The 57,671-nt window shown below is 59.9% G+C and carries 51 protein-coding genes and 4 pseudogenes (2 of these 55 cut by a window edge); 33 read left to right on the top strand and 22 right to left on the bottom strand.

Going from position 1 to position 57,671, the window contains the following annotated elements; all coding sequences use genetic code 11:
• The 7 genes from AC0L2P_RS24610 to AC0L2P_RS24580 form a co-directional block, all read left to right on the top strand.
• Nucleotides 1-408, top strand: the end of a protein-coding gene (locus tag AC0L2P_RS24610) for an alpha/beta fold hydrolase (RefSeq protein ID WP_473504824.1). It extends 447 nt beyond the left edge of the window; only the last 408 of its 855 coding nucleotides appear in the window; the start codon falls outside the window, past its left edge; the stop codon is at nt 406-408.
• 391 nt (nt 409-799) lie between these two features.
• On the top strand, nt 800-1,012 hold the full coding sequence (locus AC0L2P_RS24605; protein WP_473504822.1) for an XRE family transcriptional regulator: 213 nt from the start codon (nt 800-802) through the stop codon (nt 1,010-1,012).
• 27 nt (nt 1,013-1,039) lie between these two features.
• Entirely contained in the window at nt 1,040-1,225 is a 186-nt protein-coding gene (locus tag AC0L2P_RS24600; RefSeq protein WP_473504820.1) for a hypothetical protein, read from the top strand.
• A 59-nt stretch (nt 1,226-1,284) separates the two neighbouring features.
• The gene (locus AC0L2P_RS24595; RefSeq protein WP_473504819.1) at nt 1,285-2,205 is read left to right on the top strand and encodes an N-6 DNA methylase; all 921 of its coding nucleotides are present in this window, start codon (nt 1,285-1,287) and stop codon (nt 2,203-2,205) included.
• Between the two features lie 68 nt (nt 2,206-2,273).
• Nucleotides 2,274-2,720 (top strand): DNA methyltransferase family protein, encoded by a 447-nt coding sequence (locus tag AC0L2P_RS24590; protein ID WP_473504817.1) that lies wholly within the window; start codon nt 2,274-2,276, stop codon nt 2,718-2,720.
• Nucleotides 2,721-2,734: 14 nt separating this feature from the next.
• Nucleotides 2,735-4,045: a hypothetical protein gene (locus AC0L2P_RS24585; RefSeq protein ID WP_473504815.1), complete on the top strand. Its 1,311-nt coding sequence runs from the start codon at nt 2,735-2,737 to the stop codon at nt 4,043-4,045.
• A gap of 8 nt (nt 4,046-4,053) precedes the next feature.
• Entirely contained in the window at nt 4,054-4,764 is a 711-nt protein-coding gene (locus AC0L2P_RS24580; protein WP_473504813.1) for a hypothetical protein, read from the top strand.
• A 166-nt stretch (nt 4,765-4,930) separates the two neighbouring features.
• Here AC0L2P_RS24580 and AC0L2P_RS24575 read toward each other — a convergent pair whose 3' ends face one another.
• Entirely contained in the window at nt 4,931-8,401 is a 3,471-nt protein-coding gene (locus AC0L2P_RS24575) for an AAA family ATPase (protein WP_473504811.1), read from the bottom strand.
• Nucleotides 8,398-9,657: a metallophosphoesterase family protein gene (locus tag AC0L2P_RS24570; RefSeq protein WP_473504809.1), complete on the bottom strand. Its 1,260-nt coding sequence runs from the start codon at nt 9,655-9,657 to the stop codon at nt 8,398-8,400. The genes AC0L2P_RS24575 and AC0L2P_RS24570 overlap by 4 nt, the downstream gene beginning before the upstream one ends.
• 234 nt (nt 9,658-9,891) lie before the next feature.
• On the opposite strand from AC0L2P_RS24570, the gene AC0L2P_RS24565 reads away from it, so the two are divergent.
• Nucleotides 9,892-13,284, top strand: a complete 3,393-nt coding sequence (locus AC0L2P_RS24565; RefSeq protein ID WP_473504808.1) for a TM0106 family RecB-like putative nuclease — start codon at nt 9,892-9,894, stop codon at nt 13,282-13,284.
• Between the two features lie 381 nt (nt 13,285-13,665).
• Here AC0L2P_RS24565 and AC0L2P_RS24560 read toward each other — a convergent pair whose 3' ends face one another.
• Nucleotides 13,666-14,400 carry a thermonuclease family protein gene (locus tag AC0L2P_RS24560; RefSeq protein ID WP_473504806.1) on the bottom strand — a complete coding sequence of 245 codons (735 nt, stop codon included), beginning with the start codon at nt 14,398-14,400 and terminating at the stop codon, nt 13,666-13,668.
• A gap of 498 nt (nt 14,401-14,898) precedes the next feature.
• Here AC0L2P_RS24560 and AC0L2P_RS24555 point away from each other — a divergent pair, with 498 nt between their 5' ends.
• The 6 genes from AC0L2P_RS24555 (at nt 14,899) to AC0L2P_RS24530 (ending at nt 22,646) form a co-directional block, all read left to right on the top strand.
• The gene (locus tag AC0L2P_RS24555) at nt 14,899-16,344 is read left to right on the top strand and encodes a hypothetical protein (protein WP_473504804.1); all 1,446 of its coding nucleotides are present in this window, start codon (nt 14,899-14,901) and stop codon (nt 16,342-16,344) included.
• Nucleotides 16,331-17,164 carry a hypothetical protein gene (locus AC0L2P_RS24550; protein WP_473504802.1) on the top strand — a complete coding sequence of 278 codons (834 nt, stop codon included), beginning with the start codon at nt 16,331-16,333 and terminating at the stop codon, nt 17,162-17,164. The genes AC0L2P_RS24555 and AC0L2P_RS24550 overlap by 14 nt, the downstream gene beginning before the upstream one ends.
• A 3-nt stretch (nt 17,165-17,167) precedes the next feature.
• Entirely contained in the window at nt 17,168-18,433 is a 1,266-nt protein-coding gene (locus AC0L2P_RS24545) for a hypothetical protein (RefSeq protein WP_473504800.1), read from the top strand.
• Nucleotides 18,421-19,446, top strand: a complete 1,026-nt coding sequence (locus AC0L2P_RS24540) for an OmpA family protein (RefSeq protein ID WP_473504799.1) — start codon at nt 18,421-18,423, stop codon at nt 19,444-19,446. Before AC0L2P_RS24545 ends, AC0L2P_RS24540 begins: the two co-directional genes overlap by 13 nt.
• A gap of 174 nt (nt 19,447-19,620) precedes the next feature.
• A complete protein-coding gene (locus tag AC0L2P_RS24535) occupies nt 19,621-20,808 on the top strand; it encodes a DUF6361 family protein (protein WP_473504797.1) in 1,188 nt (395 codons plus the stop codon).
• Nucleotides 20,805-22,646: a phospholipase D family protein gene (locus AC0L2P_RS24530; protein WP_473504795.1), complete on the top strand. Its 1,842-nt coding sequence runs from the start codon at nt 20,805-20,807 to the stop codon at nt 22,644-22,646. The genes AC0L2P_RS24535 and AC0L2P_RS24530 overlap by 4 nt, the downstream gene beginning before the upstream one ends.
• Nucleotides 22,647-23,053: 407 nt before the next feature.
• On the opposite strand, the gene AC0L2P_RS24525 is transcribed toward AC0L2P_RS24530, so the two are convergent.
• Nucleotides 23,054-23,236 (bottom strand): hypothetical protein, encoded by a 183-nt coding sequence (locus AC0L2P_RS24525; protein WP_473504794.1) that lies wholly within the window; start codon nt 23,234-23,236, stop codon nt 23,054-23,056.
• Between the two features lie 3 nt (nt 23,237-23,239).
• Between AC0L2P_RS24525 and AC0L2P_RS24520 the strand changes: the two genes are divergently transcribed.
• Nucleotides 23,240-25,654: a C-terminal helicase domain-containing protein gene (locus AC0L2P_RS24520; RefSeq protein WP_473504792.1), complete on the top strand. Its 2,415-nt coding sequence runs from the start codon at nt 23,240-23,242 to the stop codon at nt 25,652-25,654.
• A 145-nt stretch (nt 25,655-25,799) separates the two neighbouring features.
• Here the strand turns inward: AC0L2P_RS24520 and AC0L2P_RS24515 are convergent, their stop codons facing one another.
• Nucleotides 25,800-26,063: a hypothetical protein gene (locus AC0L2P_RS24515; RefSeq protein WP_473504790.1), complete on the bottom strand. Its 264-nt coding sequence runs from the start codon at nt 26,061-26,063 to the stop codon at nt 25,800-25,802.
• A gap of 42 nt (nt 26,064-26,105) precedes the next feature.
• Entirely contained in the window at nt 26,106-26,333 is a 228-nt protein-coding gene (locus AC0L2P_RS24510) for a hypothetical protein (RefSeq protein WP_473504788.1), read from the bottom strand.
• A gap of 176 nt (nt 26,334-26,509) precedes the next feature.
• Here AC0L2P_RS24510 and AC0L2P_RS24505 point away from each other — a divergent pair, with 176 nt between their 5' ends.
• Nucleotides 26,510-28,333, top strand: a complete 1,824-nt coding sequence (locus tag AC0L2P_RS24505) for a site-specific DNA-methyltransferase (protein WP_473504786.1) — start codon at nt 26,510-26,512, stop codon at nt 28,331-28,333.
• Nucleotides 28,334-29,088: 755 nt separating this feature from the next.
• Here the strand turns inward: AC0L2P_RS24505 and AC0L2P_RS24500 are convergent.
• On the bottom strand, nt 29,089-29,454 hold the full coding sequence (locus AC0L2P_RS24500; RefSeq protein WP_473504784.1) for a response regulator: 366 nt from the start codon (nt 29,452-29,454) through the stop codon (nt 29,089-29,091).
• A gap of 127 nt (nt 29,455-29,581) precedes the next feature.
• On the opposite strand from AC0L2P_RS24500, the gene AC0L2P_RS24495 reads away from it, so the two are divergent.
• Nucleotides 29,582-29,752: a hypothetical protein gene (locus AC0L2P_RS24495; RefSeq protein ID WP_473504782.1), complete on the top strand. Its 171-nt coding sequence runs from the start codon at nt 29,582-29,584 to the stop codon at nt 29,750-29,752.
• A gap of 7 nt (nt 29,753-29,759) precedes the next feature.
• On the opposite strand, the gene AC0L2P_RS24490 is transcribed toward AC0L2P_RS24495, so the two are convergent.
• A complete protein-coding gene (locus AC0L2P_RS24490; protein ID WP_473504780.1) occupies nt 29,760-30,056 on the bottom strand; it encodes a hypothetical protein in 297 nt (98 codons plus the stop codon).
• Nucleotides 30,057-30,420: 364 nt separating this feature from the next.
• Between AC0L2P_RS24490 and AC0L2P_RS24485 the strand changes: the two genes are divergently transcribed.
• Complete coding sequence (locus AC0L2P_RS24485; protein WP_473504778.1) at nt 30,421-30,849, top strand: YidB family protein; 429 nt, start codon at nt 30,421-30,423, stop codon at nt 30,847-30,849.
• A gap of 24 nt (nt 30,850-30,873) precedes the next feature.
• Here AC0L2P_RS24485 and AC0L2P_RS24480 read toward each other — a convergent pair whose 3' ends face one another.
• A complete protein-coding gene (locus AC0L2P_RS24480; RefSeq protein WP_473504777.1) occupies nt 30,874-31,026 on the bottom strand; it encodes a KTSC domain-containing protein in 153 nt (50 codons plus the stop codon).
• A 208-nt stretch (nt 31,027-31,234) separates the two neighbouring features.
• The gene (locus tag AC0L2P_RS24475) at nt 31,235-31,471 is read right to left on the bottom strand and encodes a hypothetical protein (protein ID WP_473504775.1); all 237 of its coding nucleotides are present in this window, start codon (nt 31,469-31,471) and stop codon (nt 31,235-31,237) included.
• Between the two features lie 174 nt (nt 31,472-31,645).
• Between AC0L2P_RS24475 and AC0L2P_RS24470 the strand changes: the two genes are divergently transcribed.
• Together AC0L2P_RS24470 and AC0L2P_RS24465 are read left to right on the top strand one after the other, a co-directional pair.
• Nucleotides 31,646-31,954, top strand: a complete 309-nt coding sequence (locus tag AC0L2P_RS24470) for a hypothetical protein (RefSeq protein WP_473504773.1) — start codon at nt 31,646-31,648, stop codon at nt 31,952-31,954.
• Between the two features lie 683 nt (nt 31,955-32,637).
• Nucleotides 32,638-33,032 (top strand): annotated as a pseudogene (locus tag AC0L2P_RS24465) (transposase); the annotation flags it as partial.
• A 595-nt stretch (nt 33,033-33,627) separates the two neighbouring features.
• On the opposite strand, the pseudogene AC0L2P_RS24460 reads toward AC0L2P_RS24465, so the two are convergent.
• Nucleotides 33,628-33,765: pseudogene (locus AC0L2P_RS24460) on the bottom strand (IS110 family transposase); the annotation flags it as partial.
• Nucleotides 33,766-34,318: 553 nt separating this feature from the next.
• Here AC0L2P_RS24460 and AC0L2P_RS24455 point away from each other — a divergent pair.
• From AC0L2P_RS24455 to AC0L2P_RS24420, 8 genes and pseudogenes are all read left to right on the top strand, one after another.
• Nucleotides 34,319-34,617 (top strand): annotated as a pseudogene (locus AC0L2P_RS24455) (IS3-like element IS426 family transposase); the annotation flags it as partial.
• A 108-nt stretch (nt 34,618-34,725) separates the two neighbouring features.
• Nucleotides 34,726-35,652, top strand: coding sequence for an NAD(P)/FAD-dependent oxidoreductase (locus tag AC0L2P_RS24450; protein ID WP_473504771.1), 927 nt, complete (start codon nt 34,726-34,728; stop codon nt 35,650-35,652).
• A gap of 120 nt (nt 35,653-35,772) precedes the next feature.
• Nucleotides 35,773-36,078, top strand: coding sequence for a hypothetical protein (locus AC0L2P_RS24445; RefSeq protein WP_473504769.1), 306 nt, complete (start codon nt 35,773-35,775; stop codon nt 36,076-36,078).
• A 463-nt stretch (nt 36,079-36,541) separates the two neighbouring features.
• On the top strand, nt 36,542-36,844 hold the full coding sequence (locus AC0L2P_RS24440) for a GFA family protein (protein WP_473504767.1): 303 nt from the start codon (nt 36,542-36,544) through the stop codon (nt 36,842-36,844).
• Between the two features lie 117 nt (nt 36,845-36,961).
• Nucleotides 36,962-38,065, top strand: coding sequence for an IS5 family transposase (locus AC0L2P_RS24435; protein ID WP_473504765.1), 1,104 nt, complete (start codon nt 36,962-36,964; stop codon nt 38,063-38,065).
• Nucleotides 38,062-38,388, top strand: a complete 327-nt coding sequence (locus tag AC0L2P_RS24430) for a hypothetical protein (RefSeq protein WP_109672784.1) — start codon at nt 38,062-38,064, stop codon at nt 38,386-38,388. Before AC0L2P_RS24435 ends, AC0L2P_RS24430 begins: the two co-directional genes overlap by 4 nt.
• A 594-nt stretch (nt 38,389-38,982) precedes the next feature.
• Entirely contained in the window at nt 38,983-39,804 is an 822-nt protein-coding gene (locus AC0L2P_RS24425; protein WP_473504762.1) for an alpha/beta fold hydrolase, read from the top strand.
• Nucleotides 39,805-40,318: 514 nt separating this feature from the next.
• Nucleotides 40,319-41,245, top strand: coding sequence for an ArsR/SmtB family transcription factor (locus AC0L2P_RS24420; RefSeq protein WP_473504760.1), 927 nt, complete (start codon nt 40,319-40,321; stop codon nt 41,243-41,245).
• 210 nt (nt 41,246-41,455) lie between these two features.
• Here the strand turns inward: AC0L2P_RS24420 and AC0L2P_RS24415 are convergent, their stop codons facing one another.
• Nucleotides 41,456-42,379, bottom strand: a complete 924-nt coding sequence (locus AC0L2P_RS24415) for a glycoside hydrolase family protein (RefSeq protein WP_473504759.1) — start codon at nt 42,377-42,379, stop codon at nt 41,456-41,458.
• Nucleotides 42,380-42,768: 389 nt separating this feature from the next.
• Here AC0L2P_RS24415 and AC0L2P_RS24410 point away from each other — a divergent pair, with 389 nt between their 5' ends.
• Together AC0L2P_RS24410 and glf are read left to right on the top strand one after the other, a co-directional pair.
• Nucleotides 42,769-43,941, top strand: a complete 1,173-nt coding sequence (locus AC0L2P_RS24410; protein ID WP_473504757.1) for a glycosyltransferase — start codon at nt 42,769-42,771, stop codon at nt 43,939-43,941.
• 2 nt (nt 43,942-43,943) lie between these two features.
• Nucleotides 43,944-45,086, top strand: coding sequence for a UDP-galactopyranose mutase (gene glf / locus AC0L2P_RS24405; protein ID WP_473504835.1), 1,143 nt, complete (start codon nt 43,944-43,946; stop codon nt 45,084-45,086).
• Nucleotides 45,087-45,170: 84 nt separating this feature from the next.
• Here glf and AC0L2P_RS24400 read toward each other — a convergent pair whose 3' ends face one another.
• From AC0L2P_RS24400 to AC0L2P_RS24355, 10 genes are all read right to left on the bottom strand, one after another.
• Nucleotides 45,171-46,337 carry a beta-glucosidase gene (locus AC0L2P_RS24400; RefSeq protein WP_473504755.1) on the bottom strand — a complete coding sequence of 389 codons (1,167 nt, stop codon included), beginning with the start codon at nt 46,335-46,337 and terminating at the stop codon, nt 45,171-45,173.
• A 196-nt stretch (nt 46,338-46,533) separates the two neighbouring features.
• The gene (locus AC0L2P_RS24395) at nt 46,534-47,058 is read right to left on the bottom strand and encodes a YciE/YciF ferroxidase family protein (RefSeq protein ID WP_473504753.1); all 525 of its coding nucleotides are present in this window, start codon (nt 47,056-47,058) and stop codon (nt 46,534-46,536) included.
• A gap of 226 nt (nt 47,059-47,284) precedes the next feature.
• Nucleotides 47,285-47,698 (bottom strand): response regulator transcription factor, encoded by a 414-nt coding sequence (locus AC0L2P_RS24390; protein WP_473504751.1) that lies wholly within the window; start codon nt 47,696-47,698, stop codon nt 47,285-47,287.
• Nucleotides 47,699-48,525: 827 nt separating this feature from the next.
• Entirely contained in the window at nt 48,526-48,789 is a 264-nt protein-coding gene (locus AC0L2P_RS24385) for a TRCF domain-containing protein (RefSeq protein WP_473504750.1), read from the bottom strand.
• Between the two features lie 55 nt (nt 48,790-48,844).
• Nucleotides 48,845-49,981, bottom strand: a complete 1,137-nt coding sequence (locus AC0L2P_RS24380; protein ID WP_473504748.1) for a DEAD/DEAH box helicase — start codon at nt 49,979-49,981, stop codon at nt 48,845-48,847.
• Complete coding sequence (locus tag AC0L2P_RS24375) at nt 49,981-50,751, bottom strand: CarD family transcriptional regulator (protein ID WP_473504746.1); 771 nt, start codon at nt 50,749-50,751, stop codon at nt 49,981-49,983. Before AC0L2P_RS24375 ends, AC0L2P_RS24380 begins: the two co-directional genes overlap by 1 nt.
• Entirely contained in the window at nt 50,748-51,746 is a 999-nt protein-coding gene (locus AC0L2P_RS24370; protein ID WP_473504744.1) for a hypothetical protein, read from the bottom strand. The genes AC0L2P_RS24375 and AC0L2P_RS24370 overlap by 4 nt, the downstream gene beginning before the upstream one ends.
• 125 nt (nt 51,747-51,871) lie before the next feature.
• Complete coding sequence (locus AC0L2P_RS24365; protein ID WP_473504742.1) at nt 51,872-52,435, bottom strand: sigma-70 family RNA polymerase sigma factor; 564 nt, start codon at nt 52,433-52,435, stop codon at nt 51,872-51,874.
• A 340-nt stretch (nt 52,436-52,775) separates the two neighbouring features.
• Nucleotides 52,776-53,027 carry a DUF6894 family protein gene (locus AC0L2P_RS24360; RefSeq protein ID WP_473504740.1) on the bottom strand — a complete coding sequence of 84 codons (252 nt, stop codon included), beginning with the start codon at nt 53,025-53,027 and terminating at the stop codon, nt 52,776-52,778.
• Between the two features lie 23 nt (nt 53,028-53,050).
• Nucleotides 53,051-53,782 carry a Crp/Fnr family transcriptional regulator gene (locus tag AC0L2P_RS24355; protein WP_473504738.1) on the bottom strand — a complete coding sequence of 244 codons (732 nt, stop codon included), beginning with the start codon at nt 53,780-53,782 and terminating at the stop codon, nt 53,051-53,053.
• 441 nt (nt 53,783-54,223) lie between these two features.
• Here AC0L2P_RS24355 and AC0L2P_RS24350 point away from each other — a divergent pair, with 441 nt between their 5' ends.
• From AC0L2P_RS24350 to AC0L2P_RS24340, 3 genes and pseudogenes are all read left to right on the top strand, one after another.
• On the top strand, nt 54,224-55,723 hold the full coding sequence (locus AC0L2P_RS24350; protein ID WP_473504736.1) for an ATPase domain-containing protein: 1,500 nt from the start codon (nt 54,224-54,226) through the stop codon (nt 55,721-55,723).
• Nucleotides 55,720-56,763: a sensor histidine kinase gene (locus AC0L2P_RS24345; RefSeq protein WP_473504734.1), complete on the top strand. Its 1,044-nt coding sequence runs from the start codon at nt 55,720-55,722 to the stop codon at nt 56,761-56,763. The genes AC0L2P_RS24350 and AC0L2P_RS24345 overlap by 4 nt, the downstream gene beginning before the upstream one ends.
• A 596-nt stretch (nt 56,764-57,359) precedes the next feature.
• Nucleotides 57,360-57,671 (top strand): annotated as a pseudogene (locus AC0L2P_RS24340) (MgtC/SapB family protein) (it continues 224 nt past the right edge of the window).

Here is a 57,671-nt window from a genome sequence, read left to right as displayed (position 1 = left end):
CAAGCTACTGTCTTCGAGTTCCTCCAGGCCGTCCGGGGCGAGGGCAGCGAAAGCACATATATCTGGCCGGAAGATCTCCAGGCGAGGTTCCTTGGGAATGCCGACCACCTGTTTGGGAATGAATGGGCGGCTTGGGGACGCTTTGTTCCCGACGAGGCAGCACTGCGCAGCGCCAAATTCCCTATAATTCTCGGCGCGGGTTCAGCTGACCGCGGGCTGTTCTATGCCCGGCCATCCGTCGAAATTGCGCGGCGGATTGGCGTTCCCTGGGTTGAGTTTCCAGGCATCCACCTCGAATTCATGCCTCGTCCCGCTCTTTTTGGCGCGGCAGTCCGTGTGCTGGCATGCCTGATGCACACTGCGGCGGACGCCCTCCCCAAGGCGTGGAATACCGAAGCTGGGGGATGAACGCGCAGCGATCCCCCCACTCGTGATTGACACGATTGTTTCGGGAAGCGATGGGCAGCTTCAAAATGTCCCGTCGACGCGCACCAGAGCTGCCATGCCACTAGGATAAGCATCATGGTTCTATGAGGAACGAAGGGCTGGTTTTCCGCTTTGTCAGCCAAAACCGGAGTGACAGCACACGTCCCAAAGACTGCAGATGCGAACATTCTGCTTCTTCGGCTTTTACCGGTTGCCTGGAAGGTCGAGCGAGTGCCATTGTACACATCGTATTGTGTGCTATGACACATCAAATAGTGTGCTGAGACGAAGCGGTGCGGTGCCTTACGCTGACTTCCTTGCCGAACTTGAGCGCGCCGGCCTCAGTGTGCGGACCTTTGCCGAGTTGATTGGTATGAACCCCAATTCGATCACGAACTATGCAAAACGGAGAGCCCTGCCGCAGCACATCGCCCTTGTTGCCGTGCTCGTCGCGGAAATGGCCGCTAGCGGGGTCGACTATCGCACCGCGATTGCCAAGGTTGCGCCGACGAAGAAGCCGCGCGGCGCTACTCGTCGCGGCCGTTTCGGCGGCGATCGCCAGGCAAGTCTGGATTTACGTTCGTGAGCGCACCACTGGCAAACGGCCATAGCCATGACTGACTGGCTGGCCCGGCTCGAGCCCTTCGGCGCCGACCGGCAGGCGCTGCACTCGCTCGATGCCGACGGGCCTGAGCTTCTGCCCTATGCCACGCTGACCAGCGCACGACGTGACAGGATTCGATCCTGGGTGTCGTCGGCGCCGTCTATGAATGGCAGGATGCACCGCTCGTCTTCCTAGTCGACGCTGATCAGATCGACGGCAACGAAAAAATCCACCAACTGCGACGCTTGCTGGCAATGCGAGGCGACGCGCCATATCTCGGCATCGTCGCTTCCGGTCGGCTCGACGTCTACGCCATCGCGCTCGATCGCAAAACGCCTGCCCAAGCGCGTATCGCTATCGACGGGTCGACCGAAACGGTCAAGGATTTGTTCCCGCATCTGGCCAATCGCCGACCCCGGGCCGCGCGAACGAAGCAGAGTTGGATTTCTAACGTCGTCCTCAACCTCCTTGCCGAGGCGATCGATTGCCTGATCGGTCTTGACCTTGAGCACGGCGACGCGATCTCGCTCGTGGGCCGAGCCCTCTTCGCCCGCTTCTTGGGGGATCGTGACCTCCTGCCGGCAAATCTGGCTGCGCCGGACGTCGCTGCAGCGATGTTCGACAATGCCGACAATGCGCGTGCGACTTGCAGCTGGCTCGACGAGACGTTCAACGGCGATCTTCTGGCCTTGTCGGTCGACTTATTCGATCACCTGCCGTCCGAAGCCTATCACGTTCTTGGCAACATCATGATGCGCGCGCCAGGCGGCCAACTCTTTCTGGGATGGGCGGAGCGCTGGGATAGGCTCGATTTCGCCCACATTCCCGTCGGCGTGCTCAGCCAAGCCTATGAACTCTATCTGCGCAGCCACGCGCCTGCCAAGCAGAGACAGGAAGGCGGATACTATACCCCCTGGCCCATCGCCGACTTGCTCGTGCGCGCGTCATTTCGCGCGCTGGAGCGTGATGGGGCGACCGCCGACGCGCGGATTCTTGATCCGGCGGCCGGCGCTGGCGTGTTCCTCCTCACTGCATTCCGGGAACTGGTTGCCGCCCGCTGGCGCGCGGACGGCAAGCGGCCCAACACGCAGCGCCTGCGCGAAATCCTCTACGATCAGATCACGGGCTTCGATACGAAGCAGCGCTGCGCTTCGCGGCCCTGGCGCTTAACCTGATTTCGATCGAACTTGATCCCGAGCCCAAGCCGGTCGACAAGCTCCGCTTCGACGATCTGAGGGGCAAAGTGCTTCATCGGATCGGGGCGAATACGGACGCTCCCGGCGCGGCGTTGGGCAGCCTCGGGCCCTTGGTCGACGAGGAACATCGTGGGCGCTACGACATGGTCGTCGGCAACCCACCGTGGTCCTCAGGCACGAAGCTGCCGGACTGGTCATTGGTGCTGTCGACAGTCGCTCGCATCGCCAGTGAACGGACAGGTACCAAGATCGCGCCACCACTCCCCAACGAGGTGCTCGATCTCCCATTTGTCTGGCGCGCGATGGAGTGGGCGAAGCCCGGCGCCCAGATCGCGTTCGCGCTGCATGCCCGTCTGCTTTTCCAGCAGGGTGACGGGATGGTCGACGCGCGCAGGATGCTCTTTCAGGCGCTCGACGTGACATCGGTTATCAACGGTGTAGAGCTGCGACAGACCAAGGTGTGGCCGGAATCTCCGCGCCCTTCTGTTTGCTGATCGCGACCAATCGCATGCCGGAGACCGGCACGGGTTTCCGCTTGATCAGCCCGAGGGTAGAAACCGCACTCAATGCGTCGGGCGCCATGCGCATCGATGTGCATTCTGCCGAGATCATCGCAACGCAGCAGATGGTCGAGACGCCCGACATACTCAAGATCTTATTTAGGGGAACGAAGGCGGACCTCCGCCTTGTCGAGCGGATCAGAACGAAAGGATTTCCCACCCTCGATGCGTTTTGGCGTGACGCGGTTGGCATTTCCGACCGCGGCCGCATGGCGGGTGCCGGGCGCGGCTATCAAACCCTGAAGGCAAGTAGTCGGACCAGGGTGAAGGGCGATGGCCAACCAGGCGCCCCAGCGCAGTACCTACACGGGCTGCCCGATGTCACGATCGAGTGTCTAGATGATCTTCTAATCGATACCGATCAGCTCGAACCGTTTCAGCACGATCGAGTTCACGATCCTCGAGATCCGCGCTTGTTCGAGGCACCAATCACGATCGTGCACAAGTCACCGCCGGCGGAGCGTGGCCGGATCCGTATCGCGGTTTCCAACAGGCCCGTTGCGTACAATGAGAATTTTTACGGATACAGTCCAGGTGAGTTCGAGCGTGCCAACGTCCTAGTGCGCTATCTCGCGCTCGTGTTCGGCAGCAAGTTCGCCTTGTGGCTCGCACTCATTACGAGTGGCGAGTTCGGGTTCGAGCGCGATGTTATCGAGAAGGCTGCGCTCGACCGTATTCCCTTGCCTGATTTCCGCAAGCTGTCGCCCGACACATTGGCCAAGATCACTCAGCTCTTCGATGAACTGCGCTTGTCCAAGAAGAACTGGGACGATGTCGATCGCTGGGTCGCGGATCTGTATGGGCTAGGCCCGACCGATCTGCAGATCATTTCGGACACGCTCGCCTTCAACCTGCCGTTTGCCGAAACGAAGATCACAGCGCAAGCCCGGCCCGACCCGAAAACCACGGCCGATTTTTGCAAGGTGCTTCGTGGCGAACTTGAGCCTTGGGCGAAACGCTTCAGCACGCCAGTAGGCGTACGCATGGTGACTGATCGTCCGACGTCACCCTGGCTGGGACTTCTGCTGCATACGGAAACGAAGGAGCCTGACGCTGGCATCGAACAGGATTGGGAAGGACTGCTCTCTGTCGCCGACGCAACGGCGGCGACAGAGATGATAGTGGAAGATCGTAGCGGCACGCTCCTCATCGGCCGTCTGGCCCAGAATCGGTATTGGAGCGACACGCAGGCGCATCTGCTGGCTCAGCACATCATCTGGTCGCGCCTCGATTTCTTAAGAGGGCTCAACCGCAGATGAGTTCTCCAGTGCTTGTGCCCCGTCCGGACCAGATCGCGGAATTGACCCGTGGTGTCGATCTGCCGTTGGCGGCGATCGACGATATCCACCTGCACATCATCGCTGATGTTGTGGCCCAGGCATTCAAGGACATCCGCCAGAGCGCCCCACGAACAGTCGCAACGGGCGACGAAGCCGAGGTGACCGCGCTGCTAGAGGCCCGCCTCAACCGTATGATCGAAGAGGACAAGGTCTGGCGACAGCTCGTGGCCTCCGTGGTGCGCGGCAAAGAGAGTTTAAGCTTTGACGGCTCGCATCTGGAAAAGCGCCCAGACCTTTCCATCCATCTCACTGCTCGAACGCGCCGATTCCCGCTGATCGCTGAAGCCAAGATTATCGACGTCACGAGGGGGGAACACCTTTACTGCAGCCAAGGCCTGCAGCGCTTCCTCAATGGGGAATATGGCTGGGGTGGCCGTGAGGCATTGATGATCGCTTATGTGCGCGACGGGACCACCATCGCGACCCGCCTGGAGCCCTACCTTGCGCTTCCGGCACAAGCGACCAACTATGCGGTCGAAAATGCCCCGACGTCCCTCGGATTGGGTGCATGCGATGCCGCACTATCCGGGCACGGCCGGTCCTTCCTCTATGCGCATACGACACCGCCTGCGAACGATCCAGGTGCCATTGCTCTCTGGCACCTTTGGGTTGACGCCTCCGCCGTTGCAACAGCCTAAGCTCGCAGGGGAGCGCGACCCTCACACTATCGCCGACGTCGGCTTCCGGGAGCGTCGGATAAACACTGTACGGCCGACATTGGCGCGAAGGGGCCATCCAAGGTTCGGCCTACGGAAGTCGTCTTGGTAGCAGGGGCATCAACTCATGCCACGCGACAGCAGGCAACTATGCGAGCTCGTGGATCGTTACACCCGGCACAACAGCCTTGGCGATTTCGCATAGGTGCTGGTGATGCGTGAGGTAGATCACCTGACCCGCGCTGGCCATCTGACCAAACAACCTGAAAACCTCTTCGGACCGGAAATGATCGAAGGTCTCCATGATGTCGTCGGCAATGAATGGCACAGAGGGTCGCAACTGGGCGAACTCGTAGTATCCGGCAAGCCGCAGCGCCAGGTAGAGCTGAAAACGCGCCCCCTTTGACAGCGCATCGGCGACCTTGGATTGCCCATCGCGCTGCAACGCGATGAGCACTTCCCCACCCTTCACAGGTTGAGTTGTCAGGCCAGAGTACTGGTCGCGCGTCATGAGGGCGAACGCGTCTGATGCGCGCTCCATCATCCCAGAGCGGTGACGCTCGCGGTAGAGACGCAGAGCATTTCCAGCGGACATTATTCCCAATTTCAGCTCGATAAAGCGGACGGCCTTTTCCTCGATTTCCAGAAGGACGGTGCGCCGTTCGACATCTATGCGGGCAACAGCGCTGTCGCCGCCAATGGCGTCAAGCTTGTCGGTTGCGCGCGTCTTCCGAATGAGCTGGTGCTGCAACGCCTCGTCAAGGTCGCGAAGCCGTTGTTCGGCTCCGGCCTTCTCGATTGCGAGACTGTCAAGATCGACAGCATCCAACATCGAACGCGCCTGCTCGAACCCTTCCACCGCAAGCTCGAACGACACCTGCTCCTGGAGTTCGGCCACGGCTGTGCGCAGGCGATCCCTGTCGCGCAGCAGTTCGTCGCGTTGCACGACTTCGGATAGCGTGGCCACGCCAAAGACACTCAGGACCTCGTTCTTGCGGCGCTCATGTGCGGAAATCTCAGCATCGAGGATTTCACGCGCATCCTGTAGGCGCTGCAGGTCATTGACGAGACTTGCCTTGGCCTCGCGCGTGCGCTCGCCGCGCTCCAGGCGCTGGGCAAGGCGGATCGCCAGCTGTTCCGGCTCGTCGTCGTCGGCCGCCTCGCCCGCTTCGGCTGCAACGGCGGAAACCTCGACCAGAAAATTGTCCCTGTCGGCCTCCATCTTCGCGATGCGGAGCTGCATGGCGTGCCGGTCCTGAAGGCTCTTGGACAGTTCAGCCAGTTGATCAAGGACGCCGCCCATGCCGGGCACCGAGATGCCACTCTTCAGCCAGGTCCCCTTGAGCGCTTCGGCAATACCGGCCTGCCATTCATCCTCACGTCGCTCCGCAACTTCGACAGCGCGGCGCCTGGCGGCCAGATCCTCTTGCCTTGTTCCAACCGTCTTGAGCGCCTCGGTGCGCTCTGCGTCCACCTTGAACTGTCTCTCAAGAAACAGCTCTGCCACGGCCATGACCGTCTCCAGGCTGTCACCAGCATCCGAAGCGACGCCGACGCTCGCCAGCGCGCCGCTCAACTCCAGCCGTATTCGCCCTTCCTCATCAACCGCCCGCTCGGCCTTCTTGCGCGAAAGCTCGATCTCCTCCCAGGCCGCGAGCGCATCGATGCGGGCAGCGATGCGATCCTCGATCAGTTCGATCAGCTGTTCGGGGGATGTTTCGTGGCACGGTCCGAGCAGCTCTCTGGCGGCCGTGCGTATTTCCAAGAGCAAAGCCTCCCGATCTGAGCCGTTGCGGGCAAGTTGATCATGCGCATGCGCGATGGTGGCCGCGGTTTCTGCGAGGTTGCGGTTTGTGCTGCGAATTTCGACCAGTTCCCGGGCGTTGGCCAAACGGCCTGCGCCAACACTGTCGTCTCGGGCCAGTGTTGCCGCGAAATCATCCGCCGTTTCGCCAGTCAGGTCACCGCGATGCCTTGCCCACGCCTTGTCGCGGGCGCGCCGGATGGCGCCCGCCGCATCATCGTCGCTGACATCGACCGAGGCACGAAGGGCTTTCAGCCGCGCCGAAAGCAAATCGTGATTGCCTTGGTGCTCGGCAAGACGTTCGGAAAAGACACCCCTGCTCTTCCCAAGCTCTGCTGCCAGCGCCTTCCATGCGCCAAGTTGTCCGGCATTCGGAATGGCGAGCCTGGCCAATGCCTGAGCATCCCCCGACCAGGGATGCAAGCGCGCGATCGCGGCCTCCCATCGAACTGCACCCGCATCCGCGGCCTCGCGTGCCGCCTTGGTCTCCCTCATGTACCCGCTGGCTTTTGCCGTAGACAAAGCCGAAACCAGCCTTGCCCTGGCAGGCTCTGGGACAGCCCGTTCTTCTCCGACCCGCTCGCGTGCCGTCTGGAGCGCATCAGCAGCGGCCGCGGCCTCCTCGCGCGCAACGCGCACGCTGGTCACAATCCCGGATCGCTGCTCGACCATGGTGCGCACAGCGCCAATGGTTGCAGCAGGCAAGAGCAGTTTGGCAGGATCTGGCTCGGAGGACCTTCCCAGTGCGCCAAGGCAGGTCGCCACGGCATTGTCGAGGATTTGCAGCTCCGTCCTGCGGCTTGGCAGGTCCAGGCCGGCCGAGACGTGCCGCACCTTTCTGTCAGCCAGGCCGCGAACCCGTTCGGAAATCGCAAGGATCACCGCGTCCACGTCGACCGAGGCGATTTTCGCCGTCACCCGTTCGAGCTCTTCCACACTCGCGGAAAGCCGCGTTCTCAGACTGGCGTCGGCCTCGATCATCTCAGTGACGCTGCCGGTCCATGTCCGTGGCGGTGAAGCGATCTCTGGCAACTCGGCCAATTGGGCCTGCTTGCGCCGGATATCGGCAAGGATCGGCATCGCGCGAAGATACTTTGCGATCGTCTCGAGCCGGGCCGACAGCACCGAGCGTTCGGCGATGCTGCGGTCGTATTTTTCCGTCGCGTCCAGGCGCTCTGACTCGAGCGTTTCGAACGCCGACGCCAGGGTGTCGATCGCGTCCCTCCTCGACTTTAGTTCGGCAAGCCGCTTCTTGAGCAGCGCAAGCTCGGTTCCCTGTGCCTGCTTGCGATAGAGCCTATCCGCCTCGGCGTCGAGCAGGCTCAACGTATCGCTTGCGTGCCCGAGCCCGGCGCTGGCCGTGAACAGCAGCTTGCCCAAGTCGCCGCGCGATTCCAGAATTGATTTTCCACCTGCTTCCAGCGTTTCGTCGTCCAACGAGAACATGGTCTCGTATGAGTCGCGAGACAGCCCGGCTAGATGCGCTGATATCGCCATTTCGCTGACCGGTTGGCCAGCCGCGTTGAGCAACGAGTTGGCGCGCTGTTTGGTGCGTGTGAAAATGTGCTCGGCGCCGCCGAGTTCGAGCACACCGCCGATACGCATGGCGCTGTACTCGTGCAGGAAATTGTAGCGGCTGCGCTCCTCGATGCCGAACAGCAGGTCGAGATAACCGGATAGTGCTGTCGACTTGCCGGCTTCGTTCAGGCCGAAGACGATATGCAGGTCGGGTCCGGATTGCGGTTTCGGACCGAAGTCGATCGTCGCGTCGGTGAACTTGCCATAACGGATGAGATCAAGTCGCCGCAGCCTCATTGCGACCCACCGGCCTTGAGGCGGGCGGTGACTAGGTCGGCGCCGTTGGCAAGCACCCTGTCGAGGAACAACTCCTGCTCAGCCTCGTCCCTGCCGGCGAAATCGCGTCCGTCAGGCGGCAGATCCGCGATCATCTTCTGGACGAGCGCCCTCGCCTCGGCACGGAAAGCTTCCGAGCCGGCATCAGCGCGCATGGATTGAGCGAGTTCGAAAATCGGATCAGCGACGCCCTCGGATGTTTCTGCCTCGGGTGGAGAGACGTTAAGCTCGAGCTTCTCCACCCAGGTGTCTCCCGTGTGCTCCGCGACCTGCTCGGCTTCCGCGAGCAGCAGGTCGCGGTCGCGGATCAGCGCCCAGGATAGAGGTGACGCCCCGGTCAGGCCGAGGCGAACTACGGCATGGCGTGACCTGACGGAGGCGCGCACATCTTCGAGCGCGGAGCGGACTCGTCCGACGACTTCGGACCATTCCACCGTTTCCGTCACGTCGACGTTGACCCGCTCGAATTGCGCGACGCTGGTTAGCCTCTCCTCGATCTCGACGGTTCGGTCGTCGCGTATCGTCGCCAGGGTGACGGATTTCTCGCCGGCCTCGTTGATGTCCCTGCCCTGCGGAATTCCTGGCATCACCACTGTGCTCGCCCCGGGATGGACCTGGCGGACATGGATGTGCCCAAGGGCCCAATAGTCGAAGCCATGGCTGTGCAGGTCAGCGACGCTGCAGGGCGCATAGACGTCGTGGCCGGGCGATCCGGCCAGGCTTGTATGCATGATGCCGATGTTGGCCGCGCCGTCACGCGGCGCTGAGTACTTCGGGAGTAGACTGTCGGGCGCCTTGGGGCTGGCAAAGCTCAACCCATGGAACGCAACGTCAAGCCCGCCGGCCGTCTGCAGCACGGTCTGGGGACGGCCACCGAAGATCGTGACCGTGTCCGGGAACACCAGCTGTTTCGATATGCGCGCCAGGGCGTCATGATTGCCGCGGATCTTGAAAACCTTGATGCCCGCTTGGTGCAGGCGGGACATCTGTGACGCCAGGAACCGCGCCGTTTTCATCGACGTCTGGTCGCCATCATAGAGATCGCCGGCAATGACCAGGGCATCGACGCGCTCCGCAAGGCAGAGATCCACGATCGAGACGAATGCCTGGCGGCTGGCGTCGCCGACGAGTTCGGCAAGATCGAGGTTTCGCATCGCCAGCGAACGCAGCGGCGAGTCGAGATGAATATCGGCCGTATGTACGAATCGAAATGCCATTGGCGGTCTCCGGTTACGAACATACGGGCGTTCGACCGCGGCTCGATAGAAGAATTTGATCATACGCTTGGTCCGCGCCGAAAAGGCTTCGACTAGTCACCTAGCGCAAAAGATCGATGAGAGTGGCGCCCGAAGTTGTGCAACGGCATGGCACGGCGAACGACAGCAGACGATACCGCAAATCCGGGCGATGTCGAATTGCCTAGCTGTCACCAATCTGCGCACACTTTATTGATGCTGAGAATCGGCTCCGAATTACAGTTGAGTGCCTCCGACCTGGTCGGCTACTTGAACTGCGGCCATCTGACGGTGCTTGACCTTCAGGTTGCGGATGGCGCGCTTGAGAAGCCGAAGATCTGGGACCCGCTGCTCAAGATCCTGCAGCAGCGCGGGGCCATTCACGAGGCGGCCTATGTCGATCACCTGCGTGCGTCGGGCCTTGCGGTCGTGGTCATCGAGGGCAAGGGCATAGATAACGGCTCCCTGGCCGCCACGATCGAGGCGATGCGCGCCGGCGAGCAGATCATCGTGCAGGCGGCGCTACGGGCGCTGCCCATCGTCGGCCGGGCCGACATCCTCCGGCGCGTCGAGACGCCAAGCGACCTCGGCACCTGGTCCTATGAAGTGATCGACACCAAGCTCGCTCGCGAAACCAAGGGCGGGACTGTGCTGCAGCTCTGCCTCTATTCTGACCTCGTCGGGCAGATGCAGGGCCTCGTGCCAGAATACGCCTACGTTGTCGCGCCCCTCACCGGGTTCGAGCCGGAGGTCTTTCGGGTCAGCGACTATGCCGCCTACTACCGCAATGTCCGAGAACGCTTCGCCGCGTCCTTGAACGGAAATGGCGGCACGTATCCAGAGCCGATCGCTCACTGCGACATCTGCCGCTGGCGGGGCCAGTGCGACGACCGGCGCCACCAGGACGATCACCTGTCCCTTGTAGCCGGCATCACGGCCGTGCAGCGCGGCGAGCTTGCCGGCCACGATGTCGCCACCATGACCGCGTTAGCCGAGCTCCACCTGCCGCTACAATGGAAGCCGGAGCGCGGTGCCGCTTCGTCCTACAATCGCATTCGGGAGCAGGCCCGGATCCAGGTTGCGGGGCGCGCGGCTGGGCACTTGCTCCATGAAGCGCTGCCGATAGAACAGAGCTTTGGTCTCTGCCGACTGCCGGAGCCGGACGATGGCGACATCTTCTTCGATCTTGAAGGCGACCCTTTCGTCGGCGAAGGCGGCCTCGAATATCTCTTCGGTTATGCTTTCAAGGACGCGGAGGACGCGCTCACCTACATCGCTGACTGGTGTCTTACGCCGGTCGATGAAAAGGCCGCCTTTGAACGCTTCGTCGATTTCGTGATCGAGCGGCGAACGCGCCATCCCGGCATGCACATTTATCACTACGCCGCCTATGAGATGGGTGCGCTCAAACGCCTGATGGGGCGCTACGCCACGCGCGAGGAAGAGATCGACGCTCTGCTGCGCGGGCAGGTCCTGGTCGATCTTTACGCGGTGGTCCGCCACGCCATCCGCGCCAGCGTCGAGAGCTATTCCATCAAGAAGCTGGAGCCGCTCTACGAATTCGTACGTGCGGTGTCGCTGCCCGATGCCAACTATGCCTTGAGCAAGGTCCAGGCCTGCCTGGAGCTCGGGGATGCAGGCGGCATCAATGCGGAAGATCGGGCCGTCGTGACGGGCTACAACCAAGATGACTGCGTCTCGACGCAGCGGCTTCGGGACTGGCTGGAGCACCTGCGGACTGACGCGGTCGCCTCAGGCGTGGAGATCCCCCGGCCGGCTCCGCCTAAGGAGGACGCTCCGCCGGATATTACAGCCTGGCAGGCGCGGATCGATGCAGTCGTGGCCGTGCTGACCGATGGCATTCCGGTGGACTCCGCGGAGCGCAGCGCAGAGCAGCAGGCGCTCTACGTGCTGGCGAACGTGCTCGACTGGCATCGCAGGGAAGAGAAGGCGATCTGGTGGGAATATTTCCGGCTGGCGGCGCTGTCCGAGGACGAGCTGGAGGACGAGCGGGCAGGTATCGCCGGCCTCGAATTCGTGGATACCGTGGGCGGAACCGCCAAGGCCCCTATCCACCGCTATCGATTTCCCCCGCAGGACGCGGAGTTTCGCGGCGGGGAGGATTTGCGCAGCGTCGGTGGCGAGCGGTTCGGCAAGGTCGAGGGCGTCGACCTGGAACATCGCTTCATCGACATCAAGAAGCGGGGCGACACCGCCGGTTTTCACCCCGAAGCTGTCTTCGCCCATACCTATATCGACACGGCTGTCCTGGCCGAGTCCCTGGTGCAGATCGGCGAGTACGTGGCCGATAATGGCATCGGCGGTCCCGTTGCCTACAAGGCGGCGCGCGATTTGCTGCTGCGGCGGCCGCCCGATGCCGGCGGCGCGGCGCTGCGCCAGCCAGGCGAGAGCCCGGTCGATGCGGCCTGCCGCCTCGTCCCGGCCTTGCAGGGCGTGCTCGCCATCCAGGGACCGCCTGGCGCGGGCAAGACCCATACTGGCGCCTACGCGATCCTTGCGCTGGTCAGGGCCGGCCTTCGCGTCGGGGTGACCGCCAACAGCCACAAGGTCATTCGCAACCTGCTCGCGAAGGCCGCCGAGGAAGCAGCGAAGGAAGACTTCGACCTGCAGTGCCTGCACAAGGTCACGGATGCCGAAGACAATGTCCCGCACCTCACCTTCACCACGAAGAATCCCGAGGCCCTCGGCGCCTTTGCAAGCGGCTACCACGTTCTCGGTGGTACGGGGTTCCTGTGGGCCCGGCCCGATGCGGCTGGCCTCGTCGACGTGCTGTTCGTGGATGAGGCCGCGCAGATGTCGCTCGCCAACGTGCTTGCCATATCACCGGCCGCAGCCAGCCTTGTCCTGCTTGGCGATCCGCAGCAGCTTGAGCAGCCAATGCAGGGCTCGCATCCCGAGGGTACGGAGGTCTCGGCCCTCGACCACCTTCTCCGCGGACGGCAGACCATCGCCGAGGACGAGGGCCTGTTCCTCGACCAGACCTGGCGCCTCCACCCCGATATCTGCCGTTTCACCTCCGAGCTGTTCTACGAAAGCCGCCTCCTTCCCCGTCCCGGTCTTGAGAACCAGGCCATCCTGATGGACGGCCCGCTTGGCGGGAGCGGCCTGCGCTACATCGAGGTGCAGCACAGCGGGAACCAGAACTCCAGCCCGGAGGAGGCTGACCGCATCCGCGATGTTGTCAGCGAGATCCTTGCCTCGGGCGCACGCTGGCGCGACCGCGAGGGTAACGAGGCGATGCTCACCCTGAACGACATTCTGGTTATCGCGCCCTACAATGCGCAGGTCTTTGAAATCCAGGCGCGCCTCCCTGGCGCGAGGATAGGAACGGTAGACAAGTTCCAAGGGCAGGAAGCGCCCATCGTCATCTATTCCGTCACGACGTCCAGTCATGCCGACGCCCCGCGTGGCATGGAGTTCCTCTACAGCGCGAACCGCCTCAATGTGGCCACCTCGCGCGCCAAAGCACTATGCATTCTCGTGGCCAATCCGGACGTGTTCGAGCCGGAGTGCCGGACGCCGCGCCAGATGCAACTTGCTAACGGCTTCTGCCGCTATCTAGAAATGGCCGTTACGGTCGATCCGTAGGTCCTTGCAGGCCCGCGTCAATGTCCGGCAAACCGGTGTCGACGAAGAACATAGGTCGAGATGCGCGGCCTATATCTCTCATTCATAGCGAGGCCTCGAAGTGCCGGTCCCTGTCGACAGCAGACCGCGTCGTCCGCAGAGCGGAACGGCCGTGGTACAAAGTCGGACCAAGCTGCAACCACAGCGCGGCTGACAAAGATCTGATAGCGATTACCTACAGCGCGTCAAACGCGACGATGATCTGTGATGGCGTTGCGGCCGCTGGTGTTCCTCGAAGACTTGATGTCGGTTTTGAAAAAACTTCCCAGGGCTGCCGCGGAATTTACAATCCGCCCATTCTGAGATCCCGCCTAGAACGGCTTCCATCCACAGCAGGCATCGCTAGCAGAGCCCCTCGCAAGGAACCCCGTCTTTGTCGCGGTCGAGTTTGCCACCCCATGAACAGTTCTCGAGATACCAACGAGCCTCATCGCACGAGCCGATTTGAGAGCAGTACCGCCGTGGTTCGCATGAATGGCCACTTTGTGCGACGAGAGGGCGCTTCATGAATCCAAGGGGCTGCGACGAAGGAGCGCTTTCGCTATGTTGTGCGCGCCATTCCCAGGGCGCCCGGAAGGCTCCGGCCCAGATGCCGACCTTCGCGGTCTCCGCCTTCGCCTGCTGCGCCGAGTACGCGCCGCGGCTGTAGCGGGGCCAATCCATCGCCTGGCCATGCTCGACCATCCACGCGGCGACGTTGATACCATCGGCTCGCTGGCAATCCCCGACAAAGCGACGATATCGATCCCATGTCACGAACGTGCATTTGACCGGACTGGAGGCCAGCAGGAAGATCCCCAGAGCCTCGGCTGAGCGGCGCCCGCACGGATATTCGAAGCCCTTGGCGTCACCGCAGGACTGATTGCTCTCTGGGGCATCGATGCCATTGAAGCGGATCCGCTGGCCATGGATCTCGATCGTATCGCCATCGATGACGGATGCAACGCCGTTGATTGGCTCTTGTTTCGCGCCAAGCCACTTCGAAACTCCAATATCTGGAATTCGATCGCTGTGTCTCATTGCCAATTGCGTGGCTAAGGCGGCAGCGGCAGCCACTGTCACGAAGGCCAGCGGCAACGAGATCCGTGTCCAACGCCAAACGCGCAGTCGTCCCGAGCCGTTGTGCTTCCGCCGCTGGTCTGAGCGACCGTTGTGTCGAGATGTGTCCAAGCCGCTTCTCCCACTGGGAGAATGACCGCAAATTTCGTGCAGGTCTAGGTTTGGCAAATGCCATGTACAAGAAAGTTCTGCTGAGCGCGGGCGGCTCGCTCTCGTCAATACTGGGCAGCAAGAGCCTCGGCGGGTCGACCAGTAGCGGTGCCCTCGCCCAAGCACGAGAATCCGAAAAATACTGTGGCCAGTTGAATCCATGGCTCAGAATAGAAGGGCCGGGCGGGGCACTCCTTTGAGTTTGCATGCAGCTCGCCGATGTACTATCGAGCACAAAGGGAATGGCTTTCTGCCAGGCGGGGCAGCCGGATATGAGAGACGCCGATAGCAGGCTTGCCGCGCGCTGAAACGCGCTGCAAGCCGCAACGGCGCGTTCCGGAAGATTGATCATAGAGGTTTACGACGTTGGCCGCGAGATTTGAAGCGCTCGAGAAACTGCGCAACAGGATCATGGAAGCGAACCACGACTATAGGGTGGGAGCAGACATTTTCCCAAGCCTCGACATCGACAAGATTGCCCGAGACTTGAACCTCGCCGATCTGGGAACAGCACGTGGCGAACAAGACCAGCCATCGTCCTCGTCGAAGGCCATCGATGAGGTCGAACATTCTATCGTTGAAAGGGTACATGACGAGAAGAAGACGGCCCACCAGATCCTCGAGGATACGCTCCACCTCTACTCCGGTCGTGTCGCGAATTTGGGCCTCGAGGAGCAGTTCGGGCTGCTTCAGCAAGCACATGCTTCCAGCCTGTCCAGCTTCAAGGGAGAAATAGCGATCGGCCTGGATACACTTCACGCCAGGCGAACCGACCTTCACGAGGCCACAAGAGAACTCGCCACCTTCCGCAAGAATCACCGCCTGGAGCGTGTGGCCAGATTGCAGCACGGAACGGCCCATCTTTTCAGGATTGCGCTGCTCGTCTTCCTCTTCCTGGTCGAGACGTACCTCAACGGGTCCTTTCTGGCGAAAGGCAACGACCAAGGCTTTTTAGGCGGAGCCACGGAAGCCTTCGCGTTCTCCTTCGTCAACATTGTGTCGGCTTTGATTTTTGCCATTTTCTGCGTGCGCCTGGTGACGCACCGGTCGGTGGCAGTAAAGCTCGTCGGAACGGTTTCAATCCTGCTCTATGTCTGTATTGCGCTGGGGATAAACCTCCTGCTCGCGCACTATCGCGAAGTCAGCGGCACGCTCGCCGACGGTGCGGGCAACCTTGCCGTACAGAGGATGCTCCATAATCCGCTTGGGCTTGAGGAGGTGAGATCGTGGATGCTCTTCCTGGTGGGTCTGCTCTTTTCGATCATCGCCTTCATTGACGGCTGGTTCGTTCTCGATCCATACCCAGGCTATGCCGGCGTGGAAAAGAGGCGTCGGGAGCGCCGACTGGATTACACTGACACCAAGGCCGATCTCATAGACCGCCTCATCGAATTGCGCGATGACCATAACGCCAAAGTCGAGGACATCTTGAAGGGTCTCGCCAGCCGCAGGCGGGAACACGCAGCAATCCTGTCCAGCCGTGCACGGCTCCTGGCCCTGTTCAATGAACACCAAGAGCAGTTGGAGCGGAGTGGCAACCAGCTCCTTTCGAAATACCGCGAAGCAAACATCCGCGCGCGAAAGACCGCCCCTCCAAAATACTTCTCCCAGCCTTTCAAACTCCAAAAGACCAAGCCCGTCATCCAAAACGATGGTGAGATCAAGGATAGCGATTTTGCCTCATCGATCGCAGCGGCCCAGCAGGCGCTAAACGAGCAGATGCAACAGGTCGGCAAGGAGTGCGAGGCCGGCATCGAGAAGTATCGCGACCTCGACAAGCTGTATCCGGAGACCCTCGATGGCCAGGCCTAGGAGCCGTCGCAGGACGGGGAGCTCGCGCCGAAAGGGTGCTGGCGCGGTTGCAGGAGCGATCCTGCTTGGACTGGCGTCCCTGGCAATGCTTTCCGGCTATATCTGGCTCAACGTCAAGGCCCGGGACGTTGTCGAAACAAACGCAGCGACCGGCTGCCCGGTAAGGGGCGCGCCGAACAGCGTCACTGCCGTTCTCTTCGACACCTCCGATCCCGTCCCGCAAGCCACCATGGAAGATCTTGCTAACAAGTTCAGGCAGATTGCCGGTTCGATCAAGCAGGGCGGCTATCTCTGGGTCGGAACCCTGACATCAGTGCCTGGCAGTCTGAAAGAGCTGTTCGCCCGCTGCAATCCGGGAGACGGGTCAACAGTGGACGTCTGGACCAGCAATCCGGGAAAGCACCAAAAGATCTGGGAACAAGCCTTCGACAAGCCGCTCAAGGATCTGACGGAGCAGTTGCCATCGGACAGCCAAGCCGATCAGTCGCCAATCATGGCTGGCATTCAGAAACTGAAGCTCAGCCTGTTCGACAACGGCACGTTCGACAGCGTTCCAAAACGGCTGATCCTGGTTTCCGATATGATGGAGAACACCCCCGCCTATTCCCAATACAAATCCGGCGCCGACTACAATGCCTTCAAGAAAAGCCCCGCGAATTCTCGTTTCAGGACCGATCTTCTCGGCGCCGACGTGACCATTCTTTATTTCAACCGACCGGAGAGGAAGTTCCCATCCGTCGACCATGCCAATTTCTGGACGCAGTGGTTTTCGGATAACGGGGGCAATCTCAGCGACTTTACAAAGCTTGAGGGGATGTAAGCCATGGCCGCCCGCGGACGTCTCTTAATCGATACGTGGTTTTTCCCTCAGGCTTTCTATATCGGGCTGACGGTCTGCGGCTGCATCTTCATTGCCGTCACGAAGTCAGCCGGCTTAAGCCCCCTGATCTCGTCGACAGTGCCGATAGGCCTCATGATCGGCTATTTCGCATTTTCCTGGTACGTCGGGAAATTGCGTCTTCACGACGAGCAGACAGGCGACAACCTGTACTACATGGGCTTCCTGTTCACGCTCTCCAGTTTGGGAGCCTCGCTTTACCAATTCGGCACAGATGCATCGACCGACGAAATCGTCAGGAATTTCGGTATCGCGGTGACGTCGACGATTACCGGCATCGCACTTCGCATCTTCTACAATCAGGTCCGCCGCGACCCAGCTGACGTGGAGCGGGCAACCCGTCATGAACTCGCGGACATGACACGCCGGGTGCGCACGGAGATGGAAAGTGTAGCCCGTGAGTTCGCCGACTTCCGCAGGGTCTGCAACCAAATGCTAGAAGAAGGCTTCACCGAAATAGCCCGCCAGGCGGAAAAGAACGGCGATCAGGTCCGACAGGCCTTCGAGGGGATGGCCGCGAAGGCGATAAAGCCCGTCCAGGACACCTCGGAGAAGATCGCCAAAACGCTCGACCAGACATTCGGCCGTATCGAAAGCCGGTTTTCAGGCGTTGCCGAAAAGGTCGAAACGGTTGCTGTGACCTTGGACAGAGCGAATGGTTCGATGGCCGCCACGGTCTCGAAGTTTGAGGCCCAGGCCGACATCGTTTCGGACAAGCTCGGCAAGGTGATTATCCCCGATGAAGTTCTCAAGACCGATGTCGTCATGGTCTTGAAGGTGCTTGCCGCTTCTGTCGGGAGGTTCACCGAACGTGCCGAGGCGCTTTCCAAGGAACAAGGCGAGCGGACCGACAGGCTTTCGGATACCGTCCTCAAAATAGCGGCGCTTCAGAAAGTCCTCCTAGAGAGGCTTGAGAAGCAGGCCGAACAGAACGCCAGCACCACAAACTTGTTGTCGCGCTTTCTTGAGCGCGATCGTGTACCCGCCCGAGACCAAACCCCTGCTGCACCGCCACCACCAGCCGCAGAACCCTCAGTCCAGCCCGAAATTTTCGTCCCCCTTCACGAGGAGGTTGGGCAGGTTGAGCCACCAGGTCTCGCCGCCGCTGCCAACGGCACTGATGCCGAGAAGCACGTGCCGCAGTCCCCGCAGCCGAGCGAGGAGAAACCGAGGCCGAGATGGTGGCGCTGAACCAGCCCGACGGAACCTCGGTCGGTTACGAGCGAAAGGGCCATGCGCGCGGCCTGATCCTGGGTCTTACCATGGCCGAAACGATGCTCCTGCTGGTCTTCTGTCTTCTCCTGGTCTCCGGCGCCATCGTCACCAAAAAACAGGCGGAATTGCGAATTGCCCTGCAGAAGGCATCCCGGAGCGAGGCAGAAGTCTTGCAACTCAGGCAGGAGAACCAGAGCCTTCTTGCTCAGGTCGCCGAGCTCATGGAAAAATCCACCGGCCACAAGGTTCCTGACGAGGAATGGCGAAAACTGGTGCTGGCCAAGAAAGCAGTCGCGCTGATCGAGGAAAAGGGACTGACGGCTGAGGACGCGGTGCGTCTGGCCGAGGCTACAGCGGTCGTCCGCGACAATCGGCTGACACCCGACGACCTGCGCCACCTGCTGTCGGCCGACAAGCGCGCGCTCGACGCGGAACGAAAGTTGGCCGAAGCCGAAAAAGATCTCGCCGAAATGACACGGCAGCCAAAGGATCTCCCACCCATCATCAACCTCAGCGAAGCCAAGGGCTATTCCTTTGAAGTCAGTAGCGCTGAATTGAGACCGGCCTTTAGGGCCAAGCTTGAAGGGGCGATCGCCAAGCAGATTGCTGAGATCGTCGCAAAATATGATGTCGATGTCGTCGAGGTTATCGGCCATACCGACGAACAACGTTTATCAAGGCAGTCCAACATGGACTTCGTTCTGAAGAAAGTGCTCTCCGGTGATGAAGACGTGAGTAAGATGGAACCTGGCGACAACGCGGGGTTAGGCTTAGCGCGTGCGATATCTGTCGCGTCGATTCTTAAAAAGATACCAGAGCTGGACCATCTGAATATCCTACCGATGTCAGGCGGTCAGTTGATCCTTCCTGACGATCGCCTGACGGATGGAGTTCAATCCGGCGATGCTCCAACAAGACGTCGTATTGAGATTAGAGTTCGCAAGAGCAAGCAAAGATTGACCGAAGAAGGTAACCACGAAGACAACTAATATTCCGAACGGTATTGAGTCCATCGAAAAAGAGCCAGTGTGCTTATTGCGGGAGCGGACACTCAGGGAAGGGAAGGAATCGTCGAGTCGAGATCTGCAATTAGACGGTAAGGTGATCCGGCTTTAGTAGACTGAACAAATGTTGTTTGGGGGGTGTGATTGGCTTCGTTTGGTATGACTTACCTGTCGTCGGACGCGATGCGCGAGGCGCGCAAGTTTATGGCGGCCGACCAACAGGGAGTGCGAGATGAGATCGGCTTTCTCACGGTTCACCAGAGTTATGCCAATCGCTTTTTTCCCGGCACTTCCGTTCTGCATACCCGGCTCCGATACGTCTTGTTCGTGCCGTGGCTGTATCGGGACGAACAATCGAAACCAAGCCGCGGACAGCGGGTGCAGGACAGCGTCCAGCAACGCGAGCACATGCTGACCGGGCGGCTGATCAACGAGCCTTACGGTGTGATCGGCAGCCGAAATTACCCCGAGCCGGTCGAACAACGGCCTTCCCAGGTCTATTGGGGTGCCCTGCAGCGATGGGGGATCCTGCGCGAGCAGGCGGCAATCGGCCCGCTCAGCCGCTACCAGGTCGAGCGGTTGGTGTCGGGCAAACAGCGGTCGACCGCGTTGAAGGACGACGAAGGAAATTCCCTGTCGACTGTTGACTGGCCGTTCACTTGCCCGGAGCCTCCAGAAGAATGGGCGCGTGAAGGCGAGGGAACGCTCAGTTTCCGTCTTCTAAAGCATGAGAAAGTCTTCCTGGCGAAGCGTCTGCGAAGCCTGTCGTCGCCCGGCAATCCCGGCGAGAAGGCCATTCTCGCCCGGTTGGTTGGCCAGGATGTATCATCGGCGAAAATGCCATGGGCGCGGCAGGTCCAAATGATTGCGGGGCAGGAGCGCCCTGCCCTCGTTCGCGCCAGTCAGGCTGCAGCACTCGCCGCCATCGGACGGGCGGTCTACGCGGCTCAGGTAGAGACGTTGCGCGAAGAGATCGATCACACGCCAACGTCCGAAGTGCAGCGCAGCGTCCTGCCGCGCGTGCTCGAGGCATGGAGCGAGCAAGCCGCCCGGCTAGCCTGGGATAAATTCAGCAACGACGTCGATGGCCTTGCGCTGATAGTGTCGGAGGCTCTCCGACAGACGCTGGATTGGGTTCAAAAGGAAAGATCGGACCCGATGGAGCTTGGTCCGGCCTATGCTGAAGCGGAATGGTACCGCAAGGGCCGACGCGCGCGGCTGTCTCGCAACCAGTTCGGCGTCGACCGGAGGACGGAGTGGGATAATGAGGCGCACCCGCGCGCCGTGCCGCTTCATTACCGTTGGGATCGTATCCAGATGTTATTGGCGGATCTGGTCGGCGCATGAGCAAGACGCCACGCGATTTCCCCGGCCAAGCCTTTCTTGAACTGCTTCGCCCGCCCAAACTCGCGCAGACGCAGTTGGCGCTGATCGCCTCCTATTCTGCCGACCCGATCGTGCTCGGCGGCGCCCTACTGAACCTACATGCGCGCGGCCGCGACAATGCCGGCGGCAACAAGTCGGATTTCGCGAGCGCGATCGAGGCGCTACGTGATCGCGTGAGGTTTGTCGTCCAGCGCGGTCGGATTCACCGGGGGCGGAAGATGCCGAAAATCGCGGGCGTGCTCGATCAGTTCGTCATCGAAATGCCGTTCCAGGAGCAGAACAGCAGTTGGCACCCCAAGCTCGCGCTCATTTGCTACGAAAGCCCCGACAAGCGGCGATCTTGGCGGCTTTGGCTGGGCAGCCGCAACCTCACGCTCAGTCGCGACCTCGATCTTGGACTGACGCTGGATGGCGAATCTCGGCGTCGGAAGGGCAGTCGACCGATCGGCGGGATCGATGCGCTGGGTGCGGAACTGGCACGCAGCGCGGTACTGCCAGGCGTTGTTCCCGATGAAATCGCCCGCGAGCTTCGGTCCTTAAGATGGGTCGCACCCGACGGCATCGATGTTTCCACGGTCGAATTCTGGCTCCCCGGCGGGCGCCCGAAGCCGCCCATCGTAAACGCTGATGGATGTAAGGTTGTCGTGCTCAGCCCATTCGTGTGCGATGCATTCGTTGAAACCCTTGCTGCAGCGACCGCCGCCAGTGCCTCTCGAACCCTCGTCACCACGTTGCCGGCTGTTCGCAAACTCAGCTCGGAGGCGAAGGGCCATCTGGCCGGGTTCAAGCTTCTGTCTCTCTTCGCTCCAGCGCCGGACGGCGAGACCGGCGAGGACGAGCCGTTACACGTCAAACACCAGGATATGACCGACGAGGATGGCGCTGATCACGCCCGCGGGACGGATCACTCGGGCCTGCATGCGAAGCTTTTCGCGTCGATCCGGGGGCAGAAGGTCGACATCGTGGCGGGAAGCGCGAACGCCACCCAACGCGCATGGTCGGGGGGCAACGCCGAAGTGGTTGCCCGTTTCAGAGGCGGTGAAGCGATGATCGATGGAATCGCCGCGATAGTCGGTGCTGCTGTGCCCATCTCCGCATCCGTCCTGGAAGCGCTTGTAGCGACTGAAGATGACATCGCCGAGCAGAGACTCGAGAGACTGCGTTGGCGCCTCGCCGAGCTTCCGCTGCTGTTGCGGCGCAAGGACAACCGGTTCACGCTTTGCTGTGAGCCGGCGCCGACGATGCCGGACAATGCAATGCTAGAGGTCGGACTGGCCACGATGACACTGGTGCCTTGGCCGCGCGGCGAGTTGGCCGTCCAGATCGGCGATGTCTCCCTCGCGCTGCAGACCGATCTGGTCCAGTTCCGGTTGACGTATGGGAATCTCCCGCCAGAGTGCTGGCTGCAACGCGTGGCTGTTTCACCGCCAATCGATGGGGCACGGGATTCGGCGGCGATCAGTCGCTTTTTGAGTGTGGCAGGCCTTCAGACCTGGCTGCGCGAAATGCTCGACGGTGAAGGCAGCCCAGGCACCGAGGATGATTGGGACGGCGACGAACCAACCCCGGATCCCGATCGTCGTGCCAGTTGGAAGCATGACGGCTTCGCGCTTGAAGACATGCTGGCCGCCTGGGCGCGCAATGATCTCGACAAGCTCAAGCGTGTGGATCGGATTCTGGATCGCTATGTCGCGGCAGTGCTTCAGCACGGTGAGCACCTCTCGGACAATGACACGAGGGACCTCGCCGCCCTACAGGCAACATGGGAGGTGGCGCGGGACGTGCTGCTGCAGCGATGACCAGCATCCCGCGGCAATTCCAGCAAGATACCGTCGATGCGGTCGTCGAGTGCCTTAGCGGCCCGACCAGCCGCCGCTTCCTCGTCGCGGACGAAGTCGGTCTTGGAAAGACGACGGTAGCAAGGGAAGTGGTCCGCTGCCTGTCACGCAATGGCACCAAACCGTTGACCGTCTTCTACATCACCAGCAACACACGGGTGTCCGACCAGAACGCGTCTCGCCTGGTAGACTTCCTGCCGACCCAGGCGACTAGGAACGAAGCTTTGTCCAAGGTCGATCGGCTGTCGATGATCCCGCTCAACCCGAAGTCTAAATCGCCCCTGCGCCTCTACTCCCTGGCCCCGCTCACGTCCTTTCCTCCGGAAACGGCGCGTCCCAATCCAGGGTCGGCACTGGAGAGGGCATTCCTATCGATGTTGCTGGAGCGAGCAGTGCCGGAAATCGGTGCCGCGCTTCCTCCAGGTTTCATGCAGCAGCGCGCCGTGAAGAGCTGGGCCGGCGCCTGCGCCGTTGCCACCCGGCGCATTGCCGAGACCGACAAGGCGCTGGTCCCAGCCTATCGAAAGGCGCTGCGCGAGCGCTTCGGGCATGGCTTGAAGCGCAAGATCGTCGAGGCCGCAATGTCACAGTCTCCGAGCCGGACATTGACGGTGCTGCGCAGACTTCTGGCAGAGGCCTGCCTCGCGGGTACGCCGCCGAATGTGATCATCTTCGACGAATTCCAGCGCTTCCGCCACCTGCTGAAGCCGGCTGCGGACGATCGGCTCGGGCGCGCACTGCTGGGCATCGGGCGCAAGAAGACTGCGATGCTCCTGCTCTCAGCGACCCCATATCGCCTCTATGGCCACAGCTGGGATGGCAAGGACGGTTCACAGGCGCATGAGGAATTGTTCGAGACGATCGAGTTCCTGACCGGCAGCAAGGAGGTACGCAGCCAGGCTGAAGAGCTCTTTTCGAGCTTCGGAGAAATACTGAGGGCGATCAGCGACGCGGGCGGTGATACAGTCGATCCCGTGCTGCGCGCGCGGGCGTCGCAAACCCGAGACCGCATCGACGATCTGCTTCGCCCTCATATCGCCCGCACCGAACGGCCACCGGCAGTCGGTGCTGAGCACAGGACCAAGCGCGACCCGCTCGCTATCGATAGGGTCGACCTGAAGCTCTTCAAGCATTTCGCTTCGCCGGTAACATCGCGCAGCCGCACCGCCGCTTCTGCCTATTGGCTCTCGGTCCCACTGCCCGCGCAGGCGCTCGGCGCTCGATACAAGATTTCCAGCGGCATCGAATACGACCGATCCGCCGGTGTGCCACAGCTGCGAGCCAACCGACGTGCCGGCGAAGCGAAGAGCGGTTGGGGAAGTCCGAAGCTCCGTGCGCTCCAGCAGATCAATCCTGTTGCTGACCTCGCGCTGCCATGGGTCGCGCCCTCGATCGCTTGGTGGCCACTCTCCGGTCCATGGTTGGGTTCGTCAACGCAGAAGACGCTGTTGTTCAGCCGCTTCCGTGCGACACCCCAGAGCATCGCCGCCCTGCTCAGCCTTGGCGCGGAAGACGAGTACCTTGACACGGGCTCGGGTGGCCGGCGCCGGGTCTGGGAGAGCAAGCGTCTACAGCCGCAATCAGGGCTGCCGGTGATGGCGCTATTTCATCCGTCACCTCTCCTCATTCGGGCGACCGATCCGTTGAAGGGGGCGCACGCCACATTGGCGCAGGCAAGCCTGACGGTCAGTCGTCAGCTTCGCGTCGAATTGGGCACGCTCGGCGTCGCGATCCGCAAAAAGCCGAAGAAGGACGCAAAGCGCGCACGGCCGCTTTGGGAGCTGCTCGCAGCGTTGGAGGCAAGATCGGGCGAGTATGAGGCATCGCAAGCCGCCTGGTATGCGACGGCGGGCGACGAAGCCGTTCTCGGACGCACTGTGGAAGAGCGTGCCAACGTCGAAGACGTCAAATGGATCAGCAAGACCGAGTTCGGTCGGCTTGTCGAGATGGCGATCGGTGGCCCGGCGATTGCGGTAGGGCGAGCCCTTTTCAGGCATTTTCCCGGCGCCATAAGCGATAACCATCTGTATCAGCTGGTATGGTTCTGCTGGCATCGGCTGCGACCATATCTGGACAACAAGGTGTTCTGGGGGCGCCTTGGCGACGGAAAAATATCCGAGGTGCTTCAGGCTGCCGTGTGCCAAGGCGGCCTGGAGAGCGTTCTCGACGAGCACTTCTGGATTGCGTCGGGACAGATCGGCCCGTCACAGCTCCTCGAAGAGCTTGGATCGGCGCTGCACGCCTCGCTCGGCTGGTTCACGTTCAAGGCGCTCCCCTCCTCGGCGCCGCCAATCCGGCTCCGTTGCCATGCTGCCGTTCCTTTCAGCGGCACGGAAAGTAGCGACAACGAGGCGGCCGAGCGTGCCCTGATCGAGGAAGGAGAGGATCCGCCACCACGGTCCGAAGGGCTACGGCGTGCATTCAATACACCATTCTGGCCGCATGTCCTGGCCACCACGTCGATCGGTCAGGAGGGGCTGGACTTCCACAGCTGGTGCCGCAGGATCGTCCATTGGGACCTGCCTTCAAACCCCGTTGACCTGGAGCAGCGGGAAGGACGAATTTCGCGTTATGGAGGTCTGCTTGTGCGCCGGCCGCTCGGCGCGACGGTACGAACGGATGCCCTGGCTGGTGCGGCTTCTGGCAAGTCCCCTTGGGTTGCGGCGGCCATGATCGCGGAAGCCAGGTACCGCGACGGGCCCGGTCTGGCGCCTTGGTGGACCTTCCAGGACGCGGATATCAGTCGGCATGTCCTGGCGCTTGCGAAGAGCCGGGACCTTGCGCGCTTCGATCATCTCCAGCGCCAGCGACTGCTCTACCGCCTCGCGCTTGGCCAGCCCAATCAAGAGGATCTGATCAATCACCTGGCACGAGGAAGCGACGCCAAAATCCGCGAACTGAGTGCCCTCGCGCTCGATCTTCGTCCCCGCAAGCGGAACGGCAATGACACCGACAGCCCGCCAGACTGATACGGGAATGCTCCACAAGATGCCTTTACCCAGTCGCACACACCGGGATCGTTAGGGTCCCGCAGGAGTGAGGGGTATGTCGATCGGAATGCAAGTGTCGGGATCGAGCCCATAGACTGCGCGAATTCACGCTTCGCATCGGCAATTAGCTCGGCAATGTCGGACCTGCCGGTGAGCCATTTGAAATCGTAGCGAACGGTCCCGGCTCGAGGGTCCATTGCAAGGCGAGGTCAAACACCAGCATTCCGCCGAAGAAGTTGTTCACCAGCGCTTTGATGCCGGCGGCGCTTCGACCAGGCATGGCGCGCGGGAAAATCTGCTCGGTATCCGCTCGGTCCTGGAAGAGGAACAGATGGGCGATGAAGAGCGCGTTGCTCTCAGGTGTGAAATTGCTTCCCGCCATCCACATGCCCGGCCAGCAGAAGAATTCGGCGGCGCGTATGAAGTGCCGTTAGTTCACCGGGCCCGTCCCGTTCCGCCGGATGAACGGAGCATCCTTGCCGGTGATATCCTTCACCGACTTTAGCAGCTCCTCGTGGGTGTTTTGCAGCGCTCGGAAGTGTTCGCAGCTAGGCGATAGCAGCGGACGGACAACGCTCTGGTGCAGCGCTTCCGCTGCCACGAGGAAGCGCTCGATTTCTACCTGCGATAACTGCTTTGACGGTTTCGATCTAGCCATAGCGACCTCCGTTAGCAAATCGCCCCACCTAGGATTATCCTCCTACACTTTCTCGATGGTGTAAATGGCCGGTAGTCGCTACCGAGCGGTGAGCGAACACGTCGAAACCGTTAATAAGCCGTTAATTCTCAAATAGTTAACCGCAACCTGCAACTCTGTTGCCGGGGATAAAAGTTATGAATGAGCTTCACTTCGGCAATAATCTAGACGTGCTGCGGGCGATGCCAGCAGAGTCGGTCGATTTGATCTACCTCGACCCGCCGTTCAATTCGAATGCGAATTACAACGTCCTCTATGGCACGAAACATGGGGGGGCCTCCAAAGCTCAATCTCATGCGTTCGAAGATACATGGACTTGGGGCATAGATGCGCAAAGGGCGTTGGACGAGACAGCGGCGCGCCATTTTGAAGCCGGTGCTTTGCTAGATGCCTTTCAAAAGGTATTCGCCGGCAGTGACATGATGGCGTACCTGGCAATGATGGCCGTGCGCTTGATTGAAATGCGCCGCGTCTTAAGGCCAACCGGGTCGCTCTACCTCCACTGCGATCCGACTGCGAGCCATTATCTCAAGATAGTGCTCGATGCGATATTCGATCCCCGAAATTTCCGCAGCGAGGTCATTTGGCGGCGCGGCGGCTCACACAATAAGCTTAGCAGGCAATACGGGCCAATCCACGACGTAATATTGTTTTATGGCAAGTCTAAAGATGTCACATTTACTCCTGGGGTCACGCCCCACAGCAAAGAATACATCGACGGCGAATTTCGATTTGCGGATGAACGAGGAAAATATCGCCTGAACGAAATTATGGGGCCGGAGGTTCGAAAGGGCAATAGCGGCAAACCGTGGCGCGGCTACGACCCCACTCCCAGAGGGCGGCACTGGGCTATACCAGATAGCCTAAAGGAAATGATGCCGACCGACCTCCGAGACGCGGAGGTTCAAAAACAACTCGATTATCTATTGTCGGTCGACCTCATAGTTCTCTCGAAGACAGGAAGGCCGAAATACAAGCAGTACCCGACAAAGGGAGTCCCATACCAAGATATCTGGGCATTTCAACCTGGGACCAAAGGTGCGCTTTATGACAACAACGACCGCATTGACGAAGATGTGAAATGGCTGTCCAACGAAGCTGAAAAGCTGGGATACCCTACCCAAAAACCCGTTGGATTGCTCGAAAGAATTATTCGCACGTCCTCGAAACCCGATGACGTTGTCCTGGACCCCTTCTGCGGCTGCGGAACGGCCATTCACGCCGCCGAACGACTAGGCCGCAGATGGATCGGAATCGATGTCACCTATCTTGCCATACATGTCATCGAGCAGCGGCTTGTGAAGGCATTCGGCCCCGGAATTAAGGGCAGCTATACTCTATACGGGCGGCCGGAGGATGCCGAAGATGCGAGGGCGCTGGCCGCGCGCGATTGGCTCGAATTCCAGAAATGGGCCGTATTCACTCTTGACGGCTTGCCGAAGGACAGGCCGGGGGCGGATGGCGGTATCGACGGAATTATTCGCTATCACCAACTAGGCAAGGACCGCGCCAGCCGGGCGATAGTGTCGGTGAAAGGCGGTCTGAATGTAGGCGTGGACGCAATTCACAAACTCAAATCAGTAATGAAGCGCGAGGAAGCCGAGTTGGGAGTTCTCATTTGCGTCAACCCTCCAACAGGCCCGATGGTTCGCGAGGCCGTGTCGGAGGGCGAGACAGGTCCCTCAAACAGGCGAGTTCCGAAGATTCAGATCGTCACTATCGAGCAACTCTTTAATCCGGTTCCCGTGCTTTTACCGGGAATGGTAGATCCTCCTGAGGTGCTCTCAGCTCCCGCGCTTCCGGCCAAACGTGGTCGGAAGCGTATTGAGGGCCAAACAGAGATGCTTTTCCCGATTGAAGGAACGCTGCCTACTGAAAACAGGGCTAAAGCCAAGGGAAACCGTTCAATCCGGCCCGTCTCGATCGAAGTGACCCGAGCGGACAACCGTAAGGCAAAATAGCGGGCAACGGCTGTCTGCTAACGCTTGACCTGCCAGAATATATGCTTGCCAAGCCTTCGGTCGAAACAAGCAGACCTAGTGGCCAAGGCAACAGCCAACACGCTTACCGACCGTCTTTACAAGGCGCTTGTCAGCCGTGTTCATGCCACGCTCTGCCATGACATGCATCGCAATTCTTGCGTGCTACACGCCCTGCCAGCCTCTCTGAGCGTCGATAGGACTATCCTAGGTTCTCGCCGATACCTTGAGAGGAGGTCCGCTTAAATTGATCTCAGCACTGAAAGCGGCTGGGCAGCTTCCCATCAAAGTCCGATCTTGCGACACAATAAGACCATCGCGTGAAGCGGTCATCCGTTCGCCGCGGATGACCGCTCCAGCGCGATCTGCGTGCGATAGCCGTCGAGCTTGATCTCGTGAATCAGTGTTCACCCTCGGCCGGCCTTGGGACCAGCTTGGGCTCCATCGGCGGAATGAACTCAAGGCGGCCGGCGCCGGTACTTAACCCAGTGAATACTAGGTACAAAGCTTATATTAGCCAGAGTGAACGGAACGTGATTCCGCGCGGCTCCACAACGAAAGTTGCTCGCCTGCGTTGCCTTTCATCCAAAGCCGGTAAGAGGTCCGGCAGCTAATTGAGACCCACGGCAATGATCGCGCCCGGTCAAGCGAAGCTGCGAAGGCGCTGCGGGGCAGCTGATCCAGACGCCCTCGGTTGGTTGCGAAACCAGACGGGGGGTTGGTTGCCAGAGTGGGCACTATGGCGCGTCGATGTCATCGGGAACGCTTGACCTGACAAGGGTGATGATCTGTTGTGTATCGGCAGGCTTGGCGATGAACTTCCCAGAGGCGAATGCCACGTGGCACTCGGCCGGATGGACGCCGGTGTACACAAGGAAAGGCACGCCCAGCGAGGCCAGCGTTTCTGCGACTGAGACGCACTCTCCGTCTTTCAATCGGACGTCCAGTATTGCCAAATCCGGACGTTCTTCTGCCAACCACCTTTGCGTCTCCTCACAGGATGCTGTGAGCGCGACCGTGAACCCAGCCTCGCAAAGGCTGATTTCAAGATCGAGTGCGATCATGGGCTCGTCATCAGCAACGAGGACCAGCGGCTTTTTCATGGGTCAGTAGCCATACACGCCCGTCGTTCGAATTGAACTGGACCGATCAAACTTTGTAAAGCGCCGGCGGTTCGAGGAACAAGCCCCTTTGCCCACGAGTTTGTGATGAAGGTAGGAGCATCGCAACATGGGAGAAGAGAAGTCCAGCGACAAACTCAAGGAGGTGCAGGCTAAGGTCCTCTCCAAAGAAACCGGCATCACGGAGGCCCAAGCGCGAGAGCTGATCGAAATGATCGGCACCGATTATGCTTCGTTGCTCCGCGAGGCGCGCATGTTGAAGCGCCGCCCGAGCGACTGAGCGGGGGTCATAGAAAATATGCACGAGCGAGCGCGTAGCCTGCCAGGAGCAACATCGAGAGCACATAAAGAACCAGGAGCAACGGAACCACAGATGGTCCTCGATGGACGGCGGCGTCCGCTTCTTCCTGTTCCTCAAACAGATTGTGATCCAGCCTGGCTTTCGTGACCTCCGAATCGCCCGGCCCGTTGTTGCGGGCGGTTTCTCTCGAAATCCTTGTCGCGATATCTCCTCGGATCACAGAATCCTCGGGTAGATCGCTCGAAAGCCATTCAGGAAGATTGTCGCCATCGCTCTTGTCCATGGCGCCAACAATGTTTTCCGCCTCACTTATGTTCCACGTTTCTAATGTATTTTTGACCTGGCGGCGCCCTCCTAATGCGTGCTCCGATCTGGGCGGACAGTGCTGATCGAACAAATACAGGGGGGTGTTCCACCCAAGACAACAAAAAGCCCGCCGACCGAAGCCGACGGGCCAAGTGCACCAACAGCTGATCACAATTGCTGTCTAGCCGGAGTACAAGGTTTCAACACGCGAAAGGGCCGAAAGTTCCGTAGATGCTAATGTACGACAGGCTCGGGGATAGCCCGGATTTCCGGCGGAGACCCGAACCGTGGAACCTTTCAAAAGCGCATGACTTTTGCCTTCTTCTGGAAGGAGATGCGAAATGAGCCTTGACATCGGAAAGGTCGCCATAGCGTTGCTTGGCCTGCTTGCCTACAAGAACAGGGACAAGATCGGCGAGTTGATCGCTGGCAGGAAATCAACAGATCCCAACGCTAGCGCCGGCTCCTTCCCCGGCGGTCTCGGCGACATCCTGGACCGTCTCAGAAATGTGGGTGCGGGCGATCAGGTAGATTCGTGGGTAAGTAAAGGATCAAACCGGCCCGTTCAGCGCGAGCAGGTTGAAAAAGCAATCGACCCGCAAACGTTGAACGATCTGGCCGAGCAAACCGGATTGTCCCATGACGAGCTTCTCGACCGGCTCACAAGAGAACTCCCCGACGCAGTGGACAAGCTCACTCCCGACGGCCAGTTGCCAGCGAGCAAAGGCCCAAGTCTCCTGGACGAGGTCCCAGGGACTGGTAGCACTTAGCGCCACCTCGCCACCGACGGATAATCATCCCGGGTCGCTATCGCTCGCAATCAGGCGGTACCGGAAATGATTGCGAATGTGGTGGTTAAAGTAGCGACCCTTTGCGAACGCGGCTTTAAATGCCGCAAAGGTCTCCGGCGGAACACCCTCAAACTCGTAGCGCTTGCCGCTGGCCACGAACCACACCGAAAGGACCTTGCGCTCGGGATCGTTCCGTTTTGCGAATCGAGGTAGAGGGCATAAGGAATCAACGAGCGGAAAAGCCGTCGCGTTCCTCGTCTTTGATGGCGGGGCGCAAAGAAACCCGGCGGCGAACCGTCCCTCTAGTTCAGCGTCGGCGGCCGGCCCGGCCTGAAACCTTTCAGCGCCGCGGCGATCCCCATCATCACCGACTGCTCGGGGTGTCGAGCACGCGTAAAGTGCCCGGCTCGTCGCCACCAACGCCGCAGATCGGGAGGACCTGATAATCGCCTTCGAAAGGCTCCGTGTCGGCATTGGCGAAGAAGTCGTATTCGGGAAAGCACCTCTTGAGGAACGCCTCGACTTCGCGCAAGGCCGGTTCGGCCCGACGCCCGGACAGTGGCAGGATGATGAAGCTGTCGACCTTATCGCCCGCAGGCATGCCCGAAATATCGAAACCAGATCCTAGCGCCCTAATGGATGTTCTGTTTTCGTTAGACGATCAGGTGGCCAAGTCAAGCCACGGGCACGCGAAATCGCCGGCACGTCAATACCTACTTCTTGGGATGGAATTTCCCGGGCCGTCTGGCAAGCTCGTCTCGAAAGGAGCCTCGCCATGACGTCTCTCACCTGCAGCCTTGCCGCCGATACCAACGGAACGTGGCGGGTCGTCTTCTTGCCTGAAGAGCTGCATCTCTATGTGGAATTCAGCCCGCCGCAAGCCAGTTCAGATCCCGTGGACTGGATGAGTGTGGACGACTTCCTCGCCTGGCGCCCGAAAGGCGCGCTCCACAAAAGAGCGCGCGACCGGTTGGTCTCGCTCATTTGCAATGCCATGAAGGATCAAAACGGCAAAAGAACAGAAGGCTGTTGCAGAGCCGGGGGGATGGCTATCCACAGAAGCAGTGCAACGCCGATCCCGTAAGGAACCAGCACGACCGCCAGCGCTACCCAAACATTGGGGTCCGCCAAACGGCCATGTCACTGTGAAGCTGTTCCATCGCGTGTTTCCAAGGAGTGTGTGTTTTCAGCCTTCAGCCGCTGCTCCCGGAGCCGAGCCGTCTTGGCGTCTCGGGCCGCGCGCTCAACATCGATTAATGACCGTGCAGCATCTGATGTGCGCTGCTCTCTCTCATCTCTTTGTGTCCAAGTGGCCAAGCGGCGCTCTCCTATGTGCATGCCGCCGACCTGGCGGCACGGTGCTGCTTGATCGAACCATGGTCGCAGGCGAGTGTTCCACCAAAAACAGCAAAAAAGCCCCGCCGCACCTTTCGGCACGGCGGGCTTGTTAAATTTTTGCGACCAGATCGGGGGGCCGCGGGGTTAAGGCGGTTCGGACGTTAATAGATCAAGCGGCGCCGGTGCTGGCGTGATGGTGAATACAGCGGAAGGGGCCGAAACGACTATTGGGTTCGTCAGCTTGTGCCAGAGATTGCAGAGGTAGGAATAACGGGCATCGTAGCGCACTTTACCAACCGCGGCCGCCAAAGGGATCGTGACGGAACGCTGACAGGTTTCCCGACCTTCCGGAAGATACCCTTCGATTGTACGTTGAGGGGACGTGGACTGTCCCGTGAGAATCGGTAACGAAGCGCTCGACTGTGGGGCATAGCCGTTAGCCGCCTCATACGCCTCGACGAGAGCGGCGTCACCTTCCGTTACCAGGACTATCGTCGCGAAGCCGCCGACCGGCAGCGGGTTATGACACTCGCCACAGACGAGTTCATTCGCCGGTTCCTGCTCCACGTGTTGCCAAAGGGATTCCACCGCATCCGGCATTGCGGCCTGCTCGCAGGCGGCTCTCGCAAGGACTGCCTCGGGCCCGCCAACTGCTCGCGGCCGCGCCTCTCGCCACGAACGATCCATCGGCGGAACCGGACAACTTCCGCCCGCCATGTCCCTGCTGTGGCGGCCGCATGATCGTGATCGAGGTGTTCCAACGATGGAGGCAGCCACGCGGACCGCCACACGGTTCCCCGTCCACCGGGAGCAGCACGCCATGACCCGGCATGGTATGGTTCAGCCTTCAGCTGCGGGCACTCAGTCTCCGGCAACGGACCGACGCACGTCTATGGTGATTATCGACTCCGACAGAGCCGCGCCCAGCCGCTCACCGTCCCGACAAAACCGCGCGGAGGCGCAACGAAACGGTCTGTCCGCATTCACCCCAGAGCTTCCCGACGGCCGGTCGCGCCATCGCCGCCATCTTGCCGAAAATCGAAATCCCCATAGCCATCGCCTGTGGCCCGCGGGTTCCTTCCTGGGGGACTTTCGTACGCCTGCGGGCGCCCGAAACTCTTATATGGGAATGGTCAACCACAAACGGCGTCACGTCGACATTGTCATGTACCTCCGGCAATCCGTAGATCCATTCGATGGGTCCCGTTTGCGTGACGCGGTTCGCGAGCGAACCCAGTCCACCTTATATTCGGTCAGGCGCATGCACCTGTTCCATGATCCCGCTTGCGGCGGATTCGGACCCAAGAGACGAAACCATTCTTCAGCGGCGGCTGTTTGAGACCATGAGTTTCGTCGGTTCGTCTACCGAGGATCTGCCAGGCCTGATCGGTCCTGGAGATTGTTATGATCGATTGGCGTCTACGCTGATGGTTTCGTCAGGAGAGCTCCTTCTATAACGACTCCGGCGTTCACGTATTTCCACAGCGCAACAAGCAGTTTCCGAGCGAGGGCGATGATCGCCGTCTTCTTGTACCGGCCACCATTCTGGATGACTCGCTCCCTGACCTTCTCGACGGTGGCGGGCCTGACGCCGCCCCAGCCGTTGAGCACGCGCTTGACCGTAACGCGTGCCAACCCCGGCGCGCCGGGCTATCTCGAGGAAGGTGGGTTTCGAAATCGTGGTTCCCGTCAGGACACTGATGCGCAGATCCCTAAAGGAGTCGCAGCCCGGGGATGTTCGGCATCGATGCACCGGCTGTCCAGCCATTATTGCTACTAGGCTTCGAGGAATTCGGGTCGGGCCACAGTTGATTTTAACGGCCGCCATTAGGCGCAAAGCGGCCATCCATTCCCACGACTCTTTTGGACAGAGGCGGTCCTGGGCGGATGCTTCGCATCCGAGCAGCCCCTCGCTCCTGCATTGGGTCACCTTCTGACCCAAGCCCCAAAATACATACGCCGGAGTGTCTATAAGCCGCCGGTTGTCCATGAGGTCGCATGTTCGAGCGAGCTCAGAAGCAGAGAACTTAAACCGTCGTTCTAGCCGTGTAACAAACTGTGTAACAAACAGCGCGAAATATTTTCAGAGCTATAACTGATGGTTGGCGATCGCTCGCGTCGGCTCTTGAGCGAGGGAAGCGCAGCGGCGGTGGATTCCGGATGAGCCGGTAATCGGCAACTCCGAAGTCAAGAAGCTGGAACGTCGGGAGCGCGAGCTTGAACATATCGTCGGGCGCAAAACGTTGGAGAACGAGACGCTCCGTGAGATCCTTTCCTAAGCCCAGTCAAAACTACCGAGACCGCCGCCGATCTTGGACAGTTCCCGATGAAGACGGTAGCCGATCTTCTGGGCGTTTCCTGCTCTAATCTCGCTGAGCGGCGAAAGGCAATTCCAAGCGACGTCGCCCTTCAACTATAAGACCCGCGAGACGTTGTAACCAAATGGCCTGCTCCGCGTTCCTTCAACGGCGTTCGGCTGCGCCCTCGCGATCCAGCCCTGCGGTTCAGGATTTCTAAATGGCCAACCGGGACACGAACCGGTATGAAGGAAGCTTCGACTGCTTGATCGTAGGTGGCGGGCCAGCCGGCCTAGCGGCTGCGACTTACCTTGGAAGATTTCGAAGGCGAGTAATTGTTGTCGATGCGGATGAAAGCCGTGCAAAGTGGATTCCCTTGACGCGCAACTGCCCAGGCTTCCCAGACGGCATCACCGGCCCTGAGCTGCTTGACCGCCTTGAACTGCAGGCTCCTCGATACGGCGCAAGCTTGGTCCGCGACAGGATCGTATCCATTCGCAAAACGAAGGCTGGATTTTTGGCGGCCGCTTCATCTCCCATTCGTGCCCGCTCGGTGCTCATTGCAACCGGCGTTGTTGACATTCTCCCAGCTCTTCCTGGCGCTACCGACATGATCCAAGCTGGCGTCTTGCGATTGTGCCCTATCTGCGACGGCTATGAAGCAATCGACAAACGGGTGGCCGTCATCGGACCAGCCGAACACGCGATAAAAAAGGCGTTGTTCATGCGCACCTTCACTCAGGATCTGACCGTACTGATTACCGATCCATCCGAGCCCTCCCCGCAAGAGCGGACCAAACTCAAGAGGGCCGGGATCAAGATCGGCCTATGCAGACCCAATGCCGTTTGCGCCCCGGGCCGGGAGGCGGTAGTGGAACTCATCGACGGCGGAACGCTCTCGTTTGAGACCGTCTACCCTGCGATGGGCTCGACCATCCGCTCGAACCTTGCAGTCGAGCTTGGTGCATGCTGTGACAAAGTGGGCAATCTCGTCGTGGATTCGCGCCAGCGCACCGCGGTCCGCGGACTTTATGCGGCCGGAGATGTAGTCAACGAGATCAATCAGCTTGCCGTAGCATTCGGCCACGCAGCGATCGCTGCAACCGACATACACAACTATCTTGCAAATGGCGACGGCGAGCATTGATTTCAGGCCGAACACGGCCCACGGTGACATCAAGCGCACGGCGCCCCGGCGCCGACGCCGAAAGCAAAAGCATGAGGAACGAAGAGGCACGGCGACCGTTCGTGATCATTGAGTTTCATCATGTATCTCTTTCAAATCCTGCTACCCCGCGCGGATAATTCCGGCAGACCGTTTCCCAAACAGGACTTCGACCGGCTCAAAGAGGAACTGGCCCAGCAGTTCGCCGGCGTCACGGCTTTTTTGCAGGCACCTGCCGAAGGGCTGTGGCGGCAAGGCGGCGAGTGCAGCAATGATGAAATCGTCATCTTCGAGGTGATGACGGAGGAGATTGATCTGCGGGCCTGGCAAACACGCCGTGCGGACCTTGAGCGGCGCTTTCGTCAGGACGAGGTGATCATCCGTTATTCATCGATCGGCGTCGTTTAGGATGCGTAGAGCTTCGGTTCGAGGGCCGGGCAGGTTCGACGCAGGTTGACCAGAGCGGCAAAGGTGCGGAGCTCGAAGTCCGCACACGTTGATCAATCGGATCGCTTTGAGCCGTCCTTGCCTGCCCATATACGGCCACGGTTGTTCAAGCGCTTTCGCGACGTCAGCTATCGTCTTGACTACCGTGGCGTTGCGATCAAGGTAGATTGTAATCGGTATGAACGCCGGCATTCTTATCGCTCTCCGCGTTGGGAGCGGATCAACGCAGACACAAGGCGGAGGTTGCGTGAATGGGGACGGATTCCGTCGCTAAACAGCGTGCAGCGCTGAACGGCTAGGGCCTTGGCTGTCGCCGAACTGCGTCGCCTTCACCGCTATTGCATCGGGTACGCCATGTGCCTTCCCGTGGGACCCCAACCAGAAGAGCCGCCCTTAGAAGCGGCAATGTGCACGCCGGATCCCGATGTGCTGGGTACGCGTCTTCTGTTCCGAATCCAGACGAGAGCTGCGATCTCCTTATGCGAGCGGTGTCGATATGATGGACGAGCAAGTTCGCACAGGTGGCTGCCTCTGCGGAGCTGCTCCCATCCGACTCAAAGGGCAGCCGACGAGGGTGGGTGTAGGCCACTGCCATGACTGCAGGCGAACGAGCGGGAGCGCCTTCGTCTGCTTCGCGGTTTGGGCCAGATCGAGCTACGAAGGCACTGGCAATCTCCACACCTTTGCCGGGCGAAGCTTCTGCCCAACCTGTGTTCGCGCCTCGTAAGCATTCGGGACGACGAGGCCGAGGTTATGATCGGCAGTCTAGCAGGCTGTTGAAGAAGTGCTGGCGCGGTTGTTTGGAGCGTGATTCACTGCTCCCCGAACGATTGGGGATTTGTGGATGCGCGGCTTAGACGAACGGACAGGTTCGCTATTTTCCTATGTCGACCTTGAGGCGCGTGTTCGACGTGACCATCCGCTGCGGGTGATACGGGAGATCGTGAACGCGGCTCTTGTGGCGATGGATGGCGATTTTGCGGTGCTTTATCCGCCAGGGCTCGGCCGCCCGTCGATCGCGCCGGAGCGGTTGCTGCGTGCGATGCTGTTGCAGGCCTTCTACGGCATTCGCTCGGAGCGTCAGTTGATGGAGCGGATGGAGTTTGATCTTCTGTTCCGCTGGTTCGTCGGGCTTGGCGTTGACGATCCGGCCTGGGATCATTCGAGCTTCACCAAGAACCGGGATCGGCTGTTGGAAGGTGAGATCGCGGCCAAGTTTCTGCGCGCGGTGCTTGCTCAGCCAAGGGTGAAGCGGCTTTTGTCGTCGGATCACTTCTCGGTGGACGGGACGCTGATCGAGGCCTGGGCTTCGATCAAGAGCTTCCGCCGCAAGGACGGGGACGATAACGGCCCGGATGGGGCGGGGCGTAACGCCGAGCGCGGCTTTCATAAGGAGAAGCGCTCCAACGACACACACCAGAGCACGAGCGATCCGCAGGCGCGGCTCTACAAGAAGGGCGACGGGCAGCCGGCGAAGCTCTGCTATCTGGGGCATGCGCTGATGGAGAACCGTCATGGGCTTGCGGTTGATGGCGGCATTACCCAGGCCACGGGCACAGGCGAGCGTGATGCCGCGCTCGCCATGTTGGACCGCAGACCGTCGCGGCGGCGCATCACACTGGGCGCCGACAAGGCCTATGACGTGCGCCAGTTCATCAAGGACCTGCGCGAGCGCAAGGTCACGCCGCACATCGCCGTCGACGGCCATCTGAGCAAAACCGGCAAGCCTCGCGTGACGGCGATCGATGACCGCACGAAGCGCCATCCGGGCTATGATGTCAGCCAGCGCTGCCGCAAGCGGATCGAGGAGGTGTTCGGTTGGATCAAGGCCTCGGCCGGCATGGCCAAGGTCAAGCTGCGAGGATGCGCCCGTGTGGGCGCGGCCTTCACCTTGAACCTGGCGGCCTACAATCTGATCCGCTTCAAACTGCTGGCAGCGCCGGCATGAGCCTCACCGGCCGTTGGCGGATCGTCGCGATGCCCGACTATGTCGAGGATTATCGCGACATGATGGAACCCGCCTACATTGAGTTCGCGGCCGATGGCTCCGGCGAATTCGCCTTCGGCTGCGTCACCGGGCAGATCTTCGGCGCGGGCGACGGCAACAATGTCGCCTTCTCCTGGCAGGGCAATGACGAAATGGACGAAGCCCAAGGCGATGGCTGGGCTGAAATCCAACCAGACAGCTCTATCACCGGACAAATCTGCTTCCATGGCGGCGACGAAGCTGATTTCGTCGCCCGCAAGTGGACTTCTTCAACAGCCTGCTAGATCAAGCTCCGAGCAATCTTATTCCAGATTACGAGCTGTGGATCGGGCGACGGGAGCCATGGCTGTTGAACCTGGAATGGGCCGAGCAGTTCGAGCACGATTGGAAGCCGAGGAAAAATTGAGGCCGCCAATGGAGAGGGCTTTGTCTGGTTCGGCCTGGGTAGCCCGATTCACCGGTCTGACATGCCTAACGGTCGTTACGGTGCTGCGCCGGTCATCATCGGATCCGTTTCAGCGCATCGGCGTCAAGCCCCCAACAAAGTTCCGCCGAGCGGAAACCAGCAGAGCCTTCTTCCAGGAACAACCGGCGATCAGACGGGTTGGGGGCAGCCAAACAGGGAGAGCAAAGATGGACTTGGCGAGCCACACAGCCGACATGCACGGCAGTTTGGCAATAGCAACAACGCATTCGAGAGTGGTCACGCCTGTCCAGTTTGCGCTTGACGGCCGCTAGTGGTCCGCCGCACGAACAAGACAACAGCAGCCGCCGTCCTGCTTGGCGCCGGGCTGTCTGGCCTGGCGCTGTACAACAGCGCTCGCGCCAGACGCGCGCTTTTCCCGCACGGGTCGGGGCGCTTTAGCGGGGTGGCGGGGGTGCGCCTGCACCTCCTTGAGCAGGGCAGCGGGACGCCGTTGATCCTGCTGCACGGAAACGGCTCGTCGGCCGAGGATTTCAAGACCAGCGGCATGCTCGACGAAGCGGCCGGCAAATACCGGGTGCTCGCCTTTGACCGGCCCGGCTTCGGCAGGAGCACGCGGCCGCGAGGCAAATGGTGGACGGCGGCCGCGCAAGCCGATCTCATTCATGCCGCCGCCGCGCAGCTTGGGATCGAAAGATATCTCGTTCTGGGCCATTCCTGGGGCGCGTCGGTGGCTCTCCAGCTCGCGCGCAGGCACCCAGCATCAGTTGCCGGAATCGTGCTTGTCTCAGGCTATTACTATCCGCCGCCGCGCCTGGGCCTCGCACTGGCGGCGCTGCCGGCCTTGCCTGTCGCCGGGGGTGTTTTCTGCCACACCTTGCTGCCGCTGCTTGTGCGGCTCACCTGGTCGCTTGCCATGGGCAAGATATTTCGCCCCGGCTTCATCTCCGCGGCGTTTGCTTCGTCGGCAAAGGACATCGCCAGCCGGCCCTCACAGCTGCGGTCGATCGCCGCCGAATCGGGATTGATGCTGGCCGCCGCACTGGCTGGCGGCCGCTTCACCCGCTACGATGATCTGTCGCTGCCTGTCGGCATTATCGCGGGGGCCGGCGACCGGTTGTTCGATGCGAAAGCCGAGGCTCTTAGGCTGCAATCCGAGATTCCTGGTTCCTTTGTCGATATCATCCCGCAGGCCGGCCACATGGTCCACCACACCGCACCGCTAGCTGTTCTCGCCATGGTCGGCAGGGTCGCTGCCGCGGCCAGCATGAAGTAGGCCGGCACTGGCGCATGATCCCGGCATGGGAATCCGGTTTTCGGAAGATCATGCGCAAAGCAATAGGTAGAACCCTGCCCCGATCCTATCGGGTAGCGAATGACATAACTTACGGCCACAACGCATTTCAGCGAACTGCATCGTGTGCATCCATCCCGGCCGGTGTCCGGTAACATCGAGGTCGGGGTCTGGCATCTTGGAGATTGGGCAGGGGAACGGCCCCAATTCGTGGCTCGCTTCTGTCTGCCTTTAAGGCCGCAAGCGTCTAGTCATCTGCATTGGGGCCGCGGGCTGTCAAGCACCCCGCATTACAAGGAGTTCACGCTCTGAGAAATGTAGACGTGTCGCACCATCCTTGGTGCAGCATGCCGGGCTTACTGCCTTTCGAGCGCTTGATGTAACCAAATCACCGGCTCGGCGTTTCGTTCAGCGTCGTGCAATGCCCACCCACTAACGCAACTTACAAGCACGAGCGAAGCCATTACCTCTGTCACGAGCATAGACTGGCAGTTTCATGAGTCGCAATTTTCTGGTGATTGAACCTGAGGAAGGCATTGCCGTGCTCAAGGGGCTTGCCTCCTCGGCGCGTATCTCGATGCTGAAACTGCTGCATGAGAAGGGGCCGATGAATGTCAACGAAATCGCCGCCGTGCTGTCGCTGCCGCAGTCGACCGTCTCGACCAACATCCAGGTGCTGGAGGATGCGGGGCTGATCCGCACCGAGAATCTGAAAGCGAAGAAAGGCAGTCAGAAAATCTGTTATCCGACGGCCGAAGAAGTGCTCGTCGTGTTCAAGAGCGAATATCGTGCGGTCAAGAACGACGCGATCGAAGTGTCGATGCCGATCGGGCTTTACACCGGCTTCGAGGTTACCGCGCCCTGCGGCCTTTGCTCGCCGGACGGCATCATCGGTCTGCTCGATGTTCCCAACACTTTCCTCGATCCGGACCGCATGAAAGCCGGTCTGCTATGGTTCACGCGCGGTTTTGTCGAATACCAGTTCCCCAACAATGCCAAGCTCGCCAATGCCGAGATCACCGAACTCGAAGTGGCGATAGAGCTGTCTTCGGAAGTGCCGGGCACCAGCGCCGATTGGCCTTCGGACATCACGCTGACGATCAATGGCGTCGATGTCGGTACCTGGACGTCGCCGGGGGATTTCGGCGACAAGCGCGGGGTCTTCACCCCCTCTTGGTGGAAGCTCAAGGGCTCGCAATACGGCAAGCTGAAGAACTGGCGAATTGCCAATGACGGCACCTATGTCGACGGCCTCAGGATTTCCGAAACCGGCCTCGCCGCACTCGACCTGAAGAACCATCATTCAATCCGTATCCGTATCGGCGTCAAGGACGACGCCAAGCGCCCCGGCGGCATCAACATTTTCGGCAAAGGCTTTGGGAATTACGATCAGGACATCCTGCTCAGGATCAAAACCGCCTGAGTCGACTGGCGGTGTTGCTGCGCGCAATTACAGTCCATTGCCAGATTTGCAGCTAGCAACGTCGTCTATGAGGCAACCAGCTTGCTTTCCAGGGTTCGCCCACTGGCTGCCTTTCGCCTGCTATCCTCAAATCACCGGTACAAAGCGATCCGTCCACCAACCGCCAGAGCGTTTCATCCTCCGTTCCGGCAAATGCCGGAACTTAAACATCTAGGCAACTCTCGAAAGTATGTGCCGATCCAGGTCGCACTTTGCTAACCCGAACCGCCAGCGATGGTTCGTCGCCTCACGCCTGCTCTGATAGAACAAGGTCAGTTGCCGGCCGTCGATCATCACGGTCGAATGGCCGTTCTCGCCGGGCTCGCCAGGGTCGAGAACGGGGCCGACCGACACATAGGGACCCTTGACGTAATCGGCGATGGCGAAGAAGACGCGCTGCCGGCTGCCACGCGGACCTTCGGGGAGGAAGCAGGTGGCGTTGAGAAGCACACGACCGTCCGGCAGCTCGACGATCTGGGCGCCTTCGATCCCCCATTCGTAGTCCGGATGCTCGCGTGCATTGTGATGCGGCACGTCGAGATGATCGAGTATCTTGCCGAGACGTTTCCATGGCCCAAACCAGGAATCGGATTGGCTGCGCGCCAGAAAGACATCCGGCTGAGGCACCCTGGTGAATTTGGGCATGCCTGAATAGACGATGTAGCGCTTCCCGCCGATGATTGCCGGATGGGGATCGTAGATGCCGTCCTCATCGGTGTCGGGCAGCGACAATATCGCCGGATTGAGCACCACCCAATGAAAGCCGTCATTGGAGACCGCATGCTCGCAACGTCCGCCGGACTTCATGAATTCGGTCTGGATGAACATATGGAAGACGCCGCACTCATGAATGACGCCGGGTGCCGCAACGCCCGATCCGGTAATCGGCAAGACGATCGGCTCGTGCTCTATCCAGGGTCCATAGAGATCCGGCGCCGTGGCGTGGAGTATTTTCCAGCTTTCGGTCGTGACCGTGCCGCTTGAGCCGAAGACGTGCCAGAGCGTGCCGTCGAAGACGGGACAGGGGTCCTTCAGGTCATCCACGACCTGGGGGTGAAACAACGGAAAGACGTTGGTTTCAAAGTCGATCTTCATTCGCCAACCATTCCTCGATTCCTCGCGGGCTCCATTCAAAATGAACCACCTGCGCGACTCACATGAAATCGATTTCGCAGGCGTATTTATAGCTCCGCCGATGAACGGTTGTTGAACGATCGAAGGATTTCAACCGTTCTGTGGCAAAGGGCCACATTTGGGGAGCCCGACCTGACGCGTGGGGTTTCATCATGCGGATTGAATGGGTTGCCGGCTCTCTGCTGCCATCGCAAGTGCAGCGCACAACTGGCCTCGCCCGAACAGTTTGCAGCTGTGGAACAACTTACTGGGATGGAAGTTATATGCACGGCTGCGAATTCATATCAAAGCTGCCTCGATTAACTTTTGTTAATCGAGGCATTTTCTAGCTATAGCGAAGGATAATTTACATGGAAATGGCGGCGGGCCGGCCCAAAGTACAAAAATCCACTGTACAATCGTCTATTTTAATTTGCTTTTCTCACCTTCGATGGAACTTTGTATATCAGAGACCACAACACATTCTGACCCTGGCGTCAAAACAGCAACCGCTAATTTACTTCGAAGAGCCGATCTTCGATGACAGGCGCCACCCTTCGATGCGGCTGAACGATGTTTCATCTACAATCAGAGTTGTGACGCCGCTGATCCCAGTTGGTACTTCCCCGACCAGGGCGGACGCGATCCAGCGCAGGTTCGTCGATCAGATCGCCGCCTCCACGCCGCATGACCGATTGACGGCCTGGTATTACACGCCCATGGCGCTACGTTTCAGCGATCATATCGCCTGTGACGTCTGCGTCTACGACTGCATGGATGAACTCTCCGCGTTCAAAGACGCTCCCACAGAGTTGACGCAGTTGGAAAAAGCGCTGTTGCAACGCGCCGATGTCGTCTTCACGGGCGGGCAGAGCCTCTACGAGGCCAAGCGCAGCTTGCATCGGGCGATCTTTCCCTTCCCGAGCAGCATCGACGTTGCCCATTTCCATCGGGCGAGAGAGCCAGGTGACGACCCGCTCGACCAGGCCGACATACCTCACCCGAGGGTGGGGTATTTCGGGGTCATGGATGAACGGCTCGACCTCGAACTGATCGCGCAGGCGGCTGCGGCAATGCCGGACGTGCATTTCGTCATGCTTGGCCCTGTCGTCAAGATTGATCCAGCGAGCCTTCCCACGGCAGGCAACCTGCATTGGCTGGGGGCCAAGTCCTATGCAGACCTCCCGAGCTATCTCAGGCATTGGAGTGCCGGCTGGATGCCGTTCGCGCTCAACGAAGCGACCCGCTACATCAGCCCGACCAAGACTCCCGAGTTCCTCGCGGCAGGACTGCCGGTGATTTCCACGGCGATCGTCGACGTCGTGCGTACCTACGGCGCCGAAGGCCTTGTCGAGATTGTCGACGCGGAGGATATCGAGGCCAAGCTTCGGTCCATCTTGGCGCGCCCACGCCATATTCTGGTGACAAAGGCCGACGCCTACCTTGCCAACATGTCCTGGGAGAAGACCTGGAACGCGATGTCGGCCCACATCCAGCGCGCCCATGCGATGAAGAGCATGGTGCCGTTCCTGAGGAGGGCGTGAGCGTGTTCGATTGGTTGATCGTCGGGGCCGGTTTTGCTGGCAGCGTACTGGCTGAGCGCATCGCGTCACAACGCCAGGAAAGTGTTCTCATAATCGACCGCCGAAATCACGTCGGCGGCAATGCCTATGACTGCTACGATGAGGCGGGAATCCTGATTCACCGTTACGGGCCTCACATCTTCCACACCAACGCCCAATCGATTGTCGACTACCTGTCGCAATTCACTGAATGGCGGCCTTACGAACATCGGGTGCTGTCGCTCGTCGATGGAAAACTGCTGCCGATACCGATCAATCTCGACACAATAAACCGTCTCTACGGCCTTGAGTTGACATCCGAGCAGTTGCAGGACTTCTTCGCTTCCCGGCGCGAAACGGTGGAAGAAATCCGCACCGCCGAAGACGTCGTGGTGAGCACTGTAGGCAGAGAGCTCTACGAGAAATTCTTTCGCGGCTACACGAGGAAGCAGTGGGGTGTCGACCCTTCCCAGTTGAGCAAATCGGTGACAGCGCGAGTCCCGACCCGGACCGATCGGGACGATCGCTATTTTGGCGACAGCTTCCAGAACATGCCGGCAGGCGGGTATACGCGCATGTTCCAGCGCATGCTGGATAACCCCAAGATCAAGATCATGCTGCAGACCGACTATCGCGAAATTCGCGACAGAATTCCCTTCCAGCGGATGATTTACACCGGGCCGGTCGACGAGTATTTCGACTGGAAGCTTGGTCGCTTGCCATACCGCTCGCTGCGCTTTGAGCACATGACGCTTGATTGCGAGCAGTTCCAACCGGTCGCGGTCGTCAACTATCCGCAGACGGAACAATACACACGGATCACCGAGTACAAGCATCTGACCGGTCAACAGAGCCCGAAGACCAGCCTCACCTACGAATACCCCACGGACATCGGAGATCCTTATTACCCGGTACCGCGGGCCGAAAACGAGGCGTTGTACAAGCGCTATGAAGCCTTGGCCGCGGCCTGCCCGGAGGTCTGGTTTGTGGGACGTCTTGCAACATATCGCTACTACAATATGGATCAGGTCGTCGGTCAGGCATTGGCTACGTTCGGGCGCATTCAGACACGTCTGCCGGCAAACGGGATGCTCGTCACGCCGACGCAGCGTGAGGCGGCCGAGTGAATGATGCGCCGGGCTGACCCGCGGTCGGGTGACCCACGGCCATGTCTCTCGGCGAACAAGCGTGCACTGTTCTGATCAGCGAGGCTATGGCGCGCCTGCTTGTTGCTTTTCAAAGGCCACGAACAATTGGCGCTGGCGCTCCACCTCGTCGGCAAGTGGCTTGCGAAGAGCGCGCGAGCCGTCCGCATGAATGGTGGAGAACAAGCCGACTTCGGCGTGGCGCGAATTGTCCCAACCGGGGTAGGCTGTCACCGGGTAAAGGCATATACCCTGGATAGGTGCCCCGAGGCTGGTCGCGTCGCGCACTTCGTCGCAAACGTAGTGAAGCCAGGCCGGCCGACCGGATCCTTCGGCGCCGGTCTCGGCGATGAACATCGGCTTGTTGTATCGCTCGGCGACCTCGACCAGCATTTCCGAAAGTGCACGGTATTCGTGGTGCCCCATCGGTATCGTTGGGCCATTCAAGTACCATTGGTTGTGCGGATAGAAGTTGAGGCCGATGACGGCTACAACGTCCTCGCTGCCGCCCAACTCCGGCTCCACGCGCCCGATCAGCATGTCATACGCCTCGAATTGCCCCTGGCGAGCATTTTCGGCGCGCCGCCGCTCGGGGCGAGTACGGTCACGAGGAGCAATATGGATCAGCGGTTCAGCCCAGATGAACCTGCATCCGGGTTCGGCCTCCCGCATCGCCCTCACGCCGGCGACCGCAGCTTTGACAAGGTGTCGTTTGAACCATCCACGCTTGTTCGGCCCGACGCGGGGGAAATAGCCGACCTCCACCGCCCATGCAAAAAACGAAATCTCGTTGATCGGGCACACCAGGGGAGCCACGCCAGTAACGGAGCGATGAACCCGAACAGCTTCCGCAGCGAAACGGACGTAGGCGTCGATAAAGCCCGGGCCACCTTGGTCGATGTGGTCTGGCGAGCCATAGTGGAAGATATCCCAGATAATCTGCACCCCGGCCGCCTGGGCTGCTTCGATCGCCGACGTCCAACTCGACCAGTCGAAGACTCCGGGCGCTGTTTCAATCAGGTGCCAGCGCAAGCCGTCGCGGATCGTGCGAAGCTCAAGCTCGGCGCAACGGCGATAGTCGCCTTGTGCATGGATGTCATGTGATGTCGCGCGGATCAGATCAAGACGAGCCCCGTCAGCGCGCCGGTGGGAGGAACACTCGAAACCAGCCATGAAAAAACTGTCGAACCCGGAAGAGCCTGCTGTGGGCCGACGAGCGGTATTCTCGTTCATACAACCATCCCGTCGCCCAGGGTGGGCGCAAGCAATCGTACGCGGCAATCGCCCATTGTCAGTTCCGGTCGCCTAGTCGGAACCGGTCGGCCACCGCCACGTCGACGGCGCGGCGGCTGCGGCGTATGTGTGCCTGGATACAACCAAGCTCCAATCCGTCTGTCCGGGGCCGCGGTGGCGTCGATTCGATCCGAGGTTATGCCGCCTGTTGCATCGCCCGTTCGTTGACCCCTGTTTCGCCCAGTAAAGTGAGCGCCTCATCGGTTGCTTTTTCTTCCTTGAGCGTCTGTTCGAGTAGCGGGACGGCGTCTTTCAGACCAAGTAACCCGGCCCATGTGACAAGAGTCCCGTAGCGCGCTATTTCATAGTGTTCGACGGACTGGGCTGCAGCCACGAGACCCGCGTCCAATGCCGGGGCCTCCTCGAATTCCTCCAAGATCTCCTGTCCTTCTTCGATGATGCCGTCGATCGCCGGGCACGTCTTCCCTTGGGCTCTCTTGCCAAATGCGTCAAAAACTTGCTGCAGGCGCTCGATTTGACCTTCGGTCTCGTCACGATGTTTTTCGAACGCCGCCTTCAGCTCTTCTGACTCCGCGCCCTTTGCCATTTTCCGGAGCGCGGTCAGAATCTTGCGTTCAGCGTAGTAAATGTCTTTCAGCCCATCATGGAAAAGGTCTTCCAAACCCTTGGAGCCGCCCTGAGAGCCTTTCTTCGTCGCCATTGTCATCTCCTATTTCACTTGTATCGACGCATGCATGGTCTAACTGGCCCAGTCTCTTGTTGTTCCTTCGCCACGGCTCTGCGGCAGCCAACAGGTCGAGCGACGGTCGGTTGACCGCTGACTTCAACCCGCCGCGTCACAGCGACCGCTTGAGCATCTCGGCTGCGCTCCGGATGAGGATCGTCTGCCTGAAGGGTTGCTGTCATGGTGTCGAAAGCTGACAAGCTTAGGAACTTTGGTCGAGATCTCTAAGAGACCAGCCGTTCAATCTCCTGATGCGCGCTAGGAGAATTGCCAAGTCATACGGCTTGGCGAGAGGGCCATCCTGGCAGAGGTCACCGGCTGCTTTGGCGGTTCGCTCCACGGCCGATGACAGCACCACCTTGATGTCTTCTCTATTCTGCCGAACCCACGCGGCAAGCTGATACCCATTCGTCCCGCCTGGCAGGTCAACGTCCGATAAAATGGTATCAACGTAGAAGCCGGAATGCCCCACCGCCTCTTGGGCAGCAAGGGCATCTTTTGCCTCGATAACTCGGTAGCCACAATGCCGAAGGTAGTCCGCCGTGGCCGAACGAGTGGTCACGTCAGCACTAACTACCAAAATCGTGTCGGGCTTTGACCCATGACGATTTTCCATTCAGCTGGAACGGTCAACCATCTTTCCTGTTCCCGACCACTTCTTCCAAATTGCATGCCCCGTACAGACTTCGTCCGGGTGCGTGGGAAGGTGCCATCCTGCCTCTTGGAGAGACGAAGAACGGGCTGAGAGACAATCACAAAAAATACGCCGCATCCAAGGGACGGCGTCAGGAAGAGAGTGGCCGGTCGCGCAAGTTCGGGTAAGTGGAGTGAAAGTCGGTAGATGCGCAGATCTGCGCGACAGCTGAGCGAACGATCATTCAGCGCGCGACGCTGTGACATATGACACGCCAGCAACTAGCATGCCCTGGCATTCGGTGGGCTGCCAGGCGCGTTTGTCTTAGTCCCTTAACGAATGTGAATGCATACGCCACAAACCTCAGCATAGTGGCCTGGAAGAGCAGATGTGGAGGCGCAAGGTGCGACAGCTTGAAGATCTAGTGGAACACTATGTCGGCGTACGCAGCCGGCGTGATAGAGTCATGTCGACAGGGCTCGCCTTGAGAGCGCTAAGGCAGGTCGTTGGGGTGGCATCAATCTCAGACCGGGAGCTTGCGAACATGGTCGCCGACCGTGCGGTCAGGCATGGTCTCGCCGTGGACTTTGATCATATCCGGCAAGACTGATTCTGGCCTTCTTGGACCGCTACTAGGGCCATTGCGGGTCGTGCTTTGACCCGCAATCGGGCTCGCCACTAGTCTAGTTAACCTGGTGCGTGCGCGGAACGAATGGAACCGATCAGGCTTCGTAGAACCTCCAGCTGTGCAGTGCCCGTTGTGGTTGGCGGCCTGAAGATCAAGCGGCCTCGCCGAAATTCGAACCCGTTCACCCCTTAAGGTTCTGACAGACCGACGCGGAGGGTTTTGTGCGAAAGGTGATCGCAATCGCTTCGGGTCCTACGTTGGCCTGACTCAGACCCAACTCCGCTGCATCTATTCGCAGCCGGGTTGCTTCCAGCAGCGTCGCCACTTCGCTCGGCATGTCTCCAAAGCGGTCCTCCACTTCGTCGGCAAATGCGTTGAGATCCGAATGCGTGCTCATACCGAACAACCGCGAATAGAGGCTGAGGCGTATGGCTGGCTCCGGCACATAGCTTCCTGGGAATGACCCTCCGGCCCCCAAATTGATGTCCGGCAGTTGCCGGTCAGACCGGGTGCCGCCACGAGCAATTGATGAGGCACGCTCGAGCAATCGTTGGTAGAGTCCTACGCCGATCCGCTTTATGTGGCCGGCCTGTTCTTCGCCGAAAAGGTCGCCTGCGCCGCGCGAGGTCCCTTTGGCTGATAGTCAGGCCAGAGCCAAGCTGGTCGAGCGCCGCAAGAGCCGAAAGCCGGCTCCTGGTGGCTTCAGCTAATTCCTTGCCGGGCTCGGACAACAGAAACGCAAAGCCCTGCAGTCTGCCTCTGCGTACGCGCCCTCGAAGCTGGTGGAGCTGTGCAAGTCCGAAACGGTCCGCCCGCCAAACCAGAATGGTGTTGGCCTGCGGTATATCAAGTCCGCTTTCGATGATGTCGGTGGCCAGCAAAATGTCACCTTCGCCAGCGGCGAAGCGAACCACGATCTCGTCCAACTCACGCGCTTTCATTTCGCCATGCGCGATCTTCACCAAGAGCTGCGGAACCAGCCTGCCCAGTTGTCTGAAGACAGTCTCGATGTCATCTATCCGTGGAACCACAAAGAAGCTTTGTCCCCCGCGACGGTATTCACGTAACACAGCAGCCTTGGCCGAACCGGCATCGAAAGGAGCCAAGATGGTGCGAACCGGACGCCGCTTGGCAGGCGGTGTATTCAGAACACTGACTTCCTGCACGCCCGCCATCGCCAATTGAAGCGTGCGGGGTATCGGAGTAGCGCTCATGGTCAAGGTGTGGAGGCATGGCGCCAGGCCTCGCAGTGATTGCTTCAGCTTGGCCCCGAACCGATGCTCTTCGTCAATTATGAGCAGCCCGAGATTGGTAAAGGCCACCCCGTTGGCCGCAACAGCGTGGGTCCCGACCACGACTGCAATGTTACCGCTTCTCAGACCGTCCTTGACTTTTCTTGTCTCTGTCGACCGGATTACCCTGGACAGGTGAGCAACCTCGATGTTGAACCCTGCGAAACGACGGCAGAACGTCTCGTAGTGCTGGCGCGCGAGCACCGTGGTGGGCGCAACGATAGCAACCTGCTTGCCGCAGAATGCTGCGGCAGCACACGCCCGAAGCGCCACCTGCGTCTTTCCAAAGCCGACATCCCCACAGACCAGCCGGTTCATCGTCTTCCCCGACGACAGGTCGTTCATTACGGCTCGGAATGCGGCGGTCTGGTCGAGGGTCTCGGCGTACGGAAATCGCGCCGCGAAGCGCAGTCGGCACGCGACGGCTTGATCATTTCGGCTGACTGGCGGGACCTGGCCTTCGCCCTGGCAACCAGCCGGTTGGCCAACTTCTCGATCTCCCGGGCCACAGACTGGCGCCGCTTGTTCCAACCTTCACTGTCTAGTCGGTCCAAGGCTACTGCATCTGGCTCGGATCCGTAGCGCCATATGCGGCCGAACTCCTCCACTGGAACAAGCAAGGAAGCGCCACCATCATATTCAAGCTTCACGACATCCTGTTGCAGGCCAGCCACTTCAATTTGTTGGATGGCGGCAAGGACGCCCAGGCCGTGGTCTTCATGGACAACTAGATCGCCGACCCGCAGGTCGGGTTCGACTATGCCGCTGCGGGACCCTGCGTTTGCAGTCCATGACGGACCGAATATGTCCGCTGCCGCAACAACCGCAATTCGGGACAGCGGGTCGACAAACCCCTCCGTAAGATCGAACTCCGCCTTGAGAAGAGAGCCTCTTTTGACCGAGAGGATTTGCGGCCAGTCGGCGACTGGCTCCATCTTGTGACCGAGCTGACGGTCGATCAGCCGGTCTGCTCGGCGCAGTTCCGAAGCTTCGCCTGTCACCACCACACTAAACCCCAAACTTGCGCGTGCCGCGGCGAACTCGGCGAATTCGCGCCCAGCTCGCGGCAGGTGGTAGAATTTGGGAATTCGACCATCCGGGAGAGTAAGTCTCAAGCACTGGCGATCCCGCAGCGCGTTATCCCACTCTTCGCGCGACAAATAAAATCGTTTCGCGGCCAACCCCGCCGTCGCTGATACTTGGTGTCTGCCGCGCCACGCATCCTCAATGAGGTCCAACACGCGAGCAAGCCCGATTTCTTCCAGTCCAGCCAGGAAGCAGACGGAGGCTGTCGACGCGACATCGAAAAGCGCGGCAAGTCGGAATAGAGCGAGACCAGCCGTTCCTCCATGGGGATCGTGCGCATAGCTGCGCGGTCGAACTCGTTGCCGGCTTGCACCATGAGCTCCGATGCCGGGCCAACCACGACACTGTGCAGAGATCGCTCGCTTCGTTGAGTGATTGGGTCATATGTCTTGAGTTCAGAGATGGCGCGGTCAGAACCCAGCATAACATGTACTGGGTGGTCACGGTCGGCAGGGAAAATGTCGGCAAGATCGCCGCGGACGGGTATCTCGCCTGGTTCATCGACTCGATCGTCGACAACATAGCCTGTTCTCTCAGCGAACACCCGAAGTGCCCCCAGGTCCATCTTCTGTCCGGTCTGCAGGGTGGCGAAACTCTGGCCGATTAGCGAGGGGGGAGGTACCCGCTGCAGGGCAGATTCGACCGAAGTAACTGTGATGCGGGGACCTTTTGGAGGGGCCGCAACAGCTTGCAGGACGCTGACCCGCCGCCCCATGGTGGCGCGAGTGGGCCACACCCTGTCGAAAGGCATGCAATCCCAAGGGGGCATAAACAGGATGTCAGCTCCTGGGAGGAAGTGGCGCAATGCCTGCGTGATGTCAGCGGCATCGCGTTCGCAACTCGCGACGTGGAAAATTTCCCCGTCTCGATCGGTTTCCAAAACACTGATCAGTGCCGCAGCGACCGCGGCAGCTGGCGGTGCGTCGCCCTCTCCTCCTGTTGCGAGTTCGCGCTCTTTCGCAGAAGCGCGCTCAAATTGCTCGAGGTGTTCACCTTCTCCGGCATTTGAGGTCTTTCTATCCAAGTCTCACCTTCCCATCCCGGGACAGAACGGCCGCAACGTGCGCGCGTTCTCGTGGGAGGACCTAGGGCAACACTAGTTCCAATGAGTATCCGTCACCGCAACCCCTCATGGCCGGCGCTCAATAGTCAGGCGTTGCCGGCCATTGTTGTAGCCAATCGCCCATCGCGCACGTAATCGCGTCTTTCTGTCAGCTCCTGTGCTGATTTTTCGCCCAGAATCTCTAGCACGCCTGCCCGTGCGCGACTGAGCCGGCTTTTGACCGTTCCAACGGCGCAACCGCATATCACGGCAGTCTCTTCGTAGCTGACACCAAGCACCCCCACCAGCATCAGCACTTCGCTCTGAGATTTTGGCAAGCTTTGAATGGCCCGGTGGACCTCCTTGCTTTGCATCGACCATTCCTGTGCAGGCTGCGAAACGGGTGCAAGCGAGGCGCAGTCAACGATACCTGGTGCTTCCCTCGTGGCAGCCCTGACGCGCGTATAGTAGGTGTTGCGCATGATAGTGAAGAGCCATGACTTCATTCGCGTTCCGGGCTCGAACTTGTCGATGTTGGCCAGCCCTTTCGTCAACGTTTCCTGCACCAGATCGTCTGCATCTTCCCGGACCTGGCAAAAAGCGCGCGCGAAAGCGCGCAGTGCGGGAATGAACTCGACGATGGAAATTTCACCAGCGGCCTGCTGAGCCAAGGTATCGCCCCTGTGTGACAAAATCGGCCTCCCTCAGAGCCTTGGTTGGGCTCTGTTGAACAACTCAAAAAACAGGCTTCGCGAAGTGATTGCGACTGGGCCTGATCCAGGCACCTACAGGCACCTCCCGCCACCTTGCCCTGGGGCACGGGCACAAGCATTCACATTCGTTAACCCGGAGTTTGTCTGTCTTGCAGGCCGGCCACATTGTAGCAGTCGTATCCATTGCCGCCGACATGACGGCGCCTGTAGTGGGACCGGCGGCAAGAACGACGTACCGAACGAACCAATCGCCCGCCTCAATTGCCATGCCGAGAGCAGCAAAACGACTGTTCCAAACTCATCCCGAAGCGCTGAGTTCAAGCTTTTCGATTTTGAGAATCAAGCTGAGCCTCAGGATCTTTCGCCCGCTCTCGTCACGAATATCCACCAACAGCTGTTGCTGCTCCGAGCCTCCCAGTGTTTCCCGTGCCAAGTCTACCAGACCGTCGACAGCTGCCTGGCGGGCTGCCGCGATCCCTTCGCATTCCAGGCCCATGTCGTCTTCAACGAGATGCTCGGCATCGCCGCTGTCAAAGAAATATCGTCGCATGCGATCGGCATCCTCATCAAAAGCTAGGCAACGTCCCTTTGGTGCAGGTACCTCGGATCGAAGTCTCCTGCTCGGACCAGGCGGGGCCAGTCGAGAGCGCGCAGCCTTGTACCTGAGCTGGCAATCAGGCCGTCGCCGCGCAGTTCCTGGAGGGTGCGGTTCACGTGAACTGTCGATAAGCCGAGAGCATCGCCAAGAGCGGCCTGCGTGATCGGGAGATCCGCTACGTGGTCCTCGATGCGTCCGACGGACCGCAAACGCACGATAAGCTCGCATAGGATGTGGGCCGTGCGGGCATAGGCCTCGCGTCGCCCGACATTGGTGACCCATTCCCGGTAGATGGAGGCGTCGATGAGGGTCGATCGCCAGAACGCCGTCGCGATACGCGGATGCTGTTCGCAAATTGGGCGAAGGACGCTATGACGGATGAAGCCTAATCTGCTTGGCATCAGGCTCGAGAAGCTGCAATCCATCACAGAAAGATGCAGGCCATGCAGATCGGGAATATCGCCTGCGACAAAGAAGCTGGTGATCTGCCGTCTTCCCTGACCAGTATACTTGGACGAACACACCAGGCCGTCCAGAACCACAAACGAATTTGTGGGGCTATCGCCTTCCGATACGATATCCTGATTGGCTGCAACATCCTTTTCCTGAGTCGGCATGCCCCGCAGGACCGCGGCGTCATCGTCGCTGATATCAGCAATTCTTCGAATTTTGCGGATGAGCACGTCTGAAGACAAAACTGGAGACAAGACTTGTGGACCTACTTTGGTTGTTATCGCAAGTTTGCACTTATATGTTCAAGTGCTCTCCGGCGACTGCGAGCGCTCGAGACAACAATTGGCGATGGACATCCTCTATTCCGATCCGGGAGCAGCACGTCTGCTGGAAGGCGATCGGTTGCAAAGAAACCGGTGCATCCAAATCACCTGCTGCCGATTTTTAGGAATCCAAAATACATGGCTTACGAACGCCTCCGGTCTGCCATCGTTGCTGTACGAATTTAACTATCGGCCTCCTTCCGAGCAAAGAGGAACCTTTGCAGCTACTAGGTGCTGGGGGGCCCCAGCACCTATCAGCCTCACCGACATGAGCGGCGTCGTGAGCAGTTTGTAGAGGAGGCTCTTGTCCAGCGGCTTGCGGCCTTCTGGAACCATCAAAACTGACAATCGTTACGCTGTTCACCAACGTATATGAGGGGCAACGTGAACGAAGATGACGCCTCACCATTAGCGACCGGGGTGGAAGGCCTCGACTATGTTTTGCGCGGGGGTTATGCCAAATTTCGGTCACACCTCGTTGAGGGAAGGCCTGGTTCGGGCAAGACCACGCTCGGGCTTCAGTTCCTTATCAAGGGGGCCTCGCAAGGCGAAAAATGCCTCTATATTACGCTATCCGAAAGCAAGCGCGAACTCGTATCCGTGGCAAGCAGGCACGGCTGGACTCTGGACGGGATAGAAATTCTGGAACTCGTTCCTCCAGAACTCAGCCTTGATCCCTCCCAGTTGCAGACGCTCGTGCATTCTTCTGACCTGGAACTCGGGGAGACCGTGCAGGCGGCCTTGGCTGAGATCGACCGTATTAAGCCAGAGCGCGTCGTATTCGATTCGCTTTCCGAAATCCGGCTGCTCTCGCAGGGCTCACTACGCTACCGCAGGCAGGTCCTGGCGCTGAAAAGCTTCTTTCTGCTCAACCACGCGACGGTGTTGTTACTCGACGACCTCACGGCCGAGCAGGATGACCTCAACCTGCATTCGATCAGCCATGGCGTCATCCGCATGGAGCAATTGACTCCGATCTATGGTGGCGAGCGGCGGCGCCTGCGGGTGATAAAGATGCGTGGGGTGCAAATACGTGGCGGTTACCACGACTTCGTTATCCGGCCGGGCGGAGTCACGGTCTTTCCGCGACTGGTCGCCGCCGAGCACCCTGAAGCCGAGCACGGCTCGCCGGCCTTAAGCGGAAATGCCGTGGACACTCTGGTCGGCGGCGGCCTCGATCGGGGTACAAGCACGCTCTTGATCGGCCCTTCGGGTGTGGGGAAGTCCACCATAGCCTGCTCCTACTGTCATGCAGGGCTGCGGCGCGGTGAGCGCGTGCTGGTTCTGCTCTTCGATGAAACTGATCGCATTTTCCTGGGACGTGCAGCTGGACTCGGTATGGATCTCAAGCCCTTCCTCCAAGACGGAATGCTCCTGCTCGAACAGATCGACCCGGCGGACCTTTCACCCGGCGAATTGTCCTCAAAGATCCAGATCGCAGTCGAGCGGTTTGATGCCCGGATCGTAGTGATCGACAGCCTCACGGGATATCTGAATTCGATGTCCCAAGAGCAGCACCTTGTGCTGCAGATGCATGAAATTCTCACCTACCTCAACCAGAAGGGCATCGTCACGATCCTGCTGCTCGCCAATCACGGGCTGATCGGCCAGACGGCGGCGCCAATCGACATGACCTATCTGTCTGATGCAGTGATGTTGCTGAGGTTTTTCGAAAGTGGCGGTCGCATTCGACGAGCGATTTCGGTAGTGAAGAGGCGGGTTGGTCCTCATGAGGACACTATCCGTGAATTCATGGTCAGCAGCCAGGGCATAGCTGTCGGCGAGCCGCTCGACCAATTCAGGGGGATACTTACAGGCGTGCCCTTTTTTGAGGGAAAACAAAGCGATCTGCTCGCTGACAAGAAGCCATGACGCCGAACGAACCCGTCGTACTTGTGCTCGCTCCGGTTGGTCGAGACGCTCAGCTAGCCGTCTCGATTCTGGCAAAACACGGGATCGGCACACGCATCTGTGCAAATCTGGATGAGGTTTTGCGGCTTCTCGACAGCGCACACTGCCTCGTCGTGGCCGAAGAAGCACTCATCAATTCCGACCGGAGCCAATTCGCCGCCTGGCTGCGCAACCAACCTGCATGGTCCGATTTTCCAGTGGTTCTTCTGGTCATGCGGGGAACGGAGTTCGACAAGCGTCTTGCGTTTCTAGATCGGTATCTCATCGTTCTCGAAAGGCCTTTCCTGGCCTCAAGCCTGGCCAATTCGGTGAGGTCGGCGTTGCGTGCGCGTGCACGCCAACTCGAGGTCAAGTCCCATCTTGAACAGAAACAGCAGGTCGCAGACCGTCAAAAGCTCTTGATCCGCGAGCTTCATCACCGGGTCAAAAACACCCTGGCCAACGTGCGAGCGATGATGGGAGCGACGGCCAGGTCCAGCGATAGCGTTGACAGCTTCGTGCGTGATTTCTCGGCAAGAATCGTGTCGCTTGCCGATACGCACTCAATGCTTACAGACGACTATTGGCAAACGGCCTCTTTACAGAAGTTGCTTGAGTCAGAACTGAGCCACTACGAGATCCATAGCGAGCCGCGAATATCACTGCATGGTCCGAATGTGGCCCTCGTCGCTGACATTGCGATACCTGTCGGCATGGCGTTTCATGAACTTGCCTCCAACTCAGCAAAATTCGGCGCCCTGTCGTGCCCGCAAGGCCGCCTTGAAGTGCGATGGTGGATACCCGATTCCGCAGGTGAGCAGGTCCTGCATCTCGATTGGCAGGAGCAAGACGGCCCCATTGTACAGCCGCCGAGTCGACGAGGCTATGGAACGACATTGCTGGAAAGGGTGGTTACAGTCCAATGCAATGCAAAGATCGAACTGCATTACAATCCTGACGGCCTGCGTTTCACTATGGCCTTGCCATTACGCGATACGAGGCTCGTGCCAGCGTACTCCTGAGACCCGCCGGACGCGACGAACTAGCCTGTGGCCGCAGCCGAAACGACTAATCAAAGCGCTGGCTCCGCGACTTTCTTCAGCGATTCGAGGGTACGCCACGATGCAGGTTGCGAGTTGGGGTCGCTATTCGGGCTCCTCAGGCCGCCCGGCGCCTGGCGGCACTACCTGGCCCACGCGCTGTCGAAGATACGTGAGCTGGTCGGGCCCCCCGTGACGTTGGGACAAACGCCGCTGCTAAGCCGACCTTTTGAGCTCCGCGACCTGAACGCCCAGCCGGAACGCCTGACCGTCTGCAAACGAGCGCGCGTAGCTCTCAGCTGTGAAAGGGACCGTGGTAGTCGTACCATTGACCGTCACGCGAACCGACCATTCTCTGGCCCTCACGATTTCAACGGCATGTTGCTCATGCGCAGCCATGCATTCCTCCCAGAATGGTACGTTGAGGAAGGGGAGGATAGCGTCGCAAAACTCGTTTGCATGCAAATATTCCGACACCGCAAGGTCGAAATGTCAAAACAGCGCACAGCTGCGGCACCCGCAGCGCTTGGGGAACCGGGCCGTCCCGATCACGTTGTGTCGGGCAACCTGGGTTACTCATGCAACAACTTCTCCAAGAATTCGGCCATCCGACATACGTACCGTTTCCGGTCATTGCGGCGAGGCTTCTACTGGCGTCGATCTTCGGTGCTGCGATCGGTTTCGAACGGGAATGGCGAAATCGGCCTGCAGGGCTTCGCACGCATATTTTGGTCTGCGTGGCAGCGGCTACGTTCGGCATTCTGACGATTGAAATCGTTCACGCGCCCATGTTTCTACAGGACTCCGTGAAGGTCGATCCGATTCGCGTCGTCGAAGCGGTCACCGCTGGCGTTGCCTTCCTTGCTGCCGGATCGATTTTGTTTCGAGAG

This window comes from Mesorhizobium sp. WSM4836 (genome assembly GCF_055811815.1).
This window is presented reverse-complemented; position numbering and strand designations above follow the sequence as displayed.

Bases quoted from the DNA above. Each gene is read 5' to 3' on its own strand.
- AC0L2P_RS24410 (WP_473504757.1), top strand. From the start codon at position 42,769: ATGGAAATGGCGGCGGGCCGGCCCAAAGTACAAAAATCCACTGTACAA.
- AC0L2P_RS24345 (WP_473504734.1), top strand. From the start codon at position 55,720: ATGACGCCGAACGAACCCGTCGTACTTGTGCTCGCTCCGGTTGGTCGA.
- AC0L2P_RS24605 (WP_473504822.1), top strand. From the start codon at position 800: ATGAACCCCAATTCGATCACGAACTATGCAAAACGGAGAGCCCTGCCG.
- AC0L2P_RS24565 (WP_473504808.1), top strand. From the start codon at position 9,892: ATGCTGAGAATCGGCTCCGAATTACAGTTGAGTGCCTCCGACCTGGTC.
- AC0L2P_RS24540 (WP_473504799.1), top strand. From the start codon at position 18,421: ATGGTGGCGCTGAACCAGCCCGACGGAACCTCGGTCGGTTACGAGCGA.
- AC0L2P_RS24435 (WP_473504765.1), top strand. From the start codon at position 36,962: ATGCGCGGCTTAGACGAACGGACAGGTTCGCTATTTTCCTATGTCGAC.
- AC0L2P_RS24515 (WP_473504790.1), bottom strand. From the start codon at position 26,063: ATGTGGATGGCGGGAAGCAATTTCACACCTGAGAGCAACGCGCTCTTC.
- AC0L2P_RS24545 (WP_473504800.1), top strand. From the start codon at position 17,168: ATGGCCGCCCGCGGACGTCTCTTAATCGATACGTGGTTTTTCCCTCAG.
- AC0L2P_RS24395 (WP_473504753.1), bottom strand. From the start codon at position 47,058: ATGGCGACGAAGAAAGGCTCTCAGGGCGGCTCCAAGGGTTTGGAAGAC.
- AC0L2P_RS24535 (WP_473504797.1), top strand. From the start codon at position 19,621: ATGACTTACCTGTCGTCGGACGCGATGCGCGAGGCGCGCAAGTTTATG.
- AC0L2P_RS24420 (WP_473504760.1), top strand. From the start codon at position 40,319: ATGAGTCGCAATTTTCTGGTGATTGAACCTGAGGAAGGCATTGCCGTG.
- AC0L2P_RS24445 (WP_473504769.1), top strand. From the start codon at position 35,773: ATGTATCTCTTTCAAATCCTGCTACCCCGCGCGGATAATTCCGGCAGA.
- AC0L2P_RS24475 (WP_473504775.1), bottom strand. From the start codon at position 31,471: ATGCCTGCGGGCGATAAGGTCGACAGCTTCATCATCCTGCCACTGTCC.
- AC0L2P_RS24570 (WP_473504809.1), bottom strand. From the start codon at position 9,657: ATGGCATTTCGATTCGTACATACGGCCGATATTCATCTCGACTCGCCG.
- AC0L2P_RS24585 (WP_473504815.1), top strand. From the start codon at position 2,735: ATGCCGGAGACCGGCACGGGTTTCCGCTTGATCAGCCCGAGGGTAGAA.
- AC0L2P_RS24600 (WP_473504820.1), top strand. From the start codon at position 1,040: ATGACTGACTGGCTGGCCCGGCTCGAGCCCTTCGGCGCCGACCGGCAG.
- AC0L2P_RS24500 (WP_473504784.1), bottom strand. From the start codon at position 29,454: ATGAAAAAGCCGCTGGTCCTCGTTGCTGATGACGAGCCCATGATCGCA.
- AC0L2P_RS24510 (WP_473504788.1), bottom strand. From the start codon at position 26,333: ATGGCTAGATCGAAACCGTCAAAGCAGTTATCGCAGGTAGAAATCGAG.
- AC0L2P_RS24525 (WP_473504794.1), bottom strand. From the start codon at position 23,236: ATGCCCGAAGCGCTCGCGCAGCGCCTTTCGATAGGCTGGGACCAGCGC.
- AC0L2P_RS24530 (WP_473504795.1), top strand. From the start codon at position 20,805: ATGAGCAAGACGCCACGCGATTTCCCCGGCCAAGCCTTTCTTGAACTG.
- AC0L2P_RS24415 (WP_473504759.1), bottom strand. From the start codon at position 42,379: ATGAAGATCGACTTTGAAACCAACGTCTTTCCGTTGTTTCACCCCCAG.
- AC0L2P_RS24505 (WP_473504786.1), top strand. From the start codon at position 26,510: ATGAATGAGCTTCACTTCGGCAATAATCTAGACGTGCTGCGGGCGATG.
- AC0L2P_RS24440 (WP_473504767.1), top strand. From the start codon at position 36,542: ATGTGCTGGGTACGCGTCTTCTGTTCCGAATCCAGACGAGAGCTGCGA.
- AC0L2P_RS24595 (WP_473504819.1), top strand. From the start codon at position 1,285: ATGCGAGGCGACGCGCCATATCTCGGCATCGTCGCTTCCGGTCGGCTC.
- AC0L2P_RS24485 (WP_473504778.1), top strand. From the start codon at position 30,421: ATGAGCCTTGACATCGGAAAGGTCGCCATAGCGTTGCTTGGCCTGCTT.
- AC0L2P_RS24495 (WP_473504782.1), top strand. From the start codon at position 29,582: ATGGGAGAAGAGAAGTCCAGCGACAAACTCAAGGAGGTGCAGGCTAAG.
- AC0L2P_RS24390 (WP_473504751.1), bottom strand. From the start codon at position 47,698: ATGGAAAATCGTCATGGGTCAAAGCCCGACACGATTTTGGTAGTTAGT.
- AC0L2P_RS24400 (WP_473504755.1), bottom strand. From the start codon at position 46,337: ATGAACGAGAATACCGCTCGTCGGCCCACAGCAGGCTCTTCCGGGTTC.
- AC0L2P_RS24550 (WP_473504802.1), top strand. From the start codon at position 16,331: ATGGCCAGGCCTAGGAGCCGTCGCAGGACGGGGAGCTCGCGCCGAAAG.
- AC0L2P_RS24360 (WP_473504740.1), bottom strand. From the start codon at position 53,027: ATGCGACGATATTTCTTTGACAGCGGCGATGCCGAGCATCTCGTTGAA.
- AC0L2P_RS24380 (WP_473504748.1), bottom strand. From the start codon at position 49,981: ATGAACGACCTGTCGTCGGGGAAGACGATGAACCGGCTGGTCTGTGGG.
- AC0L2P_RS24575 (WP_473504811.1), bottom strand. From the start codon at position 8,401: ATGAGGCTGCGGCGACTTGATCTCATCCGTTATGGCAAGTTCACCGAC.
- AC0L2P_RS24450 (WP_473504771.1), top strand. From the start codon at position 34,726: ATGGCCAACCGGGACACGAACCGGTATGAAGGAAGCTTCGACTGCTTG.
- AC0L2P_RS24430 (WP_109672784.1), top strand. From the start codon at position 38,062: ATGAGCCTCACCGGCCGTTGGCGGATCGTCGCGATGCCCGACTATGTC.
- AC0L2P_RS24470 (WP_473504773.1), top strand. From the start codon at position 31,646: ATGACGTCTCTCACCTGCAGCCTTGCCGCCGATACCAACGGAACGTGG.
- AC0L2P_RS24350 (WP_473504736.1), top strand. From the start codon at position 54,224: ATGAGGGGCAACGTGAACGAAGATGACGCCTCACCATTAGCGACCGGG.
- AC0L2P_RS24490 (WP_473504780.1), bottom strand. From the start codon at position 30,056: ATGGACAAGAGCGATGGCGACAATCTTCCTGAATGGCTTTCGAGCGAT.